This is a genomic window from Streptomyces gelaticus, from assembly GCF_014649535.1.
Taxonomy (GTDB): domain Bacteria; phylum Actinomycetota; class Actinomycetes; order Streptomycetales; family Streptomycetaceae; genus Streptomyces; species Streptomyces gelaticus.
In genome coordinates this window covers 55139-112169 of sequence record NZ_BMTF01000022.1, presented here as the reverse complement: position 1 = coordinate 112169, position 57031 = coordinate 55139, and the positions used below count along the sequence as shown (strand labels likewise).

General features: G+C 69.6%; 53 protein-coding genes (2 of these 53 cut by a window edge). 18 read left to right on the top strand and 35 right to left on the bottom strand.

From position 1 onward, the window contains the following. Positions 1 to 472 carry the 5' portion of a nitroreductase/quinone reductase family protein gene (locus IE107_RS26750; protein ID WP_189546898.1) on the bottom strand. It extends 449 nt beyond the left edge of the window, so only the first 472 of its 921 coding nucleotides appear in the window; its start codon is at positions 470 to 472; its stop codon lies beyond the left edge, outside the window. A gap of 509 nt (positions 473 to 981) precedes the next feature. On the opposite strand from IE107_RS26750, the gene IE107_RS26745 reads away from it, so the two are divergent. After that, positions 982 to 1785, top strand: coding sequence for an HAD family hydrolase (locus tag IE107_RS26745; RefSeq protein ID WP_189546897.1), 804 nt, complete (start codon positions 982 to 984; stop codon positions 1783 to 1785). A 25-nt stretch (positions 1786 to 1810) separates the two neighbouring features. Here IE107_RS26745 and IE107_RS26740 read toward each other — a convergent pair whose 3' ends face one another. From IE107_RS26740 to IE107_RS26715, 6 genes are all read right to left on the bottom strand, one after another. After that, positions 1811 to 2257: a hypothetical protein gene (locus IE107_RS26740; protein WP_189546896.1), complete on the bottom strand. Its 447-nt coding sequence runs from the start codon at positions 2255 to 2257 to the stop codon at positions 1811 to 1813. 41 nt (positions 2258 to 2298) lie between these two features. Next, the gene (locus IE107_RS26735; protein WP_189546895.1) at positions 2299 to 2892 is read right to left on the bottom strand and encodes a TetR/AcrR family transcriptional regulator; all 594 of its coding nucleotides are present in this window, start codon (positions 2890 to 2892) and stop codon (positions 2299 to 2301) included. Positions 2893 to 3091: 199 nt separating this feature from the next. Further along, on the bottom strand, positions 3092 to 3979 hold the full coding sequence (locus IE107_RS26730; protein WP_189546894.1) for an ABC transporter permease: 888 nt from the start codon (positions 3977 to 3979) through the stop codon (positions 3092 to 3094). Next, positions 3966 to 4949 (bottom strand): ABC transporter ATP-binding protein, encoded by a 984-nt coding sequence (locus tag IE107_RS26725; RefSeq protein WP_189546893.1) that lies wholly within the window; start codon positions 4947 to 4949, stop codon positions 3966 to 3968. Before IE107_RS26725 ends, IE107_RS26730 begins: the two co-directional genes overlap by 14 nt. A 150-nt stretch (positions 4950 to 5099) precedes the next feature. Further along, a complete protein-coding gene (locus IE107_RS26720; protein ID WP_189546892.1) occupies positions 5100 to 6350 on the bottom strand; it encodes a LolA family protein in 1251 nt (416 codons plus the stop codon). Positions 6351 to 6567: 217 nt separating this feature from the next. Beyond that, entirely contained in the window at positions 6568 to 7578 is a 1011-nt protein-coding gene (locus tag IE107_RS26715; protein ID WP_189546891.1) for a polyprenyl synthetase family protein, read from the bottom strand. A gap of 156 nt (positions 7579 to 7734) precedes the next feature. Here IE107_RS26715 and IE107_RS26710 point away from each other — a divergent pair, with 156 nt between their 5' ends. From IE107_RS26710 to IE107_RS26690, 6 genes are all read left to right on the top strand, one after another. Further along, positions 7735 to 9234 carry a peptide MFS transporter gene (locus tag IE107_RS26710; RefSeq protein WP_189546890.1) on the top strand — a complete coding sequence of 500 codons (1500 nt, stop codon included), beginning with the start codon at positions 7735 to 7737 and terminating at the stop codon, positions 9232 to 9234. Between the two features lie 9 nt (positions 9235 to 9243). Then, positions 9244 to 11238: a CocE/NonD family hydrolase gene (locus IE107_RS26705; protein ID WP_189546889.1), complete on the top strand. Its 1995-nt coding sequence runs from the start codon at positions 9244 to 9246 to the stop codon at positions 11236 to 11238. A gap of 140 nt (positions 11239 to 11378) precedes the next feature. Further along, positions 11379 to 12608 carry a fumarylacetoacetase gene (fahA, locus tag IE107_RS26700; RefSeq protein ID WP_189546888.1) on the top strand — a complete coding sequence of 410 codons (1230 nt, stop codon included), beginning with the start codon at positions 11379 to 11381 and terminating at the stop codon, positions 12606 to 12608. 34 nt (positions 12609 to 12642) lie between these two features. Further along, a complete protein-coding gene (locus tag IE107_RS26695) occupies positions 12643 to 12834 on the top strand; it encodes a GPP34 family phosphoprotein (RefSeq protein WP_189546921.1) in 192 nt (63 codons plus the stop codon). A 29-nt stretch (positions 12835 to 12863) separates the two neighbouring features. Continuing rightward, a complete protein-coding gene (locus tag IE107_RS35810; RefSeq protein ID WP_268246620.1) occupies positions 12864 to 12986 on the top strand; it encodes a hypothetical protein in 123 nt (40 codons plus the stop codon). A 129-nt stretch (positions 12987 to 13115) separates the two neighbouring features. Continuing rightward, positions 13116 to 13724: a Uma2 family endonuclease gene (locus tag IE107_RS26690; RefSeq protein WP_189546920.1), complete on the top strand. Its 609-nt coding sequence runs from the start codon at positions 13116 to 13118 to the stop codon at positions 13722 to 13724. A 28-nt stretch (positions 13725 to 13752) separates the two neighbouring features. On the opposite strand, the gene recQ is transcribed toward IE107_RS26690, so the two are convergent. The 15 genes from recQ to IE107_RS26615 all read right to left on the bottom strand — a co-directional run bounded on the left by recQ (position 13753) and on the right by IE107_RS26615 (position 31925). Then, positions 13753 to 15726, bottom strand: coding sequence for a DNA helicase RecQ (recQ, locus tag IE107_RS26685; RefSeq protein WP_189546887.1), 1974 nt, complete (start codon positions 15724 to 15726; stop codon positions 13753 to 13755). Positions 15727 to 15867: 141 nt separating this feature from the next. Then, entirely contained in the window at positions 15868 to 17535 is a 1668-nt protein-coding gene (nuoN, locus tag IE107_RS26680; protein ID WP_189546886.1) for an NADH-quinone oxidoreductase subunit NuoN, read from the bottom strand. Further along, positions 17532 to 19103: an NADH-quinone oxidoreductase subunit M gene (locus IE107_RS26675; protein WP_189546885.1), complete on the bottom strand. Its 1572-nt coding sequence runs from the start codon at positions 19101 to 19103 to the stop codon at positions 17532 to 17534. The genes nuoN and IE107_RS26675 overlap by 4 nt, the downstream gene beginning before the upstream one ends. Positions 19104 to 19108: 5 nt before the next feature. Continuing rightward, entirely contained in the window at positions 19109 to 21004 is a 1896-nt protein-coding gene (gene nuoL, locus IE107_RS26670; RefSeq protein ID WP_189546884.1) for an NADH-quinone oxidoreductase subunit L, read from the bottom strand. 14 nt (positions 21005 to 21018) lie between these two features. Beyond that, positions 21019 to 21318 (bottom strand): NADH-quinone oxidoreductase subunit NuoK, encoded by a 300-nt coding sequence (gene nuoK / locus IE107_RS26665; protein ID WP_189546883.1) that lies wholly within the window; start codon positions 21316 to 21318, stop codon positions 21019 to 21021. Further along, entirely contained in the window at positions 21315 to 22142 is an 828-nt protein-coding gene (locus IE107_RS26660) for an NADH-quinone oxidoreductase subunit J (RefSeq protein WP_189546882.1), read from the bottom strand. The genes nuoK and IE107_RS26660 overlap by 4 nt, the downstream gene beginning before the upstream one ends. Further along, positions 22139 to 22804 carry an NADH-quinone oxidoreductase subunit NuoI gene (gene nuoI, locus IE107_RS26655; protein ID WP_189546881.1) on the bottom strand — a complete coding sequence of 222 codons (666 nt, stop codon included), beginning with the start codon at positions 22802 to 22804 and terminating at the stop codon, positions 22139 to 22141. The genes IE107_RS26660 and nuoI overlap by 4 nt, the downstream gene beginning before the upstream one ends. After that, positions 22797 to 24200, bottom strand: a complete 1404-nt coding sequence (gene nuoH / locus IE107_RS26650) for an NADH-quinone oxidoreductase subunit NuoH (RefSeq protein WP_189546880.1) — start codon at positions 24198 to 24200, stop codon at positions 22797 to 22799. Before nuoH ends, nuoI begins: the two co-directional genes overlap by 8 nt. Continuing rightward, positions 24197 to 26728 (bottom strand): NADH-quinone oxidoreductase subunit G, encoded by a 2532-nt coding sequence (locus IE107_RS26645; protein ID WP_189546879.1) that lies wholly within the window; start codon positions 26726 to 26728, stop codon positions 24197 to 24199. Before IE107_RS26645 ends, nuoH begins: the two co-directional genes overlap by 4 nt. Further along, positions 26725 to 28101, bottom strand: a complete 1377-nt coding sequence (gene nuoF, locus IE107_RS26640; protein WP_189546878.1) for an NADH-quinone oxidoreductase subunit NuoF — start codon at positions 28099 to 28101, stop codon at positions 26725 to 26727. The genes IE107_RS26645 and nuoF overlap by 4 nt, the downstream gene beginning before the upstream one ends. Then, a complete protein-coding gene (gene nuoE, locus IE107_RS26635) occupies positions 28101 to 28922 on the bottom strand; it encodes an NADH-quinone oxidoreductase subunit NuoE (RefSeq protein WP_189546919.1) in 822 nt (273 codons plus the stop codon). Before nuoE ends, nuoF begins: the two co-directional genes overlap by 1 nt. 29 nt (positions 28923 to 28951) lie before the next feature. After that, on the bottom strand, positions 28952 to 30274 hold the full coding sequence (locus IE107_RS26630) for an NADH-quinone oxidoreductase subunit D (RefSeq protein ID WP_189546877.1): 1323 nt from the start codon (positions 30272 to 30274) through the stop codon (positions 28952 to 28954). Next, a complete protein-coding gene (locus IE107_RS26625; RefSeq protein ID WP_189546876.1) occupies positions 30274 to 30996 on the bottom strand; it encodes an NADH-quinone oxidoreductase subunit C in 723 nt (240 codons plus the stop codon). Before IE107_RS26625 ends, IE107_RS26630 begins: the two co-directional genes overlap by 1 nt. Further along, positions 30993 to 31547: a NuoB/complex I 20 kDa subunit family protein gene (locus IE107_RS26620; RefSeq protein ID WP_189546875.1), complete on the bottom strand. Its 555-nt coding sequence runs from the start codon at positions 31545 to 31547 to the stop codon at positions 30993 to 30995. The genes IE107_RS26625 and IE107_RS26620 overlap by 4 nt, the downstream gene beginning before the upstream one ends. Before the next feature lie 18 nt (positions 31548 to 31565). Then, positions 31566 to 31925, bottom strand: coding sequence for an NADH-quinone oxidoreductase subunit A (locus IE107_RS26615; protein ID WP_003992243.1), 360 nt, complete (start codon positions 31923 to 31925; stop codon positions 31566 to 31568). A gap of 833 nt (positions 31926 to 32758) precedes the next feature. On the opposite strand from IE107_RS26615, the gene IE107_RS26610 reads away from it, so the two are divergent. Next, positions 32759 to 33592, top strand: coding sequence for a C40 family peptidase (locus IE107_RS26610; protein WP_189546874.1), 834 nt, complete (start codon positions 32759 to 32761; stop codon positions 33590 to 33592). A gap of 236 nt (positions 33593 to 33828) precedes the next feature. Next, positions 33829 to 35058 (top strand): MFS transporter, encoded by a 1230-nt coding sequence (locus IE107_RS26605; protein ID WP_189546873.1) that lies wholly within the window; start codon positions 33829 to 33831, stop codon positions 35056 to 35058. An 88-nt stretch (positions 35059 to 35146) separates the two neighbouring features. Here the strand turns inward: IE107_RS26605 and IE107_RS26600 are convergent, their stop codons facing one another. Further along, positions 35147 to 35563 carry a hypothetical protein gene (locus tag IE107_RS26600; protein ID WP_189546872.1) on the bottom strand — a complete coding sequence of 139 codons (417 nt, stop codon included), beginning with the start codon at positions 35561 to 35563 and terminating at the stop codon, positions 35147 to 35149. Between the two features lie 295 nt (positions 35564 to 35858). Between IE107_RS26600 and IE107_RS26595 the strand changes: the two genes are divergently transcribed. Further along, positions 35859 to 37220 carry an acyltransferase family protein gene (locus IE107_RS26595; RefSeq protein WP_189546871.1) on the top strand — a complete coding sequence of 454 codons (1362 nt, stop codon included), beginning with the start codon at positions 35859 to 35861 and terminating at the stop codon, positions 37218 to 37220. A 65-nt stretch (positions 37221 to 37285) separates the two neighbouring features. On the opposite strand, the gene IE107_RS26590 is transcribed toward IE107_RS26595, so the two are convergent. The 3 genes from IE107_RS26590 to IE107_RS26580 form a co-directional block, all read right to left on the bottom strand. Continuing rightward, on the bottom strand, positions 37286 to 37876 hold the full coding sequence (locus IE107_RS26590; RefSeq protein ID WP_189546870.1) for a TetR/AcrR family transcriptional regulator: 591 nt from the start codon (positions 37874 to 37876) through the stop codon (positions 37286 to 37288). Next, positions 37873 to 38238, bottom strand: a complete 366-nt coding sequence (locus IE107_RS26585; protein WP_189546869.1) for a DUF8051 family protein — start codon at positions 38236 to 38238, stop codon at positions 37873 to 37875. Before IE107_RS26585 ends, IE107_RS26590 begins: the two co-directional genes overlap by 4 nt. A 271-nt stretch (positions 38239 to 38509) precedes the next feature. Next, entirely contained in the window at positions 38510 to 39079 is a 570-nt protein-coding gene (locus IE107_RS26580) for a TetR/AcrR family transcriptional regulator (protein ID WP_189546868.1), read from the bottom strand. Positions 39080 to 39177: 98 nt separating this feature from the next. Here IE107_RS26580 and IE107_RS26575 point away from each other — a divergent pair, with 98 nt between their 5' ends. Together IE107_RS26575 and IE107_RS26570 are read left to right on the top strand one after the other, a co-directional pair. Next, a complete protein-coding gene (locus tag IE107_RS26575; RefSeq protein WP_189546867.1) occupies positions 39178 to 39465 on the top strand; it encodes an antibiotic biosynthesis monooxygenase in 288 nt (95 codons plus the stop codon). A gap of 220 nt (positions 39466 to 39685) precedes the next feature. After that, positions 39686 to 40030, top strand: a complete 345-nt coding sequence (locus tag IE107_RS26570) for an SH3 domain-containing protein (protein WP_189546866.1) — start codon at positions 39686 to 39688, stop codon at positions 40028 to 40030. 281 nt (positions 40031 to 40311) lie between these two features. Here the strand turns inward: IE107_RS26570 and IE107_RS26565 are convergent, their stop codons facing one another. Continuing rightward, on the bottom strand, positions 40312 to 40776 hold the full coding sequence (locus tag IE107_RS26565; protein ID WP_189546865.1) for an ATP-binding protein: 465 nt from the start codon (positions 40774 to 40776) through the stop codon (positions 40312 to 40314). A 257-nt stretch (positions 40777 to 41033) separates the two neighbouring features. Between IE107_RS26565 and IE107_RS26560 the strand changes: the two genes are divergently transcribed. The 4 genes from IE107_RS26560 to IE107_RS26545 all read left to right on the top strand — a co-directional run bounded on the left by IE107_RS26560 (position 41034) and on the right by IE107_RS26545 (position 44139). Next, a complete protein-coding gene (locus tag IE107_RS26560) occupies positions 41034 to 41888 on the top strand; it encodes a helix-turn-helix domain-containing protein (RefSeq protein WP_189546864.1) in 855 nt (284 codons plus the stop codon). A gap of 11 nt (positions 41889 to 41899) precedes the next feature. After that, positions 41900 to 42100 (top strand): DUF397 domain-containing protein, encoded by a 201-nt coding sequence (locus tag IE107_RS26555; protein WP_189546863.1) that lies wholly within the window; start codon positions 41900 to 41902, stop codon positions 42098 to 42100. A 235-nt stretch (positions 42101 to 42335) separates the two neighbouring features. Next, a complete protein-coding gene (locus tag IE107_RS26550) occupies positions 42336 to 42740 on the top strand; it encodes a PDZ domain-containing protein (RefSeq protein WP_189546862.1) in 405 nt (134 codons plus the stop codon). Positions 42741 to 42906: 166 nt separating this feature from the next. After that, a complete protein-coding gene (locus IE107_RS26545) occupies positions 42907 to 44139 on the top strand; it encodes an MraY family glycosyltransferase (RefSeq protein WP_189546861.1) in 1233 nt (410 codons plus the stop codon). A 310-nt stretch (positions 44140 to 44449) separates the two neighbouring features. On the opposite strand, the gene IE107_RS26540 is transcribed toward IE107_RS26545, so the two are convergent. From IE107_RS26540 to IE107_RS26530, 3 genes are all read right to left on the bottom strand, one after another. Further along, a complete protein-coding gene (locus IE107_RS26540) occupies positions 44450 to 46525 on the bottom strand; it encodes a PA14 domain-containing protein (RefSeq protein WP_189546860.1) in 2076 nt (691 codons plus the stop codon). A 248-nt stretch (positions 46526 to 46773) separates the two neighbouring features. Continuing rightward, positions 46774 to 47733, bottom strand: a complete 960-nt coding sequence (locus tag IE107_RS26535; RefSeq protein ID WP_189546918.1) for a serine hydrolase — start codon at positions 47731 to 47733, stop codon at positions 46774 to 46776. A gap of 14 nt (positions 47734 to 47747) precedes the next feature. Beyond that, positions 47748 to 48707: a LysR family transcriptional regulator gene (locus IE107_RS26530; RefSeq protein ID WP_189546859.1), complete on the bottom strand. Its 960-nt coding sequence runs from the start codon at positions 48705 to 48707 to the stop codon at positions 47748 to 47750. Between the two features lie 85 nt (positions 48708 to 48792). Here IE107_RS26530 and IE107_RS26525 point away from each other — a divergent pair, with 85 nt between their 5' ends. Beyond that, positions 48793 to 50445: a penicillin-binding transpeptidase domain-containing protein gene (locus tag IE107_RS26525; protein ID WP_189546858.1), complete on the top strand. Its 1653-nt coding sequence runs from the start codon at positions 48793 to 48795 to the stop codon at positions 50443 to 50445. Between the two features lie 51 nt (positions 50446 to 50496). Here the strand turns inward: IE107_RS26525 and IE107_RS26520 are convergent, their stop codons facing one another. From IE107_RS26520 to IE107_RS26505, 4 genes are all read right to left on the bottom strand, one after another. Further along, positions 50497 to 51027 carry a hypothetical protein gene (locus IE107_RS26520; RefSeq protein ID WP_229867260.1) on the bottom strand — a complete coding sequence of 177 codons (531 nt, stop codon included), beginning with the start codon at positions 51025 to 51027 and terminating at the stop codon, positions 50497 to 50499. Positions 51028 to 51050: 23 nt separating this feature from the next. Continuing rightward, positions 51051 to 52991 carry an alpha/beta hydrolase gene (locus IE107_RS26515; RefSeq protein WP_189546856.1) on the bottom strand — a complete coding sequence of 647 codons (1941 nt, stop codon included), beginning with the start codon at positions 52989 to 52991 and terminating at the stop codon, positions 51051 to 51053. A 3-nt stretch (positions 52992 to 52994) separates the two neighbouring features. Beyond that, positions 52995 to 53441, bottom strand: coding sequence for an amino acid ABC transporter permease (locus tag IE107_RS26510; RefSeq protein WP_189546855.1), 447 nt, complete (start codon positions 53439 to 53441; stop codon positions 52995 to 52997). 469 nt (positions 53442 to 53910) lie between these two features. Then, on the bottom strand, positions 53911 to 55197 hold the full coding sequence (locus IE107_RS26505) for a geranylgeranyl reductase family protein (protein WP_189546854.1): 1287 nt from the start codon (positions 55195 to 55197) through the stop codon (positions 53911 to 53913). Between the two features lie 96 nt (positions 55198 to 55293). Here IE107_RS26505 and IE107_RS26500 point away from each other — a divergent pair, with 96 nt between their 5' ends. Then, positions 55294 to 55818, top strand: coding sequence for a GNAT family N-acetyltransferase (locus tag IE107_RS26500; protein WP_189546853.1), 525 nt, complete (start codon positions 55294 to 55296; stop codon positions 55816 to 55818). A 9-nt stretch (positions 55819 to 55827) separates the two neighbouring features. On the opposite strand, the gene IE107_RS26495 is transcribed toward IE107_RS26500, so the two are convergent. Next, a protein-coding gene (locus tag IE107_RS26495) for a serine/threonine kinase C-terminal domain-containing protein (RefSeq protein ID WP_268246619.1) crosses the window boundary here: on the bottom strand, positions 55828 to 57031 show its end. Its footprint extends 1370 nt past the window's final position; only the last 1204 of its 2574 coding nucleotides appear in the window; its start codon lies beyond the right edge, outside the window; the stop codon is at positions 55828 to 55830.

Below are 57031 nucleotides of genomic sequence, written 5' to 3'. Positions count from 1 at the left end.
TGTGGACCTCCATGAGCTTGGCAGCGAGGGTGGTGACCTCGCGGGGCGGCTCCCAGCCCTCTGGCTCGGCGCGCTCCAGCACCACGACCGGGAGGCGCCGGGTGGTCCGGGCCTGGTAGTCGGCGTATCCGGGCGCCGCCCTCACGGCGTGCGCGAACAGTTCCTCGCGCCGGGCCCCCTCCGTGGGGACCGCGAGGGCCTCGAACGTACGGGCGCCGAGTTCCACCTGGACCACAGGATGCGCGAGCAGGTTGCGGTACCAGTCGGGGTGGCGTGGTGCGCCGAGGTTGGAGGCGACGACCAGCAGCGCGTCGCCGTGGCGGACGTAGCCGAGGGGCGTGGTGGTCTCCTTCCCCGACCTGGCGCCGGTGGTGGTCAGCAGGAGCAGGTCCCCGCCTTCGAAGGGACCACCGACCTTCCCGCCGTTGGCGCGGAACTCCTCGATGACGGATTGATCGAAAGATGTGGGCATGCGTTCTGTGCCTCCAGGGGCGCAGGTCAGGGCGCGGCCGGGGCCGCGGTGACCTGAGGAACGGGTGAGCGCGATGCGCGGCCCGTGGCGGTGCACGGTGCCGGGGCATGCGGGACGGGAGAGTGCGACGAGCGGTCGGTCGCCGCTACGTCGGATACAGGTGCGTCAGATACAGGGCGCGGAGTACGAACTCATGACGGGCCCCTCGGTGAAGGGTGTTCGCCCGAGCACCGGCCGGCCCACTGCTCTTTGGCCGGCGTCACGCGACACCGGGTTCATTACACGCATCCCGGCAGGGCCCTGTCAACGCGCGCCGGTCCGCGCTCCGGCCGCTCTTGGACCGACCGGCAATTGGGGGGTGGGAGAAGGAGCGGGGCTGGGTGCATGCGGCTGCAAGGCGGAGGATTGAGGCATGGCGGAGCCATGGTGATTGACGACAACGCCGCAGACGCGCGTGCCCAGCCCCGCGACGCCGCCCCCCAATTGCCGGTCGGTCTTAGGGTGGTGCCATGCCCACACCCGCATACGCCCTCGTCGCCACCGACCTGGACGGCACGCTGCTGCGCCGCGACGGCACCGTGAGCCCCCGCACCCGCGCCGCGCTCGCGCTGGCCGCCCGCGCCGGGGCCCGGCATCTCGTGGTCACGGGGCGGCCGGTGCCCGGGATACGCGGGCTGCTCGACGGGCTGGGCTACCGGGGACCGGCGGTGTGCGGTCAGGGGACCCAGTTGTACGACGCCGGGTCCGGGCGGCTGGTGCGTGCGCTCACCCTCGACCGGGAGGCCGCCGACACCGCACTCGGCAAGATCGAGGCCCAGGTGGGTCCGGTCTTCGCGGCCGTGGACCAGGACGGGACCGAGGGGCGGACCCTGATCGAACCGGGGTATGCGATGCCCCATCCGGCGCTGCCCGCCCAACGAACCCGGCACCGCCACGAGTTGTGGTCCACGCCCGTGGTGAAGGTGCTCATCCGGCACCCGGAGCTCACGGACGACGCGCTGACCGAGGCGGCCCGCGATGCCGTCGGCGATCTCGCCACTGTCACGCACTCCGGCCCCGGCACGGTCGAACTCCAGCCGTACGGCATCGACAAGGGGACCGGGCTCGCGCTGGCCGCCGAATACCTCGGCGTGGCCGCCGACTCCGCGATCGCCTTCGGGGACATGCCCAACGACCTGCCGATGTTCCGGACGGCCGGGTACGGCGTGGCCATGGCCAATGCCCATCCGCAACTGCGGGCCGCCGCGGACGAGGTCACGTCGTCCAATGAGGGCGACGGGGTCGCGGAGGTGCTTGAGCGGGTGTTCGGCTGAGCCGTCCGTGCCGGCCGGCGGGGTGTCAGAGCGACATCAGGCAGTAGAGCCGGTGCGGCTCGGGCCGGGTCCGTGCCGCCTCGGCCAGGTCCGACAGCCCGATGAGGACGTCGGCCAGTTCCCCGGGCGGGAAGCAGCCCCCGAACTCCTCGATGTTCGACCAGGTTTCGGCCACCGCGGCGAAGGCGCCGGGTCTCGCGGCCACGAGGGCGTCGCGCAGCTCGTCCGTGAGCGTGACCAGCCAGCGGGAGTCGTCCTCCGGGGAGCTGAGCAGCCGGTTGAAGCGCGGGAGCGAGGTGACGTCGTCGTACGGCGTGCCGGTGAGCATGCCCTCGGCCTGTCCCAACTGCACGTACGGGTCGATCTCCTTGACCGGGAGCAGCGGGAGACCGGTCGCCTCGATCCCCTGGTCGAAGGCGGCCAGTGCCGTCGCGTCGTCCGGTGCGCTGAAGTAGTCGTACAGATTTCCCATGCGCCGCATGCTCACACGCCCGTCTGACAGCCGCCCCGGCCTCACGGCTCCGGCGGCACCCCGATCGCCCGCAGCACATGGGCGACCAGGGCCGCGATCTCCTCCTCGTCCTGTATCGGCTTGCGCAGGACATGGCGGTAGTACATCGGGCCGTACAGCATCTCCACGGCCAGCGGAAGATCGGCGTCCGGTGGGATCTGGCCCTGCTCCTGGGCCCGGCGCAGGCGGGCGACCGCCTCATCGAAGCGGGGATCGACCAGCTTCGCCCGGACGGTCCGCGCGAGTTCGTCGTCGTGGTGCATCTCGGAGAGGATCCCGGCGTACGCGGGCCCGAAGGGCGGCGTGGAGATGAGCTTCACCCCGCCCGCCAGATTGGCCCGCAGATCGGCGGCGATGTCGCCGGTGTCGGCGAACGGTGTCGTGCCGACCAGTGCGTCGGTGAAGGCCTCCAGGATCACCGCACTCTTCGAGGGCCACCAGCGGTAGATCGTCTTCTTGCTGACGCCCGCTCTGGCCGCGATGGCCTCGACCGTGACGCGGCCGTACCCCTTCTCCGTGCACAGTTCGAGAGCGGCCTCCAGGATCGCTCTCCGTGATCTCTCGCTGCGGCGCTGCGAACTCGGCGATGTGATCATTCGGTGAGCATAAGCGCGTTTGAATCGGCCCTTGTTGACAGCCCGTCGCCAGAGGTCGAACAATATCCAGGCGGAAACGGAACGTGCCGTGTCGCGCCGTCCCGCAATTCGCACCGTTCGCACCGTTCGTGCCGCGACGAGCCGATCGGGGGACGGCTCGCCCGGCCGACGGCGCGAGTGGGGCGTTGCACCCCGTGCGTCAGGCGGTGATGTCCTTCGCCGTGAAACGGGCCCAGGCCGCCGAGCCGAACACCACCGCGTACAAGCCCTGAAGGCCCAGGTTCTTGACCACTTCGTCCCAGTAGACGGGGGCGCGCAGCAGATCCGCGTACGACATCCAGTAGTGCGGGAAGAGATACGGGTGCAGCGCGCTCAACTGCGGGATGCCGTCCACGATCTGGACGGTGATCAGCAGCCCGACGGTGGCGGCCATGGCCGCGATTCCGCTGCCGGTGAGGGTCGAGACGAACAGGCCGACCGCAGCGAACCCGGTCAGCGACGCCGCGACCACCACCGCGATCAGCCCGGCCCGCAACAGCCCCTCACCGAAGCCGATCCGCGTCCCCGAGATGGTGGTGACCTCACCGACGGGGAAGAGCAGCGCGCCCACGGCGAGCGCGGAAAGGGCCACGACCAGGGTCGCGACCAGGCAGAACACCAGCACCGAGGCGTACTTCGTCAGCAGCAGCCTGGTGCGGCCGGCCGGGGCGACCAGCAGATAGCGCAGCGTTCCCGCGCTCGCCTCGCCCGCGACCGAGTCGCCCGCTACGACCCCGACGGCCATCGGCAGGAAGACCGGGAGCGTCACGGCGAGGGCGGCGAAGACCAGGAAGAGTCCGTTGTTGGTGACCTGGGAGAGGAACGCCGGGCCTCCCTCGCCACCGCCCTGTCCGGGCGAGGAGCCGTCGTTCGTCTCGATCCGCACCGCGATGCCGATCAGCACGGGCACGGCGGCCAGCACCCCGAGCAGCGCGAGGGTGCGCCAGCGGCGGAGTGTGGTGGTCAGTTCGGAGCGGAGGATCCCGAAGGTCCACAGCGGGCTCGGCGCCCTTCCCGATCCGGCGACTGCGGCTTCAGCCTGCAACATCGAAACCCTCTCCGGTCAGTGCGACGAAGGCGTCCTCCAGCGAGGCCCGCTGGACGCCGAAGGACCTCAGACGTACGCCGGCGTGCACCAGCGCCGCGCTGAGGTCGGCGAGTTCCACGTCGCCCGGCGGGGCCTCGGCGCTCACCCGGTCGCCGTCGACCGTGATCCCGGTGATGCCCAGTTCCGCCAGGACCCGGACGGCCTCGCCCGGGTCGGGGGTGGTGACGGCCAGTCGGCCTCGGGCGCCCGCGGCCAGTTCCGCGACCGGGCCCTGGGTGATGAGCCGGCCCCTGGCCATCACCGCGGCGTGTGTGCAGACCTGCTCGATCTCGTCGAGGAGGTGCGAGGAGAGGAAGACGGTGGTGCCGTCCGCCGCCAGTTCCCTGACCAGGGCGCGGATCTCCCGCATGCCCTGCGGGTCCAGGCCGTTGGTCGGCTCGTCGAGGACGAGCAGCCGGCGCGGTTGGAGCAGGGCCGCGGCGAGGCCCAGGCGCTGCTTCATGCCGAGCGAGTACGCCCTGGCCTTCTTCCCGGCCGCCGCTGCCAGCCCGACCCGGTCCAGGGCCTGCCCCACCCGGGCCCGGCGGGTACGCGGATCGGCGGTCGGGTCGGCGGAGTCGTAGCGCAGCAGATTGTCCCGGCCGCTCAGGAAGCCGTACAGCGCGGGCCCTTCGATCAGCGCCCCGACTTGCGGGAGCACGGTGCGGGCGGCGCCCGGCACGGGATGGCCCAGCAGCTGCGCGGAGCCGGAAGTCGCCTCGATGAGGCCCATCAGCATCCGGATGGTGGTGGTCTTGCCCGAGCCGTTGGGGCCGAGGAATCCGAAGATGCTGCCGCCGGGGACGCTGAGGTCGAGGCCGTCGACAGCGAGTTGGCCGCCGCGGTAGCGCTTGGTGAGGCCCCGGGTCTCGATCACGGCTCCCGGTTCGGTGACCGCTGTCGGTTCGATGACGGTGCCGGATTCTGTCATGCGTACTCCCCATGGGTCGGGCAGGGCCCGTCCGCCGGACGGGCCAGGGTCTGTCGTCGAACTGCCACAGGCCCTGCGGCGGACCGCCCCGCCGTACGGAGCGTACGGCGGGGCGGGTGAGCGGTGCGGGAAGCGCGGCGCGCCCCGGTGTCAGGAGGCGTTGTTCGCCGCCTGGACCAGCGCGTCCTTGGTGACCGCGCCGACGTACACCTTGCCGTCGTCCGTCATCAGGGCGTTGATCAGGCGGGTCTTGAAGACCGTGCCCGAGCCGAACTTGCCGGAGACCTTGTCGCCCAGCGCGTCCAGGAACTGCTGGGCCTCGGCCGGGACGTCGCCCGACGCCTTCGGCGGGAGGCCGGTGCCGCCCGGGGTGGTGATCTCGGCGATGGCGTTCCAGCCCTCGCCGATGACCTTGGTGTCCTTGGCGCCCTGGTCGCCGGAGCCCAGCTGCTCGGCGCCCGGGATCAGGCCGTCGAGGCCCTTGTCGGCCTTGTGCGGCGCCTTCGCTTCGTCGGCCTCGGTCACCTCGGTGCCCTTGGGCGGGGTGAAGGTGAACGAGGAGGCGTCCGGCTTCGAGAAGTCGACCTTGGTGAAGCCGGCGTCGACGACGGCCTTGCCGCCGTCGGCCGGAAGCAGCGTGAACTTCAGCGGCACGCCGTTCTTCGCGTCGACCGCGACCGTGACCGAACCGATCGTGGAGCCGCTCTGCTTCGGCTTGACGACCAACTGGTACGCGTCGCGTCCGGCGACCTGCGCGGTGCCGTCGACCGTCACCGAGGTGGTGGGACCGGCGGCCTTCAGCACCTGCTCGGCGAGTGCCTTCGGGGTGGTGGGCACGCCCTCGGGGACCTGGTGCGCCGACTTCTTCCCGGCGTCCTTCCCGGCCCGGTCCTCGGTGGCGTGGTACGCCTGGTCGGACTTGCTGTCGTACGCCCAGACCTGATCGCCGTTGCGGATCAGGCTGTACTCGGAGGCGTTGTCCAGGATCGACAGCCGCTGCTTGTCGGGGCCGTCGGCCGCCACCCGGAGGGTGTGCGTGCCGGAGGCCAGCTCCGTCATCCGCTCCTGCGGGTCGGCGCTCGAACCGCCCTTGCCGCCCGCGCCGCCCGGGGCGAAGGATTCCGCCAGACCGCCGAGCGACGGAAGGCCGAAGTCCGTGCTGATCTTCACCGTGCCGGAGAGCTGCTCGGTGTCCGAAGCGGCGATCTTCTCGATGAGTTCCTGTGCGCTGATCTTCGGCAGATCGGGGTCGCCGGAGCTCGCGAGCGCCGGGACGAGCCCGATCGTCGCGGCCGCGACTCCCGCCACCGCGACCGGGACGATGTAGCGCGCCGCCTTGCGGCGGCCCGCGGCGGTGCCCCTGGTCCCACCGTCGGTCCCTGCGCTGTCGTTCGGTGCCATGTGTGCCCTACCTCCGTGGTCGGCGGCTTCCGTCCGGTTGCACTCGTCCACTCCGCGCCGCCATTCTCACCCGGTTTGGTCAGGAGTGGTTGTTCTCCATCTGACCAAACCGGCGGCACGGAAGCGTCAGCCCCCGGGAGCAACTCCGCGTACCTCTTCGGTATGACACCGCACGGCACTCGCTCCCCCGTCCAGTAGGGGACGCCCGGACAGCCGCTCAACCCGCGCGGTGCACCACCGCGTCGCACAGCTCCCGCAGCGCGGCCTTCGCATAGCCCTCGGGCAGCGGCGCCAGCGTCGCGCGCGCCTCCTCCGCGTACCGGACGGTGTCGCGCCTGGCCTGCTCCAGTGCCGGGTGGGCGCGCAGCCTGCGCAGCGCCTCGGCGTGCCGGGCGTCGTCGCTGAGGTCGCCGTCGAGCAGCTCGACGAGCTCCAGGTCCTCCGGCTTCCCGTCGGCCTCCGCCTGCGCCCGCAGGTGGAGCACCGGAAGTGTCGGGATGCCCTCGCGCAGGTCGGTGCCCGGGGTCTTGCCGGACTCGTGGGAGTCGGAGGCGATGTCGAGCACGTCGTCGGCGAGCTGGAAGGCGACGCCGAGCCGCTCCCCGTACTGGGTCAGGATGTCGACCGCGGACTCGTCCGCGCCGGCCATCATCGCGCCGAACCGGCAGGCCACCGCGATCAGCGAGCCGGTCTTGCCCTGCATCACTTCCAGGTAGTGCTCGACCGGGTCGCGGCCGTCGCCCGGCCCCGCGGTCTCCAGGATCTGGCCGGTGACCAGCCGCTCGAACGCCTCCGCCTGAATGCGTACGGCCTCCGGGCCGAGGTCGGCCAGTATGTGCGAGGCGCGGGCGAAGAGGAAGTCGCCGGTCAGCACGGCCACCGAATTGTCCCAGCGGCTGTTGGCGCTGGGGACACCGCGGCGCACGTCCGCCTCGTCCATCACGTCGTCGTGGTAGAGCGTCGCGAGGTGCGTCAGCTCGACGACGACGGCCGCGGGCACCACGCCCGGCGCGTCCGGGTCGCCGAACTGGGCGGCCAGCATCGCCAGCAGCGGCCGGAAGCGCTTGCCCCCGGCGCGTACGAGATGCTGCGCGGCCTCCGTGATGAAGGGCACGCCGCTCTTGGTGGCATCGAGCAGCCCGGACTCGACAGCAGCCAACCCGGCCTGGACATCGGCCTCAAGTGCCTGGTCCCGCACGCTCAGCCCGAACGGCCCGACGACGGTCACGAGGGGATCTCCTGTCTGCTGACGATCACACGGAATGTCGATGTGTCGCTGTCATCACTCAAGTCAGCGTATCCGGTCCCCTTTGGATCACCGTGGGCGCCTTCCCGCCACCGCCGGTATGTTCGGGATCAGCTCATACGATCAGGAGTTCTCCCTTTGTCCCACACGGCCACCGCCACCGACCCGAGTCAGCCGCCGCCCGAAGACGACCACGCATTTTTCGGCCAGCCACGAGGGCTGATGACCCTGTCCGGTCTGGAGGTCTGGGAACGCTTCTCGTTCCTGGGCATGCAGGCGATCCTGGTCCTCTACTTCGCCGACACCGTCGCCCGCGGCGGGATGGGCATGGAGGCGGGCACCGCGGCTTCGGTCTCGGCCGCCTACGGCACCCTCGTCTACCTGGTCTCCGTCGCCGGCGGCTGGCTGGCGGACCGGATCCTCGGCTCGTACCGCGCCGTCCTGTACGGCGGAATCCTCATCGCCTGCGGCCATTACGCCATGGCGGTGCCCACCGACACCATGACGTGGGTCGGCCTCGGTCTGATCAGCGCCGGGACCGGTCTGCTCAAGCCCAATGTGGCGACCATGGTCGGCAAGCTCTACCGCACCGCCGACGAGCGCCGCGACGCCGGCTTCGCCCTCTACTACATGGCCATCAACATCGGGGCGTTCCTCGGCCCGCTGGTCACCGGCTGGCTCGGGGACCACGCGAGCTGGCACTGGGGCTTCTCGGCCGCAGCCTTCGGCATGACCCTCGGCCTGATCCAGTACGTGCTGGGCCGGCGTCACCTGTCCGGGCGAACGCACGGCGCCGAATTCGCGCTGGCACCGGCACCCATGCGCCGCGCCGTTCGACTGATCGTGGCCGGCGCCGTCGTCGTCGCCGCCGTCGCCACCGCGCTCGCCCTGGCCGGCTGGCTGACCATGGACCGCTTCGTCGACCTGCTCACCCTGATCTCGGTGATCGCGCCGGTCGTCTACTTCGTGGTGATGTTCCGCAGCCCCCGGGTCACCGGCGAGGAACGCGGCAGGCTGCGCCCGTACGTGGTGCTCTTCCTGGCCTCCGTCGTCTTCAACTTCATCCTGTTCCAGGCGTACTCGACGATGATGCTGCTCGCGTCGACCAACGCCCGTACCGAGATCCTCGGCTTCCACTTCCCGGCGAGCTGGTACGCCTCCGCGCTCGGCGCCTTCGAGGTCGCGCTCGCCCCGGTGGTCGCCACCGTCTGGGCCCGGATGGGTCCGCGCCAGCCGCACGCCTCCAACAAGATCGCGATCGGGGTGATCCTCGGCGGGCTGTCCTTCCTGCTGATGGTGCTGCCGACCTCCGGGCACTCCGGCGACACCTTCAAGATGGCCGCCTGGTGGATCGTCGGCTCGTACCTGCTGCTCGGACTCGGCGACGTCCTGCTGGAGACCTCCGGCATGTCCGCGACCACCAAGCTCGCCCCCAAGGCGTTCGCCAGCCAGACGATGGCGCTCTGGTTCCTCTCGCTGGCCCTCGCCAACGGCATCCAGGCCCAAGTCGTGAAGCTGTACGGCGAGGTCTCCAACCCCGCCTACTTCGGTGTCAATGGCGCGATCGCGGTGGTGGCCGGTGTGGCCGTGATGGCCGCCGCACCCTGGCTCAAGCGCACCATGCACCCCGTCCACTGAGGTACCGCCATGCACATCCGCACCACGTTCCCGTACGAGACCACCCGTGAGGACGTCCGCATCCCGCTGCCGGACGGCACCCGGCTGTACGCCCGGATCTGGCGGCCCGTCACCGACGAACCGGTACCCGCGCTGCTGGAGTACCTGCCCTACCGGCTGAGCGACTGGACGGCACCGCGGGACTGGCAGCGCCACCCCTGGTACGCGGGCCACGGCTACGCCTCCGTCCGGGTGGACGTACGCGGGCACGGCAACAGCGAGGGCCTGCCGGGCGACGAGTACCACGCGACGGAGCTGGCCGACGGCGTCGCTGTCATCCACTGGCTGGCCCAGCAGGAGTGGTGTTCCGGCCGGGTCGGCATGTTCGGCATCTCCTGGGGCGGCTTCAACTCGCTCCAGATCGCCGCGCTGGCGCCCGAACCGCTGAAGGCGGTCGTCACCGTCTGCTCGACCGACGACCGCTACGACAACGACGTCCACTACATGGGCGGCTCGGTCCTCGCCGTCGACATGCACGCCTGGGCGGCCACCATGCTGGCCTTCGTCTCCCGGCCGCCGGACCCGGCGCAGGTCGGCGAGGGCTGGAAGGACATGTGGCTGAAGCGGCTGGAGGCCGTCGACCCCTTCATCCACACCTGGCTGGCGCACCAGACCCGCGACGGCTACTGGAAGCACGGCAGCGTCTGCGAGGACTACTCCGCGATCCGCGCGAAGGTCCTCGCGGTGGGCGGCTGGCACGACCCGTACCGCGACACCGTCCTGCGGCTCGTCGAGCACCTCGCCCCGGACCGGGTCCGCGGGCTGATCGGGCCGTGGTCGCACCAGTACCCGGACCGCGGGCTGCCGCCGGGCCCGTCGATCGGCTTCCTCCAGGAGACGCTGCGCTGGTGGGACCAGCACCTGAAGGACAAGGACACCGGCGTCATGTCCGAGCCGCTGCTGCGGGCCTGGATCAGCGATTCGCACCGCCCCGCCACGGTGTACGAGACGCTGCCGGGCCGCTGGGCCGGCGAGAACAGCTGGCCGTCCCCGAACATCGAGCCGGTCGCGTACGCCCTCGGTGGCGGCCCGCAGATCGTCGACTCGCCGCAGCAGACGGGGCTGGACGCCGGGCGCTTCTTCCCGTTCGGCAACGACGCCGACCTGCCGCCCGACCAGCGCGACGAGGACGCCAAGTCGGTCTGTTTCGAGTTCCCGGTCGAGGGCGCCCCGATCGAGATCCTCGGCCGTCCCCGGGTGAAGCTGCGCATCCGGATGGACGTGCCGCGCGGCCAGGCGATCGCCCGGCTCTGCGACATCGCGCCGGACGGCTCCTCGACCCTGGTCACCCGGGGCGCGCTCAACCTCTCCGCCCGGGGTGGCCGCGACCGCGCGGACGACTGGCCGGTGGGCGGCACCGAGGACGTGACCTTCGAGCTGAACGGCATCGGGCACACCTTCCCGCCCGGCCACCGGATCAGGCTCGCGGTCTCCTCCTCGTACTGGCCGTGGATCTGGCCGCAGGCCGGGTCGGTCGGCTTCACCCTGGACGCGGACGGCAGCCTCGTCGAACTGCCGGTGCGCCGGGCCGTCGAGGAACCCGCAATCGGGTTCGAGGAGCCGGAGCAGTCGGAGCCGCTCGGCGTCGTGTACCCGGTGACGCTCGACGAACAGCGCCCGGAGCGGCTGGTGGTCCGCGACGTCGCCAAGGGCGAATGGCGGCTGGAGGTCGACCCGCGCTACGGCGGCACCCGCGTCTACCCGGACGGCCTGGAATTCACCGAGGACGCCCTGGAGACGTACACGATCCAGGAGAACGACCCGCTCTCCGCACGCACCCGCTCCGACTGGGCGATCCGGCTGCACCGGCCGGAGCTGGCGTGGGACGTACGGATCGAGACGCGCTCCGAGATCGCTGCGGACGACAGCGACTTCATCACCTCCGACGAAGTGGTCTGCAAGGAGGGCGACGAGGTCGTCTTCCACCGCACCTGGGAGAAGCGGATCCCGCGTACGGCGGGCTGAACCGGACCCACCGCCGTGCCCCGGACACCCGGGGCACGGCGGAACTTTCCGGGCATCAGGGGCGGTTGGGACACTCCCGCGAGAGGGTGGCGCCGACGTAACGTGTCCCCCAAGCGACCTGGAAAGCGAGGCAGCACCACATGCCCGAGCAGAGCAGCCCGCTCGATCTGGCCGAGGGCGACCCCTTCGGTCCGCACAACCTTCCCTACGGAGTGTTCTCCACCCCCGACCACCCCGAGGACCGCCGGGTCGGCGTCCGCATCGGCAACCACGTACTGGACGCCGGAGCCGCGGCGCACGCGCTCGGCTCGCCCTACGCGCAGCTCCTCGCGCAGCCGGACCTGACCGCGCTGCTCTCGGCGGGCCGCACCGCCTGGCGGGACGTCCGGCGGGCGCTGACCGCGTGGGTGACGGTCCCGGCGCACCGCGCGGACATCGAACCGCTGCTGCACCCGGTCGATTCCGTGACGCTCCATCTGCCGTACGCGGTCGCGGACTACGTCGACTTCTACGCGAGCGAGAACCACGCCACCAACGTCGGCAAGATCTTCCGGCCCGACGCCGAGGCGCTGACGCCCAACTGGAAGCACCTCCCGATCGGCTACCACGGCCGGTCCGGCACCGTCGTCGTCTCGGGCACGGACGTGGTGCGCCCGTCCGGCCAGCGCAAGGCGCCGACCGACGCGGCCCCGGTCTTCGGACCCTCCGTCAAGCTGGACATCGAGGCCGAGGTCGGTTTCGTCGTCGGCGTCGGCTCCGAGCAGGGCCGCCCGGTCCCGCTCGGCGACTTCCGCGACCACGTCTTCGGTCTCTGCCTGCTCAACGACTGGTCGGCACGCGACATCCAGGCCTGGGAGTACGTCCCGCTCGGCCCGTTCCTCGGCAAGTCCTTCGCCACCTCCGTATCGGCCTGGGTGACACCCCTGGAGGCCCTGGAGTCGGCCCGCATCGCTCCCCCGGCCCGCGACTTCCCGCTGCTCCCCTATCTGGAGGACGCCGGCGAGGAGGAGGCCGGCGGCCTGGACCTGCGGATCTCCGTCGCGATCAACGGACAGGTGGTCGCCGAGCCGCCGTTCGCCACGATGTACTGGACGGCGGCCCAGATGCTGGCCCAGATGACGGTGAACGGCGCCTCGCTGCGCACCGGCGACCTGTACGGCTCCGGCACGGTCAGCGGCGCCGAGCCCGGTCAGCGCGGCTCCCTCCTGGAGCTGACCTGGAACGGCCGCGACCCGCTGGACCTCCCGGACGGCAAGCGCACCTTCCTGGAGGACGGCGACACGGTGACGATGACCGCCTGGGCCCCGGGCCCGGACGGCACGCGGGTGGGACTCGGCGAGGTCACGGGCCGGATCGTTCCCGCGTCATGATGCCGCCCGCCCGGAGCTCACGCTCCCCGAGGAACTGCTGCTGCTCGCACCGGACCCGCAGCGCGGCAAGCCGCAGTGCTCCGGCCGTTTCCTGAAGTACGGGACGGCGGGCGCGGTCCTGAGGGAGCTGGAGCTCCAGGGCCGGGTCACCGGACAGGCCGGCCGGACCCGCGCAGCCGGACCCTGGCCGCGCTGGTCTCGGCGGTCGGCCTTTCGGGCACGGTGACCCGGGGCGGCCTGCGGAAGCAGTGGGCGATGCGCGACCTGGTGGACGAGGAGTGGACCGCGGACGCGGTGTACCGGAACGTACGCGAGGACAGGGCGAACCGGAACGGCAGCAGAAGGCACGGCAGCCAAGGCGGCTTCGGCGACGACTGACGGGGACGGCGGGCGCGGGGCGCCCGCGCGTCAGCTTCGCACGGGCGTTCACACGTTCGGGGGAGCCCTCTCCCGTTTCCGACGGATACGCTGAAAAGTCCCACAAGACTCTGCGTCATGGGAGCACTGATGAGCGTCGAACCCGAGGCCCCCGAGCCGCGGTGGGCGGTTCCGCCCGTAGGCGGCTGGACCGCCGATGACCTGGACACACTCCCGAATCTGCCTCCGCACACGGAGCTGATCGACGGGAGCCTTGTTTTCGTGAGTCCGCAGACCCTCTTCCACATGCGAGCGGTCGACTTCTTCAATTGGCAGTTGCAGTCGCTGGCACCGCACGAATTCGAAGTCGTACGCGATTTCACCATCGACATCGACCGCTACAACCGGCCCGAACCCGATGTGATCGTCGTGGACGGCGAGATCATCCAGGATCCGAGCCAGACCCGCTTCCCCGCCGAGTCCGTACAGCTGGCCATCGAGGTCGTCTCCCCGGAATCCCTGACCCGGGACCGGGAGACCAAGCCCATGAAGTACGCGCGGGCGAAGATCCCGCACTACTGGCGGGTGGAGAATCACGACGACCGGGCGGTGGTCTACGTCTTCGAGCTGGAGCCGTCGACCGGGGCTTACACCTCCACCGGCATCTTCCACGACCGGATGAAGGTCTCCGTTCCCTTCCCTGTCGATCTCGACCTCACCGAGATCACCGCACGCCGCCGGGCGGCGGCCCCGGAGTAACCGGGCCGCCGCCCCTCGTGTACCGCCCTCACTCGTACTCGGGCGGCTCCTCGTCCCAGCCGAACTCGGGGTCCGATTCGGGAGCCGACGGGGCCGGTGCGGGGGTGGCTTCGCGGGCCGGAGCCTCCGCAGGGGTCGCCGCCCCGAACGTCGCAAGCACCTCCAGCACCCCCTCCCCGTACGTCGCCAGCTTCTTCTCGCCCAGGCCGCTGATCCCGCTCAGCGCGGACACCGAGTCCGGCCGCACCGTGGCGATCTCGCGCAGGGTTGCGTCGTGGAAGATGACGTACGCCGGGACGCCCTGCTCCTTCGCCCGGGCGCCCCGCCAGGCCCGCAGCGCCTCGAAGACCGGGACGGCCTCGGGGGCCAGCTCGGCGGCGGCCGCCTGCGACTTCGGCTTGCGTTCGGCCTTCGTGGAGCGCGACGCGGGCTTCGGCGCCTCCTTGCGCAGCAGCACCTCACGCTGCCGCCCGAGCACCGAGCCGCTCTCCTGAGTGAGCACCAGCGTGCCGTACTCGCCCTCGACGGCGAGCAGCCCCTGGGCGAGCAACTGCCGTACGGTGCCGCGCCATTCGGCCTCGGACAGCTCGTCGCCGATGCCGAAGACCGAGAGCTGGTCGTGGTCGAACTGGATGACCTTGGCGGTCCTGCGGCCGAGCAGGATGTCGATGATCTGGCCCCCGCCGAACTTCTGCCCGCGCTCCCGCTTCAGCCGCACCACGGTCGACAGCAGCTTCTGTGCGGCCACCGTGCCGTCCCAGCTCTCGGGCGGGGTGAGGCAGGTGTCGCAGTTGCCGCAGTCCGCCGCGGTGGGCTCCTGGCCGAAGTACGTCAGCAGTTGGGCGCGGCGGCACCGGACCGTCTCGCACAGGGCCAGCATCGAGTCGAGGTGGGAGGCCGCGCGGCGGCGGAACGCCTCGTCGCCCTCGCCGCCCTGGATGAGCTTGCGCTGCTGGACGACGTCCTGGAGGCCGTACGCCATCCAGGCCGTGGACGGCAGTCCGTCACGGCCGGCGCGGCCGGTCTCCTGGTAGTAGCCCTCGACCGATTTCGGCAGGTCGAGGTGGGCGACGAAGCGTACGTCCGGCTTGTCGATGCCCATGCCGAAGGCGATGGTCGCGACGACGACCAGGCCCTCCTCGCGCAGGAACCGGGACTGGTGGACGGCGCGCGTGCCCGCGTCGAGCCCCGCGTGGTACGGGACGGCCTCGATGCCGTTGCGGCAGAGGTACTCGGCGGTCTTCTCCGTCGAATTGCGCGAGAGGCAGTAGACGATGCCCGCGTCCCCGGCGTGCTCGTCCTTGAGGAAGGAGAGCAGCTGCTTCTTCGGGTCGGCCTTCGGCACGATCCGGTACTGGATGTTGGGCCGGTCGAAACTGGCGACGAAATGCTTGGCGTCGGGCATGCCCAGACGATGGGTGATCTCCTGGTGCGTGGCGTCGGTCGCGGTCGCCGTCAGGGCGATGCGCGGTACGTCGGGCCAGCGCTCGCCGAGGACGGAGAGGGCCAGATAGTCCGGCCGGAAGTCGTGACCCCACTGGGCCACGCAGTGCGCCTCGTCGATCGCGAAGACGGAGATCTCGCCGCGCGAGAGCAGCGCGAGAGTGGAATCGAGCCGGAGCCGCTCCGGGGCCAGGTAGAGCAGGTCGAGCTCACCGGCGACGAACTGGGCCTCCATCGAACGGCGCTCGTCGAAATCCTGCGTGGAGTTGATGAAGCCGGCCCGCACCCCGAGCGCGCGCAGCGCGTCCACCTGGTCCTGCATCAGGGCGATCAGGGGGGAGATGACGATGCCTGTACCCGCTCTGACCAGGGACGGGATCTGGTAGCAGAGGGATTTGCCGCCACCGGTCGGCATGAGCACGACGGCGTCCCCGCCGGCCACCACATGGTCGACGATCGCTTCCTGCTCGCCGCGGAACGCCTCGTACCCGAATACCTTGTGCAGCGTCCGCCGTGCGTCGCTCTCGGTCTCTTCCATGGTCCCGCCCGTCGTGCTCATCGCTCTGTCCCCCGGGTCCGTCCCGCTTTTTCGTCCGTGCTGCCGCCGTCCCCTGCCACGATAGGCGCCGCCTACGACAACGCCGGACGGGCTTGACTCATCAAGCCCGTCCGGCGACGGTCGTTGCTGTGCAGGAGTGCGCTACCTCACGAACACTCCCGCCTGGCTCGCCAGGTCCAGGAAGTACTGCGGGGCCAGGCCCAGCACCAGCGTGACCGCGACACCGACCGCGATCGTCGTCATCGTCAGCGGGGACGGGACGGCGACCGTGGGGCCGTCCGCCTTCGGCTCGCTGAAGAACATCAGCACGATGACCCGGATGTAGAAGAACGCGGCGATCGCCGAGGAGATCACACCGACCACGACCAGTCCGCCCGCGCCGCCGTCGGCCGCGGCCTTGAACACGGCGAACTTCCCGGAGAAGCCGGAGGTCAGCGGGATACCGGCGAAGGCCAGCAGGAACACCGCGAAGACCGCGGCGACCAGCGGCGAGCGCCGGCCGAGCCCGGCCCACTTCGACAGGTGCGTGGCCTCGCCGCCCGCGTCGCGCACCAGGGTGACGACGGCGAACGCCCCGACCGTCACGAAGGAGTACGCGCCCAGGTAGAAGAGGACCGACGAGATGCCGTCCGGGGTCGTCGCGATCACACCGGCGAGGATGAATCCGGCGTGGGCGATCGAGGAGTAGGCCAGCAGCCGCTTGATGTCGGTCTGGGTGATGGCGACGATCGCACCGCCCAGCATCGTGATGATCGCGACGGCCCACATGACCGGGCGCCAGTCCCAGGCGAGGCCCGGCAGCACCACGTACAGCAGGCGCAGCAGCGCACCGAACGCGGCGACCTTGGTGGCCGCGGCCATGAAGCCGGTGACCGGGGTCGGGGCGCCCTGGTAGACGTCCGGGGTCCACATGTGGAACGGGACGGCGCCGACCTTGAAGAGCAGGCCGGTCAGGATCATCGCGCCGCCGATCAGCAGCAGCGCGTCATTGCCCATGGTGTCGGCGAGTGCCGGGTCGATCTGGGTGACGGAGCCGTTGACCACGTTCGCGATCGTCGCGTACGAGACGGAGCCCGCGTACCCGTAGAGCAGGGCGATCCCGAAGAGCAGGAACGCCGAGGAGAAGGCGCCGAGCAGGAAGTACTTCACCGCGGCCTCCTGCGACATCAGCCGCTTGCGGCGGGCGACGGCGCACAGGAGGTAGAGCGGGAGGGAGAAGACCTCCAGGGCCACGAAGAGCGTCAGCAAGTCGTTGGCCGCGGGGAAGACCAGCATGCCCGCCACCGAGAAGAGGACCAGCGGGAAGACCTCGGTGGTGGTGAATCCGGCCCTGACCGCCGCCTTCTCGCTGTCGCTGCCGGGGACCGAGGCGGCCTGGGCGGCGAAGGAGTCGACGACATGCTTGCCGTGCGCGGCGGGGTCGAGCCGCCGTTCGGCGAAGGTGAAGACGGCGACCAGCGAGGTCAGCAGGATGGTGCCCTGCAGGAACAGCGTCGGACCGTCGATCGCGATGGCGCCCATCGCGGCGATGTGCGCCTTCGTCGTGCCGTATCCCCCGGCCGCCAGTCCGACGACCGCGGCGAACGCTGCGGCGAGGGCGACGACCGTGAGGAAGACCTGCGTGTAGTAGCGGGCCCGGCGCGGCACGAAGGCCTCGACGAGCACGCCCACCACGGCGACACCGATCACGATGAGGACCGGGGCCAGCTGGGTGTACTCGATGACCGGTGCCTTGAACTTCTCGACCGGGGCGGTCGACGTCACCCCGCCCGCCATTGTCCACAAGCTGTGGACAGCTGTTGCGCTCACTTGGCGGCCTCCACCTCAGGCTGGGGGTCCTTCTTCTGGACGTCCGACATGGTGTGCTGCACCGCCGGGTTGACGATCTCCGTCAGCGGCTTCGGATAGACACCCAGGAAGAGCAGCAGCGCGATCAGCGGAAGGACCACCACCAGCTCCCGGACCTTGAGGTCCGCCATGCCCTGGACCTCGGCCTTCACCGGGCCCGTCATCGTCCGCTGGTAGAGGACGAGGACGTAGAGCGCGGCGAGCACGATGCCGGTCGTGGCGATGACGCCCGCCGCCGGATACGCGCTGAACGTGCCGACCAGGACCAGGAACTCGCTGACGAACGGGGCGAGCCCGGGCAGCGACAGGGTGGCCAGACCGCCGATCAGGAAGGTGCCGGCCAGGACGGGCGCCACCTTCTGCACCCCGCCGTAGTCGGCGATGAGCCGCGAACCGCGCCGGGTGATCAGGAAGCCCGCCACCAGCATCAGCGCGGCGGTCGAGATGCCGTGGTTGACCATGTAGAGCGTGGCACCGGACTGGCCCTGGCTGGTCATCGCGAAGATGCCCAGGATGATGAAGCCGAAGTGCGAGATCGACGCGTAGGCGATCAGGCGCTTGATGTCGCGCTGGCCGACGGCGAGCAGCGCCCCGTACACGATGCTGATCAGCGCCAGGACGACGATCACCGGCGTCGCCCACTTGCTGGCCTCCGGGAAGAGCTGGAGGCAGAAGCGGAGCATCGCGAAGGTGCCGACCTTGTCGACGACCGCGGTGATCAGGACGGCGACCGGGGAGGTCGCCTCGCCCATCGCGTTGGGCAGCCAGGTGTGCAGCGGCCACAGCGGGGCCTTCACCGCGAAGGCGAAGAAGAACCCGAGGAAGAGCCAGCGCTCCGTGCTGGTCGCCATGGAGAGCGAGCCGTTCGCTCGGGCCTCGGCGATCTCGGAGAGCGAGAACGTTCCCGCGACGACGTACAGCCCGATGACGGCGGCCAGCATGATGAGCCCGCCGACCAGGTTGTAGAGGAGGAACTTGACCGCGGCGTACGAGCGTTGCGCCGCCGCGTTCTCGTCGCTGCCCGTGTGTGCCCGGTCCCCGAAGCCGCCGATGAGGAAGTACATCGGGATGAGCATGGCTTCGAAGAGGATGTAGAAGAGGAAGACGTCGGTGGCCTCGAAGGAGAGGATCACCATCGCTTCGACCATCAGGATCAGGGCGAAGAAGCCCTGCGTCGGACGCCAGCGCGAGGACTTCGTCTCCAGGGGGTCGGCGTCGTGCCAGCCGGCCAGGATGACGAAGGGGATCAGCAGGGCGGTGAGCGCCATGAGCACCACCCCGATGCCGTCCACGCCCAGTTCGTACCGGACGCCGAAGTCCTTGATCCAGGCATGCGATTCGGTGAGCTGGTAGCGCTCGCCGCCGGGCTCGAAGCGGGCCAGCGCGATGCCCGCCAGCACGAGTGTGGCCAGCGAGAAGACCAGCGCCAGCCATTTGGCGGCGGTGCGCCGGGCGGCCGGGACGGCGGCGGTGGCAACCGCGCCGATCGCCGGGAGCGCAGCCGTCGCTGTCAGGAGGGGAAAGGACATGGTGATCAGACCGCCCTCATCAGCAGGGTCGCGGCGATGAGAACCGCCGTACCGCCGAACATCGAGACCGCGTAGGAGCGGGCGTAGCCGTTCTGCAGCTTGCGCAGCCGGCCGGAGAGCCCGCCCATCGAGGCCGCCGTGCCGTTGACGACGCCGTCGACCAGGGTGTGGTCGACGTACACCAGGGAGCGGGTGAGGTGCTCGCCGCCGCGGACCAGGACCACGTGGTTGAAGTCGTCCTGGAGGAGATCGCGGCGGGCGGCCCGGGTGAGCAGCGAGCCGCGCGGGGCGACGACCGGCACGGGCTTGCGTCCGTACATCGCCCAGGCGATGGCGACGCCGATGACGAGCACCACCATGGTGGCGGCGGTGACCGTCGCGGCACCGATCGGGGCGTGTCCGTGGCTGTGGCCGGTGACCGGCTCCAGCCAGTTCAGGAAGCGGTCGCCGATGGAGAAGAAGCCTCCGGCGAAGACCGAACCGAACGCCAGGACGATCATGGGGATGGTCATCGACTTCGGGGACTCGTGCGGATGCGGCTGGTGGCCTTCCGCGTCGGGCTGCCAGCGCTTCTCGCCGAAGAACGTCAGCAGCATCACGCGCGTCATGTAGAACGCGGTGATCGCGGCGCCCAGCAGGGCCACCGAGCCGAGGATCCAGCCCTCGGTGCCGCCCTTGGCGAAGGCCGCCTCGATGATCTTGTCCTTGGAGAAGAAGCCGGACAGACCGGGGAAGCCGATGATCGCCAGATAGCCGAGGCCGAAGGTGATGAAGGTGACCGGCATGTACTTCCGCAGGCCGCCGAACTTCCGCATGTCGACCTCGTCGTTCATGCCGTGCATGACCGAACCGGCACCGAGGAAGAGCCCGGCCTTGAAGAAGCCGTGCGTCACCAGGTGCATGATCGCGAAGACATAGCCGATCGGGCCGAGCCCGGCGGCCAGGATCATGTAGCCGATCTGCGACATCGTCGAGCCGGCGAGGGCCTTCTTGATGTCGTCCTTCGCGCAACCGACGATCGCACCGAAGAGCAGCGTGACCGCTCCGACGACCACGACGGCCAGCTGTGCGTCCGGCGCGGCGTTGAAGATCGCGCCGGACCGGACGATGAGGTACACACCCGCGGTCACCATGGTCGCGGCGTGGATAAGGGCCGAGACCGGGGTCGGGCCCTCCATCGCGTCACCGAGCCAGGACTGCAGCGGCACCTGGGCCGACTTGCCGCAGGCCGCGAGCAGCAGCATCAGGCCGATCGCCGTCAGCTTGCCCTCGCTCGTCTCCCCGGTCGCCGCCAGCACGGGGCCGAAGGCGAAGGTGCCGAAGGTGGTGAACATCAGCATGATCGCGATCGACAGGCCCATGTCACCGACCCGGTTGACCAGGAAGGCCTTCTTGGCGGCCGTGGCGGCGCTGGGCTTGTGCTGCCAGAAGCCGATGAGCAGGTACGACGCCAGGCCGACGCCCTCCCACCCGACGTACAGCAGCAGGTAGTTGTCGGCGACGACCAGAATCAGCATCGCCGCGAGGAACAGGTTCAGATAGCCGAAGAAGCGGCGCCGCCGCTCGTCGTGCTCCATGTAGCCGATCGAGTAGATGTGGATCAGGGTGCCCACACCGGTGATCAGCAGCACGAACGTCATCGACAACTGGTCGAGCTGGAAGGCCACATCGGCCTGGAAGCCCTCGACCGGAATCCAGCTGAACAGCTTCTGGTGCAGCGTCCGGTCCTCCGCGCCCTTCCCCAGCATGTCGAGGAAGAGCACCACACCGATGACGAACGACACGGCGGCGAGCAGGGTGCCGAGCCAGTGGCCGGCCCGGTCCAGCCGCCGGCCGCCGCAGAGCAGGACCGCCGCTCCGAGCAGAGGCGCCGCGACGAGCAGCGCGATCAGGTTCTCCACGATTCAACGTCCCCTTACAGCTTCATCAGGCTGGCGTCGTCGACCGAGGCCGAGTGGCGGGAACGGAACACCGACACGATGATCGCGAGCCCGACCACGACCTCCGCAGCGGCGACGACCATCGTGAAGAACGCGATGATCTGGCCGTCGAGATTGCCGTGCATCCGGGAGAAGGTCACGAGCGCGAGGTTGCAGGCGTTGAGCATCAGCTCCACGCACATGAACAGCACGATCGCGTTCCGCCTGATCAGCACCCCGGCCGCACCGATGGTGAACAGCAGGGCTGCGAGGTAGAGGTAGTAGACCGGATTCACTTGGCGACCTCCTCTTCGTCGTTGCCACGGCCGAGCCGCTCCTCGGAGCGCTGCTCCAGCGCCTTGAGCCGGTCCAGCGACTCGTTCGACACATCGCGGATCTGGCCGCGGTTGCGCAGCGTCTGCATCACGGTGAGCCCGGCGGGCGTACCGTCCGGGAGCAGACCCGGGATGTCCACGGCGTTGTGCCGGGCGTAGACACCGGGGGCGGGCAGCGGCGGCAGCTGCTTTCCGCGTACGCGCTGCTCGGACATCTCCCGCTGGGTCCTGGCCCGTTCGGTGCGCTCCCGGTGGGTGAGCACCATCGCGCCGACCGTCGCCGTGATCAGCAGGGCGCCGGTGATCTCGAAGGCGAAGACGTACTTGGTGAAGATGAGGCTGGCCAGCCCCTCGACGTTCCCGCCGTGCTCGGTGTTGGCGGTGCCGAGTCCGTTGAAGCTGTTCAGCGAGGCGTTGCCGATGCCGGCGATGAGCAGGACGCCGAAGCCGAGCCCGCAGCCCGCGGCCAGCCAGCGCTGCCCCTTCAGGGTCTCCTTCAGCGAGTCGGCCGCGGTGACACCGACGAGCATGACCACGAAGAGGAACAGCATCATGATCGCGCCGGTGTAGACGACGATCTGGACGATGCCCAGGAAGTAGGCGCCGTTGGCGAGGTAGAACACCGCAAGGACGATCATGGTCCCGGCGAGGCTCAGCGCGCTGTGCACGGCCTTCTTCATCAGTACGGTGGACAGCGCGCCGATCACGGCGACGATCCCGAGCACCCAGAACTGGACGGCCTCACCGGTCGAGGTCTGGGAGGCCGCAGCGGCCAGGGCGGTCATGTGCCCACCTCCTGCGCCGAGCCGTTGTTCCCGCGGTGCGTGTCGTCCGGCTTCTCGCCCTTGGAGACGGCGGTCTGGCGCTCCGTACCGGGGGCGGCCTCGGTGACCAGGCCCCGGTAGTAGTCCTGTTCGTCCATCCCCGGGAAGATCGCGTGCGGGGTGTCGACCATGCCCTCCTCCAGGCCCGCGAGCAGCTCGTCCTTGGTGTAGATGAGGCTCTCGCGGGTGGTGTTGGCGAGCTCGAAGTCATTGGTCATCGTCAGCGCCCGGGTCGGGCAGGCCTCGATGCACAGTCCGCACAGGATGCAGCGCGCGTAATTGATCTGGTAGACGCGGCCGTAGCGCTCACCCGGGGAGTAGCGCTCCTCGTCGGTGTTGTCCGCGCCCTCGACGTAGATCGCGTCCGCCGGGCAGGCCCAGGCGCACAGCTCGCAGCCGACGCACTTCTCCAGGCCGTCCGGGTGACGGTTGAGTTGGTGCCGGCCGTGGAAGCGCGGCGCCGTCACCTTCGGCGTTTCCGGATACTGCTCGGTCAGCCGCTTCTTGAACATGGCCTTGAAGGTCACGCCGAAGCCGGCGACGGGGTTCTGGAACTTCTCCTCCGAGGACCCCGAGGAACCCGAGGCTCCCGAAGTCCCCGAGGACTCTGGTGACTCAGACACCGTCGGCCTCCTTTCCGTCACTCGAATGTTCGTCACTCTGAGTATCCGATCCGCCACTGACAACGAGCTTCCGCTCGCCCCGCGGCCTGCGGCGCGGCACCGGTGGCAGGGTCTGTCCGGGCAGCGGCGGCACCGGGAACCCGCCCGCCATCGGGTCGAACGCCGGCTCCGGTCCGGCCTCCGCCTCGGCGGCCCGGCGCTTCTTGTCGCGGAAGATGTCGGCGACGAAGGAGATCAGCAGGATCGCGATCACGGCCCCGGCCACGTACAGCACGATCTTTGTGAAGTCGTAGCCCTCGTTGCGCAGCGCCCGCACCGTCGCGACCAGCATCAGCCAGACCACGGAGACCGGGATCAGGACCTTCCAGCCGAGCTTCATCAGCTGGTCGTAGCGGACCCGGGGCAGCGTGCCGCGCAGCCAGATGAAGAAGAACAGCAGCAGCTGGACCTTGAGGACGAACCAGAGCATCGGCCACCAGCCGTGGTTCGCGCCCTCCCAGAAGGTGCTGATCGGCCACGGGGCCCGCCAGCCGCCCAGGAACAGGGTCGTGGAGACCGCGGAGACGGTGACCATGTTGACGTACTCGGCGAGCATGAACATCGCGAACTTGATCGACGAGTACTCGGTGTTGAAGCCGCCGACCAGGTCGCCCTCGGACTCCGGCATGTCGAACGGGGCGCGGTTGGTCTCGCCGACCATCGTGACGATGTAGATGATGAAGGAGACCGGCAGCAGGATGATGAACCAGCGGTCCTGCTGCGCCTCCACGATCTTCGAGGTCGACATCGACCCGGAGTAGAGGAAGACCGAGGCGAATGCAGCACCCATCGCGATCTCGTAGCTGATCATCTGCGCGCAGGAGCGCAGACCGCCGAGGAGCGGGTACGTCGATCCGGACGACCAGCCGGCCAGCACGATGCCGTAGATCCCGACCGAGGCGACCGCGAGGATGTAGAGCATCGCGATCGGCAGGTCGGTCAGCTGCATCGTGGTGCGGTGCCCGAAGATCGAGACCTCGTTGCCGGACGGGCCGAACGGGATCACCGCGATCGCCATGAACGCCGGGATGGCGGCGACGATCGGGGCGAGCACGTACACGACCTTGTCGGCCCGCCTGACGACCACGTCCTCCTTCAGCATCAGCTTGATGCCGTCGGCGAGCGACTGGAGCATGCCCCAGGGGCCGTGCCGGTTGGGGCCGATGCGCAGCTGCATCCAGGCGACGACCTTGCGCTCCCACACGATGGAGAAGAGCACGGTCACCATCAGGAACGCGAAGCAGAACACCGCCTTGACGACGACGAGCCACCACGGGTCGGTGCCGAACATCGACAGGTCCTCGGCGGCGAGCACGGCGCTGTGCGGTGCCGCGGCCAGTTGAGCGAAGGCACTCACGCCCCCACCTCCGGTGTGACGTCGGGAGTACCCGGTGCGGCGGGGCCGATCCGGACCAGACCGCCGGGCCGGGCGCCGGTGTCGGCCGGGACGCCCCGCCCGACGGAGTTCAGCGGCACCCAGACCACCCGGTCCGGCATGTCGGTGACCTTCAACGGGAATGCGACGCTGCCCGCCGGTCCGGTGACGGCCAGCAGATCGCCGTCCTTCACACCCGTCTCGGCCGCGGTGGCCGCGGACAGCCGGGCGACCGAGGCGTGCCGGGTGCCGGCCAGCGCCTCGTCGCCCTCCTGGAGCCGGCCCAGGTCGAGCAGCATCCGGTGGCCCGCGAGGACCGCCTCGCCGTCGCCGGGCCTGGGCATCGGCTGCGCCGGCTCGTTCGGTTCGGTGGCGCGCGCCCCGCTCCAGCCGCCGAGCCGGTCCAGCTCGCGGCGTACGGACTTCAGGTCCGGCAGCGCGAAGCGGCCGGTTTCATCGGCGCCCCGGGCACCGGCCATCGCGTCGGCCAGCATGTGCAGCACCCGGGCATCGCCCGGCGCGAGCGTGCGCGTCATCTGCTCGGGCTTCAGCGCCGCCTCGAACATCCGCGCCCTGCCCTCCCAGTTGAGGAAGGTGCCGGACTTCTCGGCCACCGCGGCGACCGGGAAGACCACATCGGCGCGCTCGGTGACCTCGCTCGGCCGCAGCTCCAGCGAGACCAGGAAGCCGACCCGGTCCAGGGCCTGAAGGGCCCGCGCCGGGTCCGGCAGGTCCACCGTCTCGACCCCGGCGACGACCAGCGCGCCCAGCTCACCGGTGGCCGCGGCCTCGACGATCTGGCCGGTGTCGCGGCCGAAGCGGGACGGGAGTTCGGCGACGCCCCAGGCGGCCGCCACCTCGTCCCTGGCCCGCGGGTCGGTCGCCGGGCGGCCGCCGGGCAGCAGCGACGGAAGCGCGCCCGCCTCCACCGCGCCGCGCTCGCCGGCCCGGCGCGGGATCCACACCAGCTCGGCCCCGGTCGCGGTGGCCGTCCGTACCGCGGCGGTGAACCCGCCCGGCACCGCGGCCAGCCGCTCACCGAGCACGATCACGGCGCCCTCGCCGCGCAGCGCCTCGGCCGCCGCGGCTCCGTCGCCGTCGAGTCCGACGCCGCCCGCGATCGCGTCCAGCCACTCGGTCTCGGTGCCGGGAGCGGTGGGCAGCAGCGTGCCGCCCGCCTTCTCCAGGCCGCGGGTGGCGTGCGAGGCGATGGCGTAGGTGCGCTGTCCGTGCTTGCGGTTGGCCTTGCGCAGCCGCAGGAAGACGCCGGGTGCCTCCTCCTCCGACTCGAAGCCGACCAGCAGCACCGTCGGGGCCTTCTCCAACGAGGTGTACGTGACCCCCGCGCCGTCCAGATCCCGGCCGCGGCCGGCAACGCGGGCGGCCAGGAAGTCGGCCTCCTCGCCGCTGTGGACCCGGGCCCGGAAGTCGATGTCGTTGGTGTCCAGCACGACCCGGGCGAACTTGCCGTACGCGTAGGCGTCCTCGACGGTCAGCCGGCCGCCGGTGAGCACACCGGCCCGGCCGCGCGCGGCGGACAGACCGGCGGCCGCGGCGGCGAGCGCCTCGGGCCAGCTCGCCGGTTCCAGGGCGCCGTCCGCGTTGCGTACCAGCGGAGTGGTGAGCCGGTCCCGCTGCTGCGCGTAGCGGAAGCCGAAGCGGCCCTTGTCGCAGACCCACTCCTCGTTGACCTCGGGGTCGTTGGCGGCGAGCCGCCGCATGACCTTGCCGCGCCGGTGGTCGGTGCGGGTCGCGCAGCCGCCCGCGCAGTGCTCGCAGACCGACGGCGAGGACACGAGGTCGAAGGGGCGGGAGCGGAACCGGTACGCCGCCGAGGTCAGTGCCCCGACCGGGCAGATCTGGATGGTGTTCCCGGAGAAGTACGACTCGAACGGGTCGCCCTCGCCGATGCCGACCTGCTGCAGCGCGCCGCGCTCGATCAGCTCGATCATCGGGTCGCCCGCCACCTGGTTGGAGAACCGGGTGCAGCGCGCGCAGAGCACGCACCGCTCACGGTCCAGCAGCACCTGGGTGGAGATCGGGACGGGCTTCTCGTACGTGCGCTTCTTGCCGTCGAAGCGGGAGTCCGCGTCGCCGTGCGACATCGCCTGGTTCTGCAGCGGGCACTCGCCGCCCTTGTCGCAGACCGGGCAGTCCAGCGGGTGGTTGATGAGCAGCAGCTCCATCACACCCTTCTGGGCCTTCTCGGCGACCGGCGAGGTGAGCTGCGACTTCACCACCATGCCGTCGGTGCAGGTGATGGTGCAGGACGCCATCGGCTTGCGCTGCCCCTCGACCTCGACGATGCACTGGCGGCAGGCGCCGGCCGGGTCGAGGAGCGGGTGGTCGCAGAAGCGCGGGATCTCGATGCCGAGGAGTTCGGCGGCGCGGATGACCAGGGTGCCCTTGGGCACGCTGATCTCGATGCCGTCGATGGTCAGCGTGACCAGGTCCTCGGGCGGGATGGCCGCCTCGCCGCCCCCGGAGGGCGCACTCGTGGTGACTGTCATGCGTTCACCCCCTGGTGAGCGTTCTTGTCGTCGGCCCAGGCGGTCGACCTGGCGGGATCGAAGGGGCAGCCCTGGCCCGTGATGTGCTGCTCGTACTCCTCGCGGAAGTACTTCAGCGAGGAGAAGATCGGCGAGGCGGCGCCGTCACCGAGGGCGCAGAAGGACTTGCCGTTGATGTTGTCGGCGATGTCGTTCAGCTTGTCGAGGTCGGCCATCTGTCCCTTGCCGGCCTCGATGTCGCGGAGCAACTGGACCAGCCAGTAGGTGCCTTCGCGGCAGGGCGTGCACTTGCCGCAGGACTCGTGGGCGTAGAACTCGGTCCAGCGGGTGACGGCCCGCACGACGCAGGTCGTCTCGTCGAAGCACTGGAGCGCCTTGGTTCCGAGCATGGAACCGGCGGCGCCGACGCCCTCGTAGTCGAGCGGTACGTCGAGGTGCTCGTCGGTGAACATCGGGGTCGACGAGCCGCCCGGGGTCCAGAACTTCAGCCGGTGGCCGGGGCGCATGCCGCCGCTCATGTCGAGCAGCTGGCGAAGCGTGATGCCGAGCGGTGCCTCGTACTGGCCGGGGCCCGCGACGTGCCCGCTGAGCGAGTACAGCGTGAAGCCGGGGGACTTCTCGCTGCCCATCGACTTGAACCAGTCCTTGCCCCGGTTCAGGATCGCGGGAACCGAGGCGATGGACTCGACGTTGTTCACCACAGTGGGGCAGGCGTACAGACCGGCGACCGCGGGGAAGGGAGGTCGCAGCCGGGGCTGGCCACGCCGTCCTTCGAGAGAGTCGAGCAGCGCGGTTTCCTCACCACAGATGTACGCACCGGCACCGGCGTGCACCGTGAGTTCCAGATCGAGCCCTGAGCCCAGGATGTTCGTCCCCAGATAACCCGCCTCGTACGCCTCTCGTACGGCCTCGTGCAGGCGTCGCAGCACGGGGACGACCTCACCGCGCAAGTAGATGAACGCGTGCGACGAACGGATCGCGTAACAGGCGATCACGATGCCCTCGATGAGGCTGTGCGGGTTGGCGAACAGGAGCGGGATGTCCTTGCAGGTGCCCGGTTCCGATTCGTCGGCGTTGACAACGAGATAGTGCGGTTTGCCGTCGCCCTGCGGGATGAACTGCCACTTCATCCCGGTGGGGAAGCCCGCGCCGCCGCGGCCGCGCAGACCCGAGTCCTTGACGTAGGCGATGAGGTCGTCCGGTGCCATGGCGAGGGCCTTGCGCAGCCCCTCGTATCCCTCGTGGCGCCGGTAGGTCTCCAGGGTCCAGGATTCCGGCTCGTCCCAGAAGGCGGAGAGGACGGGGGCGAGCAGTTTCTCGGGGCTGCCCCCGCCGCCGCCTCCGTTGTCGTTGATCTCGGTCGTCAACGTCATCACTCCCCCTCCTCGGCGGTCGGGCCGGCCGGGTGGTCCGGGTCGGAGGCCGAGGTCTGCTGCGGTGCGTCGTGCGAGCCGAGGTGCTCGGACGGCGACGGGTCGTGAGGCTGGGCGCCGGTGGGACGCTCGCCGCGCGGCGCGACGACGCGTGGGGGCGGCTCCTCGCCCCTGGCGAGCCGGAGACCGATCAGCGAGGCGGGGCCCGCGCCGCCGGAGGCTTCGACGGCACCGGGGCGCTCGTCGGGGAAGCCGGCCAGGATCCGGGCGGTCTCCTTGTACGAGCAGAGCGGGGCGCCGCGGGTGGGTTCGACGGTGCGCCCGGCGATCAGGTCGTCGACCAGGCGGGTCGCGCTCTCGGGCGTCTGGTTGTCGAAGAACTCCCAGTTGACCATCACGACGGGGGCGAAGTCGCAGGCCGCGTTGCACTCGATGTGTTCGAGGGTGATCTTCCCGTCCTCGGTCGTCTCGTCGTTGCCGACGCCGAGGTGCTCCTTGAGCCGGTCGAAGATGGCGTCGCCGCCCATCACCGCGCACAGGGTGTTGGTGCAGACACCGACCTGGTAGTCACCGCTCGGCCTGCGCCGGTACATCGTGTAGAAGGTGGCGACCGCGGTGACCTCGGCGGTGGTGAGGCCGAGCAGCTCGGCGCAGAACGCCATGCCCGTGCGGGAGACGTATCCCTCCTCGGACTGCACCAGGTGCAGCAGCGGCAGCAGGGCGGAGCGGCTGCCGGGGTAGCGGGCGATCACCTCCTTCGCGTCCGCTTCGAGCCTGGCGCGCACCTCGGCCGGGTAGGCGGGGGCGGGGAGCTGCGGCATCCCCAGACTGACTTCCTGACGTGCTTCGGTCACCGGTCGACGCCTCCCATCACGGGGTCGATGGACGCGACGGCGACGATGACGTCGGCGACCTGGCCGCCCTCGCACATCGCCGCCATGGCCTGAAGGTTGGTGAAGGACGGGTCGCGGAAGTGGACCCGGTAGGGGCGGGTGCCGCCGTCCGAGACGACGTGCACGCCGAGTTCGCCCTTGGGCGACTCGACTGCGGTGTACGTCTGCCCGGCAGGGACGCGGAAGCCCTCGGTCACCAGCTTGAAGTGATGGATCAGGGCCTCCATGGAGGTGCCCATGATCTTCTTGATGTGGTCGAGCGAGTTCCCGAGGCCGTCCGGGCCGAGCGCGAGCTGGGCGGGCCAGGCGATCTTCTTGTCTGCGACCATCACGGGCCCGGGGGCGAGCCGGTCGATGCACTGCTCGACGATCCGCAGCGACTGGCGCATCTCCTCCAGGCGGACGAGGAAGCGGCCGTAGGCGTCGCAGGTGTCGGCGGTGGGGACGTCGAACTCGTAGTTCTCGTACCCGCAGTACGGGTCGGTCTTGCGCAGGTCGTGCGGGAGTCCGGCGGAGCGCAGGATCGGGCCGGTGGCGCCGAGGGCCATGCAGCCGGTCAGGTCGAGGTAGCCGACGTCCTGCATACGGGCCTTGAAGATGGGGTTGCCGGTGGCGAGCTTGTCGTACTCCGGCAGGTTCTTCCTCATGGTCTTCACGAACTCGCGCAGCTGGTCGATCGCGCCGGGCGGCAGGTCCTGGGCGAGTCCGCCGGGGCGGATGAACGCGTGGTTCATGCGCAGGCCGGTGATCAGCTCGAAGAGGTCGAGAACGAGTTCACGATCGCGGAAGCCGTAGATCATGATCGTGGTGGCGCCGAGCTCCATGCCGCCGGTGGCGATGCACACCAGGTGCGAGGAGATCCGGTTGAGCTCCATCAGGAGCACGCGCAGGACGGTGGCCCGGTCGGGGATCTGGTCCTCGATGCCGAGGAGTTTCTCGACGCCCAGGCAGTACGCCGCCTCGTTGAAGAACGGCGTCAGGTAATCCATACGCGTCACGAAGGTGGTGCCCTGGGTCCAGTTCCGGAATTCGAGGTTCTTCTCGATGCCGGTGTGGAGGTAGCCGATGCCGCAGCGGGCCTCGGTGACGGTCTCGCCGTCGATCTCCAGGATCAGCCGCAGCACCCCGTGCGTGGACGGGTGCTGAGGGCCCATGTTGACGATGATGCGCTCGTCGTCGGACTTGACCGCCGACTCGACGACCTCGTCCCAGTCGCCGCCGGTGACTGTATATACAGTCCCCTCGGTCGTCGCCCGAGGTGTTGCATGGGGAGTAGACATCAGGAGTACGACCTCCGCTGGTCCGGAGCCGGGATCTGGGCGCCCTTGTACTCGACGGCGATGCCGCCGAGCGGATAGTCCTTGCGCTGCGGGAAGCCCTGCCAGTCGTCCGGCATCATGATCCGGGTGAGGGCGGGGTGCCCGTCGAAGACGAGCCCGAAGAAGTCGTATGCCTCACGCTCGTGCCAGTCGTTGGTCGGATAGACCTCGACGAGGGACGGGATGTGCGGATCACTGTCCGGGACCGACACCTCCAGGCGGATCAACCGGCCGTGCGTGAGCGAACGCAGATGGTAGACGGCGTGCAGCTCGCGGCCCTTGTCGCCGAGGAAGTGGACACCGCTCACCCCCGTGCAGAGCTCGAAGCGCAGCGCCGGGTCGTCACGCAGGGTCCGGGCGACCTGGACAAGGTGCTCGCGGGCGATGTGGAAGGTGAGCTCGCCGCGGTCGACGACGGTCTTCTCGATGGCGTTCCCGGGAAGCAGGTCCTGCTCCTCCAGGGCCCCTTCGAGCTCGTCGGCGACCTCGTCGAACCAGCCGCCGTACGGACGGAACGTGGCGCCCGGCAGGGTCACGGTGCGGACGAGGCCGCCGTAGCCGGAGGTGTCGCCGCCGTTGTCGGCGCCGAACATGCCCTTGCGTACGCCGATGATCCCGGCGTCCTCGCGCGGGGCGGGCACTCCGTTGTGGTTCTTCTCGTCGTGGCTCTGGCTCTCGCTCACCGCAGCAGCCCCTTCATCTCGATCAGGGGCAGCGCCTTGAGTGCCGCGTCCTCCGCCTCGCGGGCGGCCTCCTCCGCATTGACCCCGAGCTTGGAGGTCTGGATCTTCTGGTGGAGCTTGAGGATCGCGTCCATCAGCATCTCGGGCCGCGGCGGACAGCCGGGCAAATAGATGTCAACCGGCACAATATGATCAACACCCTGAACAATGGCGTAATTGTTGAACATTCCGCCCGACGATGCGCAAACCCCCATGGAGATCACCCACTTGGGGTTGGGCATCTGGTCGTAGACCTGCCGCAGGACGGGAGCCATCTTCTGGCTGACCCGTCCTGCCACGATCATCAGATCCGCTTGCCGCGGCGATCCGCGGAAGACCTCCATCCCGAAACGGGCCAGGTCGTAGCGACCGGCCCCGGTCGTCATCATCTCGATGGCGCAGCAGGCGAGGCCGAAGGTGGCGGGGAAGACGGAGGACTTCCGTACCCAGCCGGCGGCCTGCTCGACAGTGGTCAGCACGAAGCCGCTGGGCAGCTTCTCTTCGAGTCCCATGGTGTGCCCCTCAGCCCCTCAGTCCCATTCCAGGCCGCCGCGACGCCATACATACGCGTAGGCGACGAAGACGGTGAGCACGAAGAGCAGCATCTCCACGAGCCCGAAGATCCCCAGGGCGTCGAAGGTGACCGCCCAGGGATAGAGGAAGACGATCTCGATGTCGAAGACGATGAAGAGCATCGCCGTCAGGTAGTACTTGATGGGGAAGCGGCCGCCTCCGGCCGGAGTGGGGGTGGGTTCGATACCGCACTCGTACGCTTCGAGCTTTGCTCGGTTGTACCGCTTCGGGCCGATAAGCGTGGCCATGACCACGGAGAAGATCGCAAACCCTGCCCCGAGGGCGCCGAGCACGAGGATGGGCGCGTAGGCATTCACGCTCCTCGCTCCTTCCAGTCGTCCTTGACCGTTGGACCGCATCGGGCGATTCGGCTCACCACCCCACCAAGATCGTGCACATGTGAGGCAGTTCACAAGCCCGACTGCCCCGCATCCTATGCCCGCCGTCCTGTGATCTGCGACACGGGTTACAACAACGAGTTTGTGATCTCCACCACCCGGCGAAGGGCAACGAAGCCGCCTCAGCGGTGATCTTCGTACGCAAAGCGGCCGAGTGATCACGAGACGTGACAATCGATGCCGTCCGCGCTGGTCAAGAGGCTTTTTCCTCTAACAATCAGATACCCGAAGAAGCAAATTGGCAATGGACACCCTGAGCGTGATATGGGGATCCGTCCCACTCTGGGCTCACTCCGACGAGGGGTCCCGAGGAGCGAAGTGGACGTGTGCACACATTCACGATCTTCGGGACGAGCGAGCAGGGGGGAATGGGCGGGACGAACGGCGGGGCGAATCGGCCGTCGGCCGGAAACCGGCGAGACCCCGGACGCCGGGCGCACCCACATCCGGCACGCCGCAGCCACATGGCGACTGCGGCGCCACCATGGCGCGATCACGCTGTGACCTGCGTCACTCCGCACGGGTGCCAATAAAAGCGGGCTTGGCCATCGGTGCGAACGGATGGTAGGTGGCGGGCAATTCGGGCGTATTGCCGAAAGTCCGTGATCACAGCGGTGATCAGGTGCGCCCGTTTTGCCCGTTACGGCGTCAATAAGGGCCTCCGGAAAGCGGATTCACAGATTCCGGACGTAACTGTGTCGCAACACACGTTTCTTGATGGGAGCCCCGAGGCCCTGATAGCGCTAGTACTCATGTCCCACACCGCTCACATACCCAGCCACCGGAAGCCCCGCCGAAGCGCCTCGAAGACGGCACTGCGGGCCGGAGTTGCCGGTGGCGTCCTCAGCACCATCGCGGTCGCAGGCGCTGCCGGTCCGGCCCAGGCCGAGCCGGTGACCCAGACCATCGAGATGCCCACCATCACCTCCGGGCTCTCCACCGCCGTCGCCGCGTCCGCCCAGGCCACGCAGCAGGTCGCCCAGGACCTGCAGACGCAGGCCCAGGAGGACGCCGCAGCCGCCACCGCGGCCAAGACCGCCAAGAAGGCCAAGGCCGAGGCGGTCCGCAAGGCGGAGGCCAAGAAGAAGGCGGAAGCGGCCGCCAAGGCCAAGGCGGAGGCCGCCGAGCGCGCTTCCCGCACCACGGCCCGTACGACGCTCAGCGCGACCTCCGGCTCCAGCGCCGGCACGGCCGTCTCCACGGCCTCCTCTTCCTCCTCGTCGAGCGCGACCGGCTCCGCAGCGGCCGTCATCGCCTTCGCGCAGGCCCAGGTCGGCGACGCGTACGTCTCCGGTGGCACCGGCCCCAACTCGTGGGACTGTTCCGGCCTCGTCCAGGCCGCGTTCCGTTCGGTCAACATCGACCTGCCGCGCGTCTCCCAGGCCCAGTCCACCGCCGGCACCCAGGTCTCGCTGAGCAACCTCCAGCCGGGCGACATCCTGTACTGGGGCGGCGCGGGCAGCGCGTACCACGTCGGGATCTACGTGGGCAACGGCCAGTTCGTCGGTGCGCAGAACTCCAGCACCGGTGTGGTGCAGCGCCCGCTGTCCTACGACCCGCCGTCGGGCGCGGTCCGCGTTCTCTGATTCGGCGCGACCTCCGGGTTCACGGATTCACAAGTGCCTTCGCGGCACGTGGTGAAGGGCTGTCACTCCCCCGCTCGGGAGCGACGGCCCTTCGCCGTATCCGGTCCTCCGGCGAAAACGCGACATCAACCCCGGCCGGCGACGTCGACGTCGCGAACCTGCCGGACACCGTCCACCGGCGCTTGTGAACTGGGGTGAACAGCCCTCGCGTCACCGAGCACAGGACGGCGTCCGCCATGACCACGACCGCAGCCACCGCCCCCTCCGAAGGCACCGCCTCCCCTCCCCGCACTCCCTTGCGCGGCCGGCTCGCCGTCGTCTCCGTGATGCTGGGCATCTTCTCGATCGTCACCACCGAGATCCTGCCCATCGGCCTGCTCACATCGATCGGGTCCGACTTCGCCGTCTCGGACGGCACGGCGGGCCTGATGATGACCATGCCCGGTCTCCTCGCGGCTCTCTCCGCGCCGTTGGTCACGATGGCGACGGCACGGGTCGACCGGCGCCTGATGCTCTGCGCCTTCGTGCTCCTGCTGGCCCTGGCCGACTTCCTCATCGCCGCCGCGACCGACTACCGCCTCGTCCTGGTCTCCCGGGTGATGGTCGGGGTCACCATCGGCGGCTTCTGGTCCATCGCGGCCGGACTGGCCGGCCGACTGGTCCGCCCGGCGTCGGCCGGCCGGGCGACAGCGGTGATCTTCTCGGCCGTCCCGCTGGGCTCCGTGCTCGGCGTCCCCGCCGGTACGTTCATCGGCGATCTGGCCGGCTGGCGGACGGCTTTCGTGGTCATGGGGGTGCTGAGCATGGGCGTACTGGCCCTGATGCTCCTGGTGGTTCCGGCCCTGCCGCCGGCACAGGTCACCCGCGCGAGCCTGCTGCGCACCGTGCTCAAGCGGCCCGGCACCCGCTTCGCCGTGCTCCTCACCTTCCTCGTCGTTCTGTCGCACTTCGCGACGTACACCTATGTCACCCCCTTCCTGGAACAGGTCACGCACGCCGGTCCGGCCCTGATCACAGGGTTGCTGCTGGTCTACGGAACCGCCGGGATCCTCGGCAACTTCGTCGGTGGCGCACTCGTGACGCGCCGCCCGCGCGCCGCGGTATCCCTCGCCGCGGGACTGATCGCCGCCGCGACCGCGCTGCTCCCGGTCCTGGGCAGGTGGGAGGCCGGAGCCGTCGCACTGCTGGTCGTCTGGGGTGTCGCCTACGGTGCGGTGCCGGTCTGCTCGCAGACCTCGTTCGCCAGGGCCGCGCCCGACGCCCCCGAAGCGGCGTCCGTCCTGTTCACCGCGTCCTTCCAGGCGACCTTCGCCCTCGGCGCCATGGCGGGCGGAGCCGTACTCGACCATGTGTCCGTGTCGGCGGTCATGCTGCTCGGCGGCGCGGTCGCGGCCCTCGCGGTGGTCGTGGCGATCGTGACGGGGCACGCTCCGGGCGCCTCGGCGTCGCAGGGGCTCACCGGTTGAGATGACTCCCGAGGGGCGCCCGGACGGGGTGAAGCAGCCCAACAGTCGGTCGGGCGGCCCCCTCAAGCCCGGTTCTTAAGGACCCGGGTCAGCTCGACGGGCGCCCGTAGCGCTTGCAGCTGTAGTAGGTCGCCGGGAGCGCGCCGTCGTCGAGGCAGATCCGTACGACTGCGGCTCCGCCGGAGACGTCCGCCGGCATGGTGAACGGGGTGAACGTCTCACTGGCCCCGCACGTTCGGGAGGTGTAGTTGAGGCCCAACTGCTTGTTGGAGGCATCGAGGGTGAATGCGGTGGTTCCCCGGCAGCTCGACGAGGAGACCGACTTCTGTTCGCCGGCCACGGTGACCGATCGGTTGTGCCAGGTGATCGTGCCTCTGGTGTAGGTGTTCCCGACAGTCACGTCGAACTCGCTGACAGGGTCGGCCGCGTGGGCGGCGGGTACGTTGACCAGCATGCCGGCGCCCAGGAGGACCGTTCCGACGACGGCGGCGAGGCGTGCGCGCATATGATCCTCCATTTGACGGATTTGCCCGGTCGGACCGGACCGGCGTAGGGCCGTCGGCCGCCCCGGGCATGGAGAACACGACACCGGCCTCGGCCCGCCCGGCCTCGCTCGGAACTCCTGTGGATCTCCGGGCCGCACGTGCCCCGGTCGACAGGATTCGGAGCCGTCCGTTCCCCATGAACACGATCGGGGCCGTGGTGGGGAGAACCCCACCACGGCGCGCGGTGCTGGCCCCCCAATGAATTCGGGGGGCCGCTTTACTGCCCGTAACGCCCGCTGACCGCACGATGATTGCATGCAGCAGACGCAGGCTCATTCACCCGGTCGCGGTCGCGATTCATTCATAGACGTCATCAGAGCACTGTGCGTGCTGGCCGTGATTTCCCAGCACTGGCTCATGCCCGTACTGGCCTATGAGGATGGGAAATTGAGCGCCGGGAACGCACTCGCAAGTCCCGGCTGGTGGATTGTCACATGGCTGACGCAGGTCATGCCCATGGTGTTCTTCGCCGGCGGAGCCGCCAATTTCTTCTCGTTCCGATCGGCGAAATCGGTGCACACCTGGCTCCGGAGCAGAATCGCGCGTCTTCTGGTGCCGGTCGTACCCCTGGCAGCCGTGTGGCTGCTGCTGCCCCACGTGTTGACCGGCGCGGGGGTGCCTCGGCAACCGGTGCTGATGGCGGGCAAAACAGCCGGGCAGCTGCTCTGGTTCCTCGCCGTCTATGTGCTCGTGGTCGCGCTCACGCCGGTGATGTTCACGTGGTATCGACGGTACGGATGGCGGGTCATCGGCGTACTCGCCGCCTGCGCCCTGGCCGTCGATGTGCTGCGCTTCGAGGTCAGCCCCGCGATCGGTTTCGTGAACGCCCTGTTCGTCTGGCTGGCTGCCCACCAGTTCGGCTTCCACTACGCCGACGGCGGCCTGCGCATGCAGAACGCGCGGGCATCGCTGGGTCTGGCCGCGGCCGGCTTCGGGCTCACCGCGGCCGCCGTGTTCTTCGGGCCCTACCCGGCCTCCATGATCGGAATGCCCGGGGCCCCGGTCTCCAACATGAGCCCTCCGACCGCGCTGATGATGTCGCTGACGATCGGCCAGCTCGGACTCTGGCTGACGCTCAAGCCGGCCCTGACGCGCTTCGCCGAACGTCCCACGGCCACCGCCTTCCTGCAGTGGTGCGGAACCCGCTTCATGACCCTGTATCTCTGGCACATGCCCGCGCTCGTGATGACGGCGGGAATCGCCATGGTCGGACTCGGCTTCGCGACACCGAAGCCCGGCAGCCCGATGTGGTTCATGGTGGCTCCGCTGTGGGTCGGCGTTTCGGGATTCTTCCTGGTGTGCTTCACCAGAATTTTCGGCCGGTTCGAATTCCGCCGCCGTTCCGGTACGGCATCGGAAATGAACCTGGGCAAGATCGTTCTCGCGGCCGTGCTTTCCGCCGGCGGCCTTCTCGGACTTGCCGCGCAAGGTTTCATTTCCCCCGGAAACCCGCTCGGTCCGGTGCTCTGGGTGGCGCTGGTGCTGGCGGGGCTGCTCGTCGTACGGGAGCGGACCGCCCCGAAGGCTGTTGCCGGGCAGAGCTCTCGCACCGTGCCCGTTCAGCTGATGGTGCGCCGTGAAGATGTCCGGGTTCTCTCCCGGCAGGGCAGCGTATGAGGGCCGCTACGAGTGCGGGAACCGCACGGTGGTCCCCCACCGTGCGGTTCCCGCGCTTCTGCACCTCATGATCCGTCGGCTGCGAGCTGTTGCCGGACCAGACCGACCAGGCCGTCGATGAGGGGGCCGGGCTCGACGGACGGGTCGAGCGACCGCTGGAGCAGGTAGCCGTCGATCGCCGCCGTGAGGGTAACTGCGACGGTGAGCGGACGCGCGACGCCCCGGGCCCCGAACCAGTCGCACAGCCGCTGCCGCAACTCGGCCAGCATGGCGGCGATTTCGGCACGCAGCTCGTCGTCCCGGCTCGCCGCGACGAGGGACTCGTACAACAGCAGCAGTTCCGGATCACGCGGATCGTTGGCGGACAACGCCCGGAGCATGGTTTCCACGGCCACGGCCGGGTCCGCCTGCGCCAGGGCTCCGCCGATCCGGTCGAGGAAGAACGTCCGGATCTTCCGCACTGCGGCGATGCGCCGGAGTTCGCCGATGCTCCCCACGTGGTAGTGGATCACTCCGGTGTTCACACCCGCGCGCTCCGCGACCCGCCGGCTGCTCACATCGCCCCAGCCCAGCTCGGGAATGAGAGAAGCAGCGGCTTCGATGATCTTCTCGCGCGTATCCGTCCCGCGCGAGGGACTCGTGGACTCGTTGCTCACAGCCGCATCCCCTGGATCGCGATCACGGCGATCACGCCGGCCGAGGCCAGCGCGATCGCTTCGAGGACGAGCAACTGCACCGGCAGGGGGTCGGGCACGACGGGGAAGACCGCGCCGAGGTCGGCCGCGAAAACCGCGATGTAGCCGAGGCTCAGCACCAGTGCCGCCACGAACGCCCAGTGCTGCCCGGCCATGGCGAACCCGGCCACCACGAAGCTGGCGAGCCCGAGGGAGGTCAGATACACGTTGAAGCTGTTGTACTGCCACCGGGGAAGCGGGGAGAAGTCCCTCGTGTCGATCAGCTTCCCCGGGACCATGGGAATCAGCAGAAGCGCCTCCCAGACCAGGAGTGCCGCAGTCACGGTCGCCAACAAGGATTGATTCATCACGCTCTCCGATACGTGTACGTGCACGTCTACGTGCGGGAGTCGGCCGCCTTTCTGTTTGGACGATAGTCCTGGACGGTCGTCCAAATCAACGGAGAGGTGAGTCGCGCTCACGGGTCGCGCCGCTCCGGCACGCACGCCGGACGCCTCAGCACCCGGCGGCGGCGCGACGAGCAGGTACCGCTCGCCGCATCGGGGGAGGCAGGGGGCGGGCGCCGGAGGAGCCGTTACGGGGATCAGGGAGTGATCACTGGGCGGGGTTGCCGGGCGGGCGGTTGAGGATGAGGTCGCCGGCGCGAGCGAGAACCTGGGCGCGGGTGCTGCCGGGGTGGTCGGCAGCAAGGAAGTGGCTGCCGATGGCCGCACAGAACGCCAGTACGCTGCGGGCCTCGATCTCGTCCGGGTCGGCGCAGACGGTGCCGAACGCCTCGCGCAGCAGGCCCATGCGCACGTTGTCCACGCGGCGCAGGCGCTCGGCGACAGCCTGGTCACGGCGGGCCCAGTCGCGGACGGCCAGATCGATGGGGTGCAGGCGGTCGGAGAAGGTGAGCCGCCCGGCCAAGTAGGCCTTGTCCATGACGTCTCCCCCTTCGCGCTCGATCCGGTCGAAGACGTCGTCGGTGGCCTCCCGTTCCCAGGTGTCCAGCATTTCCTCCAGCAGCGCGTCACGGTCGGCGAAGTAGCCGTAGAACCCGCCCTTGGTCACGCCGAGGGCCTTGGCCAGGGCCTCGACGCGCACGGCGTCCACACCGCCTGACGCCAGCGCCCGCAGGCCCTCCTCGACCCAACTTTCGCGCGGTGTACGCAACGAACCCATGGTGTGACCCGCCTCACTCCTCCGCCTGTTGTACGGGGCCGTACAACAGGTCTAACCTCTCGTTATACGTAAGCGTATATCCCAAAGAGGGGATCGTCATGTCGTTCGGCTTCGTCGCTTTTCACTACCCGAGCCCCGAGCATGTCGAGGAGTTCGTCGACCGCTGCCGCCAGGTCCGCGAGGTGCTGTCCTCGCAGCCGGGATTCCTGCGCGCCGAGCCCTGGGTCACTCCCGAGGGCGACGCCGTCGTCACCACCGGAGCGTTCGAGTCCCAGCAGGCATTCCAGGCAGCGTTCGCCGCTGTGGCCCGGGAGTGCCCGGCGGCCGTCGGCTTCGACGAGCGCGAGGTCAAGCCCCGCCAGATCCACACCCTGCTGTCACGGTGACGGGGCAGGCCGTGATGACCAGCGGATCACTGTCGTGACCACCTTGCGCAGGGGGCCGCGGGTCGAGACCGGTCAGGCCCGGCATCCGGGCGAATCCCACCGGACCAGCCGGCTCGGCAGCGGCCTCGGCCGCCTCCAGTCGACGCAGAACGGCATGGTGCGGAGCATGTCCGCCTCAAATGCTCTGCGATCCATCGATATCACCTGAGATTGGAGTCACATGACCATCCTCAACAGGGTTCTGACGAAGGCTGCCATGCTCGCGGCAGTCGGCATCGCCTTCACCGGATTCACTGCGACATCCGCGTCCGCTCAGACGCAAGTCGCCGCCGCACCGGCCTACATCAAATTGACCGCGCTGGAAACCACTCCCATCTACGCGGGGCCCAGCTCGTCCTCGTCGAAGATCCGCACGGTCCGGGCGGGCACGACGCTGTCCATTGCGTGCCAAACCACCAAAACCCCCTCGGGGAGGCTGTGGTACAGGCTCTACAACCACACACCGCAGCAGTGGGCGTGGGCCGGGCACTTCGAGTCGCCCTTCATCCCCCCGAAGGAGTGCTGAGCTACGACCCCGCACAACGGCGGTCTACGAACTGCAGGAAAGCTGAGCGCCACCCGCCGCCGGGTGGCGCTCAGCCGCTGAGCCTGCTGGAGCGTCACGGAGGACACCTCGGCGAGGAAGCCCGGTCCTCTCTACGCAGGAGACGCGACGCTGCTCGCGGTACCAGACACCGAGTGCACTCTTCCAAGGCCGTGTTGCAGACAAGGCGGATGCAGCCGACGCTCCTCAGCGCATGCAGGCCTGTAGGCCTGTAGGCCTGTAGGCCTGTAGGCCTGTAGGCCTCAGCGTCCGGTGGCGGCGAGGGTGAACCACACCGTCTTCGAGTGCGGCGAGCGGTCCCCGTACGCGGTGGTCCCCCACCGTGCGGCGAGAGCGTCCACGAGCAGAAGCCCCCGGCCGCTCTCGTCCGCACCGGCCTCCGGCGAGGGGGCGCGCGGGGGCGGCGGTGCGGGGAGGCGGCCGGGTTCGTCGTCCGTCACGTACACCGTCACCTGCCGCTGGCTGACGGTGACCTCCACCCGGACCTGCGGCGAGCCCGTGTGGCAGTACGCGTTGGAGACGACCTCACTCACGCAGAGCCGGGCGTCGTCGACGAGGCGGGGGTGCCCGGCGACCCACAGCACCGTCGCCACGAAGTCCCGCACGATCTTGGGAGCGGTGGGAGTGTTCGGCGCGACGAGCCGGTAGCGCTCGCCGCGTTGGGGGAGGTAGGGGGCAGGTACTGGAGGAGCGGTTACGGGGGGCATGGCGCGATCTCCCTGCGTGATGCGGTCTCCGGGGCGTCGTGCGGTGGGCGTGGTCCGTGGCATTGGCCCGTCCCGTCAAGCAGTCAACTCGCTTGCAAGGGGCTGCACTTCGGACGGCGAAACCCTGAGGCTTCCACCCAGTGGGACCATAGGGGGCAAGAAAGCGCCGTAGCAAGGTTGCCCCTGGCACTTCACGCGATCGGGTGGACCGGAACGGCCGCACCACGCAAGACTGCGCCGGAGCGAAGGATGGTGACATGCCACCGAGGGACAACCCGACCGCACGCCAGGCACGCCTTGGCTGCGAACTGAGGAAGCTGCGCGAGCAGGCCGGCCGGACCGCTCGCGAGGCCGCCGGACTCATCTCGACCGATCAGGCGAAGATCAGCCACATGGAAGCGGGCCGCATCGGCATCAGCGAGGAGCGGATCCGCCGCCTGGCCAGCTTCTACGCCTGCGACGACACCACGTTGATCGAGGCGCTGTGCGCCATATCGCGGGAGCATCGGGGCCAGTTCTGGTGGGACGAATACCGAGGCGTCCTCGCACCGGGTTTCCTGAACATCGCGGAGCTGGAACACCACGCCAGCCATATGCGCTGTCTCCAGTCCGTGACGCTGCCGGGGCTGATCCAGACACCGCAGTACGCGCGGGCACTGTTCGAGGGAGTGCTGCCCAGGCTGCCCGAGGACGAGGTGGAGGCCAGAGTCGAGCACCGCATGCGCAGGCAGGCGGTGCTCGACCGCGAGAAGCCACCGAAGTTCGATGTCATCGTCCATGAGGCCGGTCTCCGCATGCGGGTCGGCGGCCGCGAGGTCGCGCGCGGCCAGTTGGTGCGCCTCCTGGAGGCAGCCGACAGGCCGGACGTGTCCGTGCGCGTGATCCCGTTCGCCAGCGAGAAGTTCGTCGAGGTGACGCAGACCGTGCTGTACGCGGGCGGGGTCGCGCCCCAGTTGGACACCGTCCACATCGACGCCCCGTTCGGGGGCGTTCAGCTGGACTCGGTAGCCGATCTGAACCGCTATCGCATGCAACTCGACTTCGCCCAGCGGGTCAGCCTCGCCCCTGAGGAGTCGCGGAGCTTCATTCACCACATCGCACGAGACCTGTGATAATCCGCAGCATGAGCGCAGACATCGAGTGGCAGAAGTCGTCGTTCTCCGGCGGCGGCGGAGAGCAGTGCGTCGAGGTGGCACGGCACGCCGAGGAGATCCTGATGCGCGAGAGCGACGACCCGCGCGTGGTGGCCAGGACGAGCCGCAGCAATTTCGCCGCGTTCATCCAGGGTGTCAAGGCAGGCGAGTTCGACCACTTCGTGCAGTAGCGCCTTGCAGTCTTCCTCAGGAGAGCCTCCGCCCGGTCCGGGCGGAGGCTCTCCTGCATCGGTGACAACTATGCCCCGGGGCATAGTTGCGCCACCGTTTGCGTAACGCTACCGTCACTCCATGTCGCCGCGACAATGGAGCGCTCGCTTCCCACCGCGTGGCACCACGCACACCTCCCCCTGCACGCCGCCCATTTGGAGCGCGCACTCCACAACACTGATCGGACGGTCGACGATGCGTACCCCCCTCACCCCCTTACGCCCGGTCGTCGAGCACGGCTACCGGTTCGAGGCCCTGCGCTACGGCCCCGCCACCGGCTTCGTCCCCGAGCCGATCGTCCTGCGCATCACGGACACACCCCAAGAGGCCATCCGCGCCATCCGGATCCAGCTCCGGGCGAATCACCTCTTCGGCCTCACGCCGCGCGAACTCACCCGCGCCCTCCACTGGTCCGACCAGGGCGGCTGGGTGCAGGCCCTGGCGGCGCTCCATCGCGGCGAGCCCTGCGGGTTCACACTCATGCTGCGCGGCGGCCGGCACATCGAGTGGCACGTCCGCCCGTTGACGTACGTATCGCTCGGCGCCCACCCCCGTCCGGGCCGCCCCGCACCGCTCCCCACCGCGCAGAAATCCGCATGAGCTAGGCTCGCCGGGGTGCAGTGAGGGGCCTCGAACAGGGTCCGGGCCACCCGTGCCACCGGATCGGACGCGCCACCGGCCTCGTCCAACCCTGACCAGCAGCCCCGGAAACACCGGAAAGAGCTGTTCAGGTACCGGCCTGTTGGGCCAGGATGTGAGGCCGCCCGTGCGGGACTACTTGCTGATGCTGTTCGTCACGGCGGCGGTGACCCACATCCTGACCGGCCCCGTAAGAAAGTTCGCGATCTCCATCGGGGTGGTCCCCGAGGTCCGGGCACGCGACGTCCACCGCGAGCCCACTCCGCGCCTGGGCGGCATGGCCATGTTCGGCGGGCTGCTCGCCGGGCTGCTGGTCGCCTCCCACCTGCCGCACCTGGAAGAGATCTTCACCCAGAGCTCGACCCCACGGGCGCTGCTGTCCGGCGCGGCACTGATCTGCCTGCTCGGCGTACTCGACGACAAATGGGGTGTCGACGCGCTGGTCAAGCTGGGTGGCCAGGTGCTCGCCGCCGGAGTGATGGTCTTCCAGGGGCTCACCATCCTCTGGCTGCCGGTGCCGGGCACCGACGGGATCTACCTCGCCGACTGGCAGGGCACGCTCCTGACCGTGGGGCTGATCGTCGTCTCCATCAACGCGGTCAACTTCGTCGACGGGCTCGACGGGCTGGCCGCCGGCACGGTGGGCATCGCGGCGTCGGCGTTCTTCCTGTACGCGTACCGGCTCTGGTACGGCTACGGGATCGAGGCCGCCGCGTCCACCACACTGCTCTCCGCGATCCTGGCGGGCATGTGCCTCGGGTTCCTGATCCACAACTCCCACCCGGCCCGGATCTTCATGGGTGACTCGGGCTCGATGCTGCTCGGTCTGCTGATCGCCGGATGCGCGGTCTCCGTGACGGGCGAGGTCGACCCGAGCCTCCTCAACCAGTCGATGGACGGCACGTCCGGTTCGGCCGCGATGGTGCCGGTCTACATTCCGCTGCTGCTGCCGCTGTCCGTCATCGCGCTGCCCCTCGCGGACCTGGTGCTCGCCGTCATCAGGCGTACGTGGAACGGGATGTCCCCCTTCGCCGCCGACAAGGGCCACCTCCACCACCGCCTGCTCCAGCTCGGCCACTCGCACCGCAGGGCCGTGCTGCTCATGTACTTCTGGTCGGCGCTGTTCTCGTTCGGGATCGTGGGCTACTCGGCCCGGGGCGCCAAGTCCTGGATGCTCTTCGGGGTCGCGTTCGTCTGCGCGGTGGGCCTGATCCTGCTGCTCCAGCCCCGCTACGCATCCGGCCTCACCCGACGGCTGTTGCGGCGCCGGTCCAGAGGCCGCGTGGTCGCCTCCGGCGGGCGGCGCACCGAGGGCGACGACCACCGCACACGCGTGGACGCCGGCCACCGGGACGACTGACGGGCAGCGAGAGGGCAGCGACGAACACCGGGCGGCGACTCGGGGCCTCGGGCCCGATTCCAGCGCATACTGAGCCCGCGCCCGCCCGCACAGTCCGCGCGGCAACCTAAGCCTCGATCCACCGGCCGATTACTTGTAGGCAACGTTTCAGGAAACGAGGAATTGCCTTGTGACCTGCAACGATGGGAGTTCTTCAAGCTTCCAGCACGCACAATCGGCAAGGCACTTCCGACATACAGCGGCACACAACAGGGAGGCGCCCGGCCAGGAACTCCGGGCCGGGCGCCTCCACTGCTTTCCCTGGCGGGAGCTAGTCCACCGAGGCGATCGCCGTCTCGCGGGCGGCCGTCTCCGTGCCGTCGGCAAGGGTGGCGGTCACGCGGTAGTACGTGGTCGTGCCCTTGGGCATGGTGGTGTCCACATACGACCAGCTGGTGCTCTCACCGCGCTTCTGGACGTCAACCTTGTCGAAGACGTGGGTCGACCGGTTCCAGCGGTAGACGGCGAAGCCGGTCACCCTGCTGCCGTTGGCGCCCGTGTCGCTGCTCAGCCACCAGTGGACCGAGCCGTACACGTCGCCGTTGAGATGGCCGAGCGGGTTGTCGCCCACGGCCGGGCCGGCGTCGACGTCGGGGCGCAGGTCGAGCTCGGTGACGTCCTGGACGGGGGCGCCGGTCTCGGGGGTGAGCTGGTTGCCGTACTGGTCGATGGCGACGACGCTGTAGCGGATCTGCTCGCCATCGGCGACCGTTCGGTCGAGGTGGTGGGTCTGCGTGAACTCCTGGGGCCTGAGGGTCCAGGAGTCGATGAGAGGCTTGTAGACCCACTCGCCGTCGACGAGGGTGCCCCGCATGATGCGGTAGTGGTCGAGACCGGGGTCGTCACTGGCATCCCAGCTCAGTGAGACGCCGTTCTCCCGGGCGGTGACGGTCATGCCCGTCACCGGGGGCGGCGGGGTGCTGTTACCCGCGACGGCGACCGGCATCTCGACCGAGGGGATGCCCCAGTTCCCCGCGCCGTCCGCAGCCACGACCAAGTAGTAGTACGTGGCGCCCGGCGGCGGGGCCGCGTCCGTGAAGGACGTGCCCTGGATGCCCTTGGCGACCTCCACGACCGTACGCCCGCTCTCCGTGCGCGGCTTGTTGTAGCGCAGGACCGTGTACCCGACGAAGTCCTCGCTGGTGGCCTCCGACTTGTCCCAGGTCAGCGTGACCCCGCGCTCGTCCTCGACCGCCGTAGCGTTGTACGCGGTGTTCACAGGACCCGTCTTGTCCCGCGTGTAGAACTCCGCCGTGCCGGAAGCCGCCGACTCGTTGCCGTGCGTGTCGACCGCCGTGACGACGTAGTAGTACGTGTCCCCGGTCTGTGGCAGTGGCTGCTCGTACCAGGAGTTGCTGAGCGGCTTGTCGCCGTTCAGGCGGTTCGCCGCGGTGAGCGCGACCGGCCCGCCGGTGGTGGAGCGGTACACGTGGTACCCGGCGAGGTCCGCCTCGGTGTTCCCGTACCAGGAGAGGCTTACCTTCTCGGAGTAGTCGGGTTTCCAGGCGTCCTCGACCCCCTTCGGCGCCGCGGGAGCACTCTTGTCGACGGTGGTGACGGACTTGTCCGCCGTACCCGCGGACTCGTTGCCCGCCTTGTCGTAGGCGCGGACCTCGTAGTAATAGACCGCGCCGTTCTTCGGCAGCGTGGTGTCCCTGTACGAGGTGGAGGCCGTCGTGGCCAGCGGCTTGGTGCCGTACGAGGTGCCCTGGAGCCGGCGGTACACGCGGTAGCCCGCGAGGTCCATCTCCTTGTTGGCCGCCCAGCTGAAGTCGGCCCGGTACGAGGAGTCGTACGTGAGGGAGGTGCCGGTGGGCACGAGGGGCTTGACCTTGTCGACGGTGGCGGACGTGCGGGGCAGGTAGTCCGCCTTGACGTTCGCGGCGCCCGTCCAGTTGACGAAGTCGAAGCGGAGGGTGTGCGTCCCGGACGGGACGGTGATGTTGACGGTCTTCGTCTGGGTCGTCGAGAGGTTCTTCCAGATGTCGACCTTGCGCGTGCCGTCGAGGTAGACGCGCAGGCCGTCGCGGGTCGCGACGGGGATCGAGAACGGGCCGCCGGAGCCGAAGTCCCGGGTGACCGTCCAGCGCACGCCGAAGTAGTTGCTGGGCAGCCCGGCGGCGGGGGCGCCGGTGCCCCAGTTCTGATCGATCTTCGAATCGCAGTCCGTCTTCTTCGGCGTACCGGAGAAGGTCGTGTTCGCGTAGAACTGCCGTTTGAAGACGGGCGACTTACAGGTCACGGTCGCCGTGGCGGCACCGGCGGCGGACGTGCACGTGAGCAGGGCTCCGGTCGTCGCGAGGACGGTGGTCGCGGCGAGGGCGGACGCACGAGTGGCTCGGGTCATACCTTCCTTCGTTCTAAGTCGGCGGTGGGACGACACCGTCGTCCCACCGCCGACCCAGACCTTCGAGAAGGGCGGGGGGTTGTGCAGGTTTCGAGTGTGGAGTCCCTCACATATGGCGTGGGGCGGGCGGCGTGTTCGTACGGGTACGCCACGGGCCGCCTTACCAGGGGTCTGCTACACGATCGGCGCGGGTGAGACCCCCGGTACCGCGTGGAGCACCGCCCGTATGCGCGCGGATCTCCGTGCCATCAGGGACGACCTGCACCACGCCCTGGCGCGGTGCTACGGGCGGGCAGGTCGTCGCTGACGCGGGTCGGCGCTGCCGGTACGTCGCGCTGACGGCTGCGCAGCGCGTCCACGGCGATGCGGGCGGCCGTACCGATGACGGCGTCGGCCGCGGGGAGCGTGGCCGCGGTGTGGGCGGTGCGGGTGAAGACGGCGACGGCGTAACGGCCGCCGTCGGGGTACTCGACGACGCCCACCTCGTTGCGCAGTGTCGGCAGCGACCCGGTCTTCCCCGCGACGAGCACGTCGTCGAACGGGAATCCGGAGGCCAGGCGGTGCGGCCATACCTGGAGACCCATCACCCGCCGGATGGCGGCGCCGTGTTCGGGCAGGCACGCCTCGTCGCGCCAGACGGCGCGCAGCAGCCGGGTCATGTCCCGCGGGGTGCTGCGATTGGCACGGGCCGGGTCGAGGGCGCGCAGCCGCGCGACGACGTGCGGGTCGGCCAGCGCCTGGGCACCGGCCGGTCCCGCGTCCTCCTTGACCGAGGCGAGCATGGCGCCGAAGGTGTGCACGGCCCGCGTCGCGTCGAGGCCGAGGCGGGCCGTCGTGCGGTTGACCGCGTCGAGACCGACCCGGGCCAGCAGCAGATCCGCCGCGGCGTTGTCGCTGACGGCCATCATCAGGTACGCGAGGTCGCGCAGCGACATCCGGGCGACGTCCAGCATCGCGGCGAGCCCGGTGGGCCCCGGGGTGCGGCCGTCCGGCGGGCATTCGGCCTGCTCCGTGAGATCGAGGTCGCCGGCCGCGGCCCGGTCGTGCAGCGCGACCAGCAGGCACAGTTTGTGCACACTCGCCGTGCAGACCAACTGGTCGGCATCGACGCCGAGTTGGGTGCCGGAATCGATGTCGAGGGCGTGCAGCCGCCCGGTGACTCCGGCATCGGCGAAGGCCGCGCGGATGCGGTCGGCGGCGTCGGGCACGTTCACGGTTCGGGTCACAGCCAGTACTCCGATGCCGGGCGCAGGCGCATCGGGCGGGTGGGGGTGTCGGGACGGGCGTCGGCGGTGGTGCGCAGCGCGTGCGTGGCCGCGTCGGCGAAGGCTCGTACGGCGGTGTCGCCGTGCCCGCGCGGCCAGGCGACGGAGTGCCGCCAGGCCAGCGGGGCGCCCGCGAGCGGGCGCCACACCAGGTCGGCGTCGGGTTCGACGGCCCGTGCGTCGCGCGGGCTGAAGGCGACGGCACCGACGGAGAGCACGAGGCCGCGCACAAAGCTTGCGCCCTGGCCGTGCCGGACCGCGGGCGGGGTGTATCCGCCGCGGGCGCAGGTGGTGAGCAGATCGTCGTAGAGCACGGGGGCACCGGCCCGCGGGAAGAGGATCAGGTCGGATCCGGCGAGCGCGGCGAGCGGCACCTCGGTGAGTCCGGCCGCCTCGGCGTCGCGCGGCAGCAGTACGCCGAGCTCGCGCCGGAGGACCGGGCCGAGTTCGAGGCCGGTCACGTCGCAGGGGTGATGGATGAGTCCGACGTCGAGTTCGTGTGCGGCGAAGCGGGCGAGCTGATCCGTGGTGGACAGTTCGTGCAGCTCCAGCTCCACGCCGGACCGCCGGTCCTGGAACCCCGTGAGGAGCGCGGCGACGGTGTCGCCGGCGATGTCGGGCGGCAGCCCGGCCCGCAGCAGTCCGCTCTCGCCGTCCCTGATCCGACGCGCGGCCGCCCGCAGCGACTCGGACCGCGCGAGCAGCTCGCGCGCCTCGGGAAGCAGCAGCCGGCCCGCCTTGGTGAGGGCCACCTGGCGGCTGGTCCGGTCGAAGAGCCGCACCTCCAGCTCCCGCTCCAGCCGCTGGATGCGCTGCGACAGGGGTGGCTGGGCCATTCCGAGGCGGGTCGCTGCACGCCCGAAGTGTGACTCTTCTGCAACAGCCACAAAGCACTCCAGGTGCCGAATCAGGTCCACGACCAGCAATCATATCCAATTTTGATCGATATCCCATCGATATCGGACTTGGACAGGGAGCGGGGCCGATTGCTCTCCTCACGGCATGACGCACCCTTTCTCAGCTCCCGACGCGGACTTTGGGCACACCGCCACCCACCGCCACCGGAGCCGCCGCCGCGGCCTCCGGGTGGCCATCGCCGTGACCGTCGTGACGGCCGTCGCCGCGGGCGGCGCGTACGCCGCCGGGCTCGGCCCCTTCGAGCGCGACGACGACGGCCCCGACCCCGCGGCGACCGCCCAGGCCCGTGCGTTCCTCGCGGACTGGGCGGGCGGCCGGCTCGACAGCGCGGGCTCCCGCACCACGAATCCCGCGCGGGCTCAGGAGGTGCTGAGCAACTTCACCTCGGGTCTCGACATCAGCAAGCCGGAGCTCACCCCGGCGCGGGCCACGAAGGGGGACGACGGCACGGTCCGGGTCGCCTTCACGGCGAAGATGCCCGTCACCGGGCTGGGCACCTGGACCTACCGGTCCCATCTCCCCGTACGGGAGCAGAAGAACGGGGCCTGGAAGGTCGACTGGTCCCTGTCACTCGTCCATCCGCATCTCAGCGACACCGCCAAGTTCCGTCTGGAGCGGGAGGACACCACTGAGCCGGAAATCACCGACCGGAACGGGATGTCCCTGACGGGCGATGCCCATCCGTCGTTGCAGCCGGTGCTGAACCAGTTCGCGGGGGGCGGCTCCGGGCCGCGCGGGGCGATCCGGCTCGTCGACCGGGTCACCGGTGAAGTCGAGGGCACGGAGACCACCTTCGGGAAGAAGGACGAGCAGCCGTCCGACGAGGCCGTGGCCACGACGCTCGACGCCACCTGGCAGGCGGCGGCGGACAAGGCCCTGGCCGAGAAGGCCGACGGCAAGAACGCCTCGCTCGTCGCCCTGCGGGTCGACAACGGCGAGGTCCTCGCCATGGCCAACTCCCCCGCCACCGGTTTCAACCGGGCGGTCTCCGGTACGTACGCGCCCGGCTCCACCTGGAAGATCGTGACGAGCAGCGCGCTGCTGCTCAAGAATGCCGTCGCGCCCGACGATGTCGTGGACTGCCCCAAGTACCTCACCGTCGGCAAGGAGTTCCACAACGTCGAGACGTCCGAGTTCCCGGGTGCCACCTTCCGGCAGGACTTCATGGAGTCCTGCAACACCGCCTTCATCAGCCTGCGCGGCAAGCTCGGCGACACCGAACTCGGCGATGTGGCACGCGAGTACTTCGGGGTCGGGCAGGAGTGGCATGTGGGCATCCCGACGTACGACGGCTCGGTGCCGGAGCCCAAGGACGAGACGGAGAAGGCCGCTTCGATGATCGGGCAGGGCCGGATCCAGGCGAACCCGCTGATCATGGCGTCCGTCACGGCGACCGCGGCGTCCGGCCGGTTCCACCAGCCGACCATCGTTCCCGGCGGCAAGGACACCACCTCGACGAAGCCGCTCCCGTCGTCCGTGGTGACCCAACTGCGCACGATGATGCGGGCCACCGTCACCGACGGAACGGCGCACGCGCTCGCCGATCTGCCCGGTGACATAGGCGCGAAGACCGGCACCGCGGAGGTCTCCGAGGACGAACCCAACAACGGCTGGCTCGTCGCCCGGCGCGGCAATGTCGCCGTGGCATGCGTCGTCGAGCAGGGCGTCACGGGCGGTGGTTCGGCCGGCCCGATCCTGCACGACCTCCTGTCCGCCGTCCCTGACGACCCGTCGTGATGCTGGCCGGAGACAGGCTGGCGGACGGGGGCGGGGCGTGGGTTCGCCGGGTTACGTACGGGAAGTGGGGGAGCTCTTCGCGGACCAGAAGTCCGACTTGACGTCAGGAAAAGGAATCCTCTTTCCGGCGTAGTTCGGGCCGACTGTCTCCGCCTTCGGCGGAGACACTTTAGAGACGTTCACACAAGGCGTCGCGACTTCAAAAAATGCTTGCCCATTGCTGCCGACAAGAACGCGCACATTGAATTCGTCGGGCGTCCTGTAGTACATGGCCGGAATATCCGAGTCGTTCACTGAGAGCTGCTTATATCCCTGACTCTCCCAGTAGCGCTCGATCACCCCCAGAAAGCTCCCCCGGCGTTCCTTCGAGATAATCGTCATGACCGCCCGGCGCCTCTGCACGTCACAATTACCCTCAGTCGACTGCCCGTGGGTCCAGTTCACTGGTGGCTTGATGGCGGCGAATGTCCCGTCGAGGATTTCGTCCGCACGCACCGCCGCCTCCTGCATATTCATCTTTACCTCCCGTTCAGCCGGATCACCTGATACGCCACACCCTGCCAGGACCAGCGCTCCAGCCATCAGCACCACGGTCCTCAAAACCCTCATCGAGGCGCCTCCAACTTGATCTCTTCAGACTTCCCAACCACAATTCTGGCAATATTGTCGGCCGAGTCCTGATCTTTCGCCGGGTCGAAATAATTCGAATGCGCCGTCATCTGTCCATGGTCTTCGATGATGGTTGCGCCGTCGTCCACCATGAAACGTGTGGCTCCGAAACGCTCACTTGCAGGGTCGGTGCCGAACCAACGCTCGCTGGGGTCGGTTTGTGCGTCTTGGGCCGTGTAGCCGGCAATACCTCCGACCAGGGCCCCGGCACCACCACCGATAAGCGCTCCCGGCGGGCCGGCCATGCCGGCTCCCAGAACAAATCCGGTCGACCCTCCGCCGACCGCGCCGGAGGTCATGCCAGATGCTTCCTCATGGCTCGGGAGTTTGGTGACGATGTCGTTGTCGGCTGCGCCCACATACACGTGGTCCTTACCCACATTGAGGTCCTGAGCGTTGTCCGCGCCGGTACCGGGGCTTCCGACCAGGATGATGTCATCGGCGCCGGGGATGCCCCCTTTCTCCTGAGCTGCGAGCCCGACCGTGAGAGAGCCGTACGAGTGCCCAATGGCGGTGACATGCGGGTTGCCGCCCTCGTGCGTTGCGGAGATCCCCTCCATGAACGCGTTGTAGCCAGGCGCTCCCGCCTTGGCGTCGTTCGTGAACATCACGCTGTTACCGCTGGCCAGATCGCCCGGGGTGGCCTGTGGCGCATCGTATCCGAGCCACACGATCGACGAGGTTCTGCTGGACGGGTCGGCTTCACTCGCGCCGAGGGCGGTTTGCATCGCCCGGTTGACCGTTCCACCGGCGAACTCTGCGTCCAGCTTGGTGCCGAGCCCAGGGACGTACGCCGAGACATTGTCGGCGGTATCCGGGTTGCCATAGGCGATGATCGCGCGGCCGTTTCCCTCATCGCCGATGCCCAGCAAGTACATCGGCGGCTCGCTGCCCTTCTCAAGCTTCTCCTGGATCCCCTTCAGGCCACCCAGCATGTCTCGGGAAGCGTCATCGTTCTTCACATCGAGTTGCCCGATGAGCAGCCGAAGGTTTTCGCGGTTCGCCTCATCGCGTGCCAGCGCCGGAATCCCGTCCAAGTTCCCGACCACCCCCGGAAACGCGGACATGTACTCCTCGCGCTGCTCCTTGCCGAGGTGGTCCCACCACTCCTTGCGTTCCGCGGGCGACTTGTCGAGCGGGAGGTGTTTCTCCAGGTAGTTGCTGGCGGCTTGGCTCACCGCATCGACGTCCGAGCCCACGTCCGCCCATGTCTTGGTGTCGACCGTGAGGCCCGGGGCCGCCTTGAGCTTGTTGAGTGCCGAGCTGTACCGCTCATCGATCTCGTGTGCTTCCCGCATGGCATGAGCAAGGCGGTCGGCGACGTCCTGGGCCTTGGCACGGTGCGGATTGGGGCTCTTCAGCGCGGGAGCACCCGGGCCCGGAGCGGGGTTCAACATGCCGTTGGCATCGCGGTACAGCCCAGGGTTCCCGGCACCGATGAGACCGTTGTTGCCCACCACGGAGCCGCCGGGGATCGTGTCGCCGGTCAGCTCGTTCTTACCGCCGGCCGGGTAGTCGATGCTGCCGTTGTCGTTGACGGTGTATCCGAGAGAAGCGGCGTCGTCGAGGGCCTCGCGCAACCGGCGTTGTGGGGCGCCGAGTTCACTGGCGAGCCCGTCGAGGGCGCCTCGGACGAGGCCGGCCTCGGTGTGGATGTAGTGGTAGTTCTCGCTCAGTCGCTGCAATCGCTTGACGGCTGCTCGGGCGGACTCGCTGTCCTGGGTCTTGGCGAGTTTGCCGCTCATGTCGCCGTCGACGCGTTCGCGGGCAGCATCGGCGAACGCGGAAGCGGCGCGCCAGCCGTCGGCGGCGTCGGTCAGTTCTGACAGTCTGAGGTCGCGGAGCCGCTGCCACGTCAGCCCGGGTGCTGTGGTCATGGTCTACTCGCCTCTCCTCGTACCCGGCACCGCGACCGCCTTCGCCCTGTTCCCCACCTCGGCATCCACTTCGGCGACGTCCACAGCCACCTGTCGCAGTTTCGGCTCCAGAGAACTGCATTCCTCACGGACACGACCGAGGCGTTCGTCCCACGAGGTGAGCACGGACTTGAGTGCTCCGAGGCTGGACAGCCCGGCCAGCCCGTCGGCAGCGCCGTCGTGAGCTCTACGCAGGTCGGCCTTTGCTGTGATCAGGCCGGTCTGGAGATCATCCGCCGTGCCGGCCGCCTTCGTCCACGGGCCGCCCTTGTGCTTGAGCGTGCCGGTACCGCCCCCGCCACCGGCCGCGTTGGCGTGGCTGCCTTCTCCCTGAAGACCGTTGATCTGCATATGAGTGGCGTGCCGCTCGGCCACCTGCGCCTTGAGCCGTTCCCACTCGTCCCACGCCATGCGCGTGCCCTCCCCCATGCCCCGGGCACCCGCCCGGGTGAGCGACCCGGTTACGTCTGTTGTGATCTCTGAGCTTGCCGACACAGACATTACGCACAGGGTGCATTGAGCCATGTCCGCACGATCACTCAAACCGGCCCTGAGTATCCGAACCCACGCGCACCGTCATCGGGGCCGGCTCGCCGGCCGCTCGGGCACGTGGCTCGAAGCGGCCACCGTGCGCCATGCGCGCCGGTGCCGTGCGGGCCGGCAGGTCCTGGCGGCACCCGCGGGATGAAGGCGACTTCGATGTACGGAAGTTGGCCGGACGCCAGTGGTGCAGTTGGTGGATGGGCGTTACGCCGACGTCGGCGCCGCCTCACCACGGCGACCGGTCCCCGCTCCTCCGCGGGCATACGTACATCAAAAGAACCGGCCACGGCCGTACTCATCGTCCGAGTGCGGCAGTGGCCGGTCCGGGGTGGGCAAATCAGGCCTTCGGGGCCACCTTGGACAGGCCGTTGATGATGCGGTCCATCGCGTCGCCGCCCGTGGGGTCGGTGAGGTTGGCGAGCATCTTCAGGGTGAACTTCATCAGCAGGGGGTGCGTCAGGCCGCGCTGCGTGGCGACCTTCATGACCTTGGGGTTGCCGATCAGCTTCACGAAGGCGCGGCCCATCGAGTAGTAGCCGCCGTAGGTCTCCTTGAGCACCTTCGGGTAGTTGTTCAGCGCCAGTTCGCGCTGGGCCGGGGTCGCGCGGGCGTGGGCCTGGACGATGACGTCCGCGGCGATCTGGCCCGACTCCATGGCGTACGCGATGCCTTCGCCGTTGAACGGGTTGACCATGCCGCCCGCGTCACCGACGAGCAGCAGGCCCTTGGTGTAGTGCGGCTGGCGGTTGAAGGCCATCGGGAGGGCGGCGCCGCGGATCGGCGCCGTCATGTTCTCCGGGGTGTAGCCCCAGTCCTCCGGCATCGAGGCGCACCACGCCTTGAGGACCTCGCGCCAGTCCAGCTCCTTGAACGCGGAGGAGGAGTTGAGGATGCCGAGGCCGACGTTGGACGTGCCGTCGCCCATGCCGAAGATCCAGCCGTAGCCGGGCAGCAGCCGGTCCTGGGGGCCGCGCCGGTCCCACAGTTCCAGCCAGGACTCCAGGTAGTCGTCGTCGTGGCGGGGCGAGGTGAAGTACGTACGCACGGCCACGCCCATCGGGCGGTCCTCTCGGCGGTGCAGGCCCATGGCGAGCGACAGCCGGGTGGAGTTGCCGTCGGCGGCGACGACGAGCGGGGCGTGGAAGGCGACCGGGGTCTTCTCCTCGCCGAGCTTCGCGTTGACGCCGGTGATGCGGCCGGTGCGGTCGTCCACGATCGGGGCGCCGACATTGCAGCGCTCGTACAGCCGCGCGCCCGCCTTCTGCGCCTGGCGGGCCAGCTGCTCGTCGAAGTCGTCGCGCTTGCGGACCAGTCCGTAGTCCGGGTACGAGGCGAGATCGGGCCAGTCCAGCTGGAGGCGGACGCCGCCGCCGATGATGCGCAGGCCCTTGTTGCGCAGCCAGCCGGCCTCTTCGGAGATGTCGATGCCCATGGAGACGAGCTGCTTGGTGGCGCGCGGGGTGAGGCCGTCGCCGCAGACCTTCTCGCGGGGGAAGGCCGTCTTCTCCAGGAGCAGAACGTCCAGTCCGGCCTTGGCGAGGTAGTACGCCGTCGTGGAGCCGGCCGGGCCTGCCCCGACGACGATCACATCCGCGCTGTGTTCGGAGAGGGGCTGCTCGGTCACGGTCGGATCTCCCGAAGACTCGAAATCGCGTGCCGCGCGGCACCTGTCCCATGCAGTCTAGGGGGGTTCGCCGATCAACTTTCGAAGGGCTCCCAGATGTCGACCGTGCTTCCCGGTGCTCCCTCCGTACAGCTGCGCGTCCCCACCGACGAGGACGCGCTCACCTGGCACCGGGCCTTCGACGATCCCGAGGTGATGGAGTTCTTCGGCGGTGCCTCGGAGGAGCTCTCGATGTACGAGGAGTGGACCGCCCGGCAGCGCAGATTCGACGCCGAACTCGGCTACTGCCTGTGGACGGTGCTGGGCGAGGACGGCGAGGTGGCCGGTTTCACGGGTGCCCAGCCCTGGCCGCGGACCGATTTCGGGCCGGTGGGCGAGATCGAGATCGGCTGGCGGCTGGCCCGCCTGGCCTGGGGCCGGGGTTACGCCACCACCGCCGCGCGCCTCACGCTGGAGCGGCTGCGCGCGGCCGGGGTGGAGCGGGTGGTGGCGGCGATCGACGCGGGGAACGAGCGGTCGATCGCCGTGGCCGAGCGGCTGGGGATGGAGCGGGCGGAGAGTTTCACGGCGCCGCTGACGGGGCGGGAAGCGGTCTGCTTCCGGCTGGCCCTGGCGCCGTGAACGCGTGCGTCAGTCGATGTCGTTGAGCATCCAGGTGGACAGAGCGGTGTCGAAGATCCGGCGGGCGCCCGGCCATTCGGTGTCGCGTTCGGTGGTGTAGATGGCGTATTCGGTGCCGTCGTCCGCGATGTAGCTCTGGTCGATCGCGTGGATCGTCTCGCCGCTCTCCCGGTCCTCGTAGGTGTACTCCCAGATCGCGCCCGGCCGCCCCTGGAAGGTGTTGGCCGTCAGCTCCAGCCGTCGGTAGTTCTTCTGGTTGGCGTCGGCGGTCCGCTCCAGCGTCACGAAGTTCTCGTACGAGGAGTACGGGGCGTTGCGGATGACGCCGACCTTGAGTGCGGCCCGGCCGGTGGAACCCGCGTAGGTGATCTGGTGGTTCTCCTCGCTCTGCCGGTCCCAGACCGTGGGCACCGCGAAGGAGAAGCCGGCGGTGTCGGAGACGAGCCGGAAGCCCTCGGGGACCGTGGGGGCGGACGGGGCGGTGGAGACCGCGGAGGCGGTGGGGGTCGGGCGGGTGGACATGGGCGGGGACGAGGTCGGTTCGCCGGACGGCGCCCGGCCGCTCCTGGCGTCGGTTGTGGGCTTGCCGTCCGTGACCGCTCCGTCGCCGCTCCGGCCGTCCACCAGGGCCAGGACCCCCGCGGTCGCGCCGCCGCCGACGAGCAGCGCCGCGACGAGGGTGCCGGTCCAGACGAGGGCGGTGCGCCTGCGGCCGTCGGCCGGGACGGCCGGGGAGACGGCGGGGGCCGCAGGTCCGGTGGTCAGTGCGACGGTCTGCGGGTCGTAGGGGGCCGCGTCGTACGGGGACGGGGTCGGGGACGGCATCTGGGTCGGGGACGGGGACGGCGTCTGGGTCGGGGACGGGGACGGCGTCTGGGTCGGGGACGGGGACGGCGTCCCGGTCGGTGGCGTCGGCGGAGTGGCCGTCGGCGCCGGGACGGCCGCGGTGGGAGCCGGGGCCGCCGGGTCGTACGGGGCCTGGGCCGGGGCTGCCGGGGCGTACGGGGCCTGGGACGGGGCTGCCGGGCCGTACGGGGCCTGGGCCGGGGCTGCCGGGCCGTACGGGGCCTGGGCCGGGGCTGCCGGGGCGTACGGGGCCTGGGACGGGAACGCCGGGGCTGCCGGGGCGTACGGGTCCGGGAACGCCGGGGCCGTAACGGGCAGCGGCGGCGTCTGCGGCGCGACCGGCGCGACCCGCCCCGTCATCCGCAGC

Excerpts from the sequence above, each read along its gene's own strand:
- IE107_RS26745 (WP_189546897.1), top strand. The coding sequence starts at position 982 with ATGCCCACACCCGCATACGCCCTCGTCGCCACCGACCTGGACGGCACG.
- IE107_RS26740 (WP_189546896.1), bottom strand. The coding sequence starts at position 2,257 with ATGGGAAATCTGTACGACTACTTCAGCGCACCGGACGACGCGACGGCA.
- IE107_RS26735 (WP_189546895.1), bottom strand. The coding sequence starts at position 2,892 with ATGATCACATCGCCGAGTTCGCAGCGCCGCAGCGAGAGATCACGGAGA.
- IE107_RS26730 (WP_189546894.1), bottom strand. The coding sequence starts at position 3,979 with ATGTTGCAGGCTGAAGCCGCAGTCGCCGGATCGGGAAGGGCGCCGAGC.
- IE107_RS26725 (WP_189546893.1), bottom strand. The coding sequence starts at position 4,949 with ATGACAGAATCCGGCACCGTCATCGAACCGACAGCGGTCACCGAACCG.
- IE107_RS26720 (WP_189546892.1), bottom strand. The coding sequence starts at position 6,350 with ATGGCACCGAACGACAGCGCAGGGACCGACGGTGGGACCAGGGGCACC.
- IE107_RS26705 (WP_189546889.1), top strand. The coding sequence starts at position 9,244 with ATGCACATCCGCACCACGTTCCCGTACGAGACCACCCGTGAGGACGTC.
- fahA (WP_189546888.1), top strand. The coding sequence starts at position 11,379 with ATGCCCGAGCAGAGCAGCCCGCTCGATCTGGCCGAGGGCGACCCCTTC.
- IE107_RS35810 (WP_268246620.1), top strand. The coding sequence starts at position 12,864 with ATGCGCGACCTGGTGGACGAGGAGTGGACCGCGGACGCGGTGTACCGG.
- IE107_RS26690 (WP_189546920.1), top strand. The coding sequence starts at position 13,116 with ATGAGCGTCGAACCCGAGGCCCCCGAGCCGCGGTGGGCGGTTCCGCCC.
- recQ (WP_189546887.1), bottom strand. The coding sequence starts at position 15,726 with ATGAGCACGACGGGCGGGACCATGGAAGAGACCGAGAGCGACGCACGG.
- IE107_RS26675 (WP_189546885.1), bottom strand. The coding sequence starts at position 19,103 with ATGTCCTTTCCCCTCCTGACAGCGACGGCTGCGCTCCCGGCGATCGGC.
- IE107_RS26660 (WP_189546882.1), bottom strand. The coding sequence starts at position 22,142 with ATGACCGCCCTGGCCGCTGCGGCCTCCCAGACCTCGACCGGTGAGGCC.
- IE107_RS26645 (WP_189546879.1), bottom strand. The coding sequence starts at position 26,728 with ATGACAGTCACCACGAGTGCGCCCTCCGGGGGCGGCGAGGCGGCCATC.
- nuoF (WP_189546878.1), bottom strand. The coding sequence starts at position 28,101 with ATGACGTTGACGACCGAGATCAACGACAACGGAGGCGGCGGCGGGGGC.
- nuoE (WP_189546919.1), bottom strand. The coding sequence starts at position 28,922 with ATGCCGCAGCTCCCCGCCCCCGCCTACCCGGCCGAGGTGCGCGCCAGG.
- IE107_RS26630 (WP_189546877.1), bottom strand. The coding sequence starts at position 30,274 with ATGTCTACTCCCCATGCAACACCTCGGGCGACGACCGAGGGGACTGTA.
- IE107_RS26620 (WP_189546875.1), bottom strand. The coding sequence starts at position 31,547 with ATGGGACTCGAAGAGAAGCTGCCCAGCGGCTTCGTGCTGACCACTGTC.
- IE107_RS26610 (WP_189546874.1), top strand. The coding sequence starts at position 32,759 with ATGTCCCACACCGCTCACATACCCAGCCACCGGAAGCCCCGCCGAAGC.
- IE107_RS26605 (WP_189546873.1), top strand. The coding sequence starts at position 33,829 with ATGACCACGACCGCAGCCACCGCCCCCTCCGAAGGCACCGCCTCCCCT.
- IE107_RS26600 (WP_189546872.1), bottom strand. The coding sequence starts at position 35,563 with ATGCGCGCACGCCTCGCCGCCGTCGTCGGAACGGTCCTCCTGGGCGCC.
- IE107_RS26595 (WP_189546871.1), top strand. The coding sequence starts at position 35,859 with ATGCAGCAGACGCAGGCTCATTCACCCGGTCGCGGTCGCGATTCATTC.
- IE107_RS26580 (WP_189546868.1), bottom strand. The coding sequence starts at position 39,079 with ATGGGTTCGTTGCGTACACCGCGCGAAAGTTGGGTCGAGGAGGGCCTG.
- IE107_RS26575 (WP_189546867.1), top strand. The coding sequence starts at position 39,178 with ATGTCGTTCGGCTTCGTCGCTTTTCACTACCCGAGCCCCGAGCATGTC.
- IE107_RS26570 (WP_189546866.1), top strand. The coding sequence starts at position 39,686 with ATGACCATCCTCAACAGGGTTCTGACGAAGGCTGCCATGCTCGCGGCA.
- IE107_RS26565 (WP_189546865.1), bottom strand. The coding sequence starts at position 40,776 with ATGCCCCCCGTAACCGCTCCTCCAGTACCTGCCCCCTACCTCCCCCAA.
- IE107_RS26560 (WP_189546864.1), top strand. The coding sequence starts at position 41,034 with ATGCCACCGAGGGACAACCCGACCGCACGCCAGGCACGCCTTGGCTGC.
- IE107_RS26555 (WP_189546863.1), top strand. The coding sequence starts at position 41,900 with ATGAGCGCAGACATCGAGTGGCAGAAGTCGTCGTTCTCCGGCGGCGGC.
- IE107_RS26550 (WP_189546862.1), top strand. The coding sequence starts at position 42,336 with ATGCGTACCCCCCTCACCCCCTTACGCCCGGTCGTCGAGCACGGCTAC.
- IE107_RS26540 (WP_189546860.1), bottom strand. The coding sequence starts at position 46,525 with ATGACCCGAGCCACTCGTGCGTCCGCCCTCGCCGCGACCACCGTCCTC.
- IE107_RS26525 (WP_189546858.1), top strand. The coding sequence starts at position 48,793 with ATGACGCACCCTTTCTCAGCTCCCGACGCGGACTTTGGGCACACCGCC.
- IE107_RS26520 (WP_229867260.1), bottom strand. The coding sequence starts at position 51,027 with ATGGCTGGAGCGCTGGTCCTGGCAGGGTGTGGCGTATCAGGTGATCCG.
- IE107_RS26515 (WP_189546856.1), bottom strand. The coding sequence starts at position 52,991 with ATGACCACAGCACCCGGGCTGACGTGGCAGCGGCTCCGCGACCTCAGA.
- IE107_RS26510 (WP_189546855.1), bottom strand. The coding sequence starts at position 53,441 with ATGGCGTGGGACGAGTGGGAACGGCTCAAGGCGCAGGTGGCCGAGCGG.
- IE107_RS26500 (WP_189546853.1), top strand. The coding sequence starts at position 55,294 with ATGTCGACCGTGCTTCCCGGTGCTCCCTCCGTACAGCTGCGCGTCCCC.